Source organism: Vibrio sp. HDW18 (assembly GCF_011306175.1).
GTDB lineage: Bacteria > Pseudomonadota > Gammaproteobacteria > Enterobacterales > Vibrionaceae > Vibrio > Vibrio chanodichtyis.
Genome location: NZ_CP049913.1, coordinates 1,094,787 through 1,152,457, shown reverse-complemented (window position 1 = coordinate 1,152,457; position 57,671 = coordinate 1,094,787). Strand labels below are relative to the sequence as shown.

Annotated in this window: 59 protein-coding genes and 1 pseudogene (2 of these 60 cut by a window edge); 37 read left to right on the top strand and 23 right to left on the bottom strand. The window is 44.2% G+C overall.

Features of this window, described 5'->3' with window-relative positions:
• The 5 genes from radC to mutM form a co-directional block, all read left to right on the top strand.
• A protein-coding gene (radC, locus tag G7083_RS05565) for a DNA repair protein RadC (RefSeq protein WP_166013922.1) crosses the window boundary here: on the top strand, positions 1-638 show its 3' portion. 37 nt of this gene lie to the left of the window's left edge; only the last 638 of its 675 coding nucleotides appear in the window; its start codon lies off the left edge, out of view; its stop codon occupies positions 636-638.
• Between the two features lie 294 nt (positions 639-932).
• Positions 933-1,169, top strand: coding sequence for a 50S ribosomal protein L28 (gene rpmB / locus G7083_RS05560; RefSeq protein WP_000091952.1), 237 nt, complete (start codon positions 933-935; stop codon positions 1,167-1,169).
• A 13-nt stretch (positions 1,170-1,182) separates the two neighbouring features.
• A complete protein-coding gene (gene rpmG, locus G7083_RS05555; protein ID WP_166013921.1) occupies positions 1,183-1,350 on the top strand; it encodes a 50S ribosomal protein L33 in 168 nt (55 codons plus the stop codon).
• A 207-nt stretch (positions 1,351-1,557) separates the two neighbouring features.
• Positions 1,558-2,040 carry a hypothetical protein gene (locus tag G7083_RS05550; RefSeq protein ID WP_166013920.1) on the top strand — a complete coding sequence of 161 codons (483 nt, stop codon included), beginning with the start codon at positions 1,558-1,560 and terminating at the stop codon, positions 2,038-2,040.
• 9 nt (positions 2,041-2,049) lie between these two features.
• Complete coding sequence (gene mutM, locus G7083_RS05545) at positions 2,050-2,859, top strand: bifunctional DNA-formamidopyrimidine glycosylase/DNA-(apurinic or apyrimidinic site) lyase (protein WP_166013919.1); 810 nt, start codon at positions 2,050-2,052, stop codon at positions 2,857-2,859.
• Positions 2,860-2,955: 96 nt separating this feature from the next.
• Here mutM and coaD read toward each other — a convergent pair whose 3' ends face one another.
• Complete coding sequence (gene coaD / locus G7083_RS05540) at positions 2,956-3,450, bottom strand: pantetheine-phosphate adenylyltransferase (RefSeq protein WP_166013918.1); 495 nt, start codon at positions 3,448-3,450, stop codon at positions 2,956-2,958.
• Positions 3,451-3,560: 110 nt separating this feature from the next.
• Here coaD and G7083_RS05535 point away from each other — a divergent pair, with 110 nt between their 5' ends.
• Positions 3,561-4,598, top strand: a complete 1,038-nt coding sequence (locus G7083_RS05535) for a glycosyltransferase family 9 protein (RefSeq protein ID WP_166013917.1) — start codon at positions 3,561-3,563, stop codon at positions 4,596-4,598.
• 61 nt (positions 4,599-4,659) lie between these two features.
• Here G7083_RS05535 and G7083_RS05530 read toward each other — a convergent pair whose 3' ends face one another.
• Together G7083_RS05530 and G7083_RS05525 are read right to left on the bottom strand one after the other, a co-directional pair.
• Positions 4,660-5,439, bottom strand: coding sequence for a glycosyltransferase family 2 protein (locus G7083_RS05530; protein ID WP_166013916.1), 780 nt, complete (start codon positions 5,437-5,439; stop codon positions 4,660-4,662).
• 42 nt (positions 5,440-5,481) lie between these two features.
• Positions 5,482-6,549 (bottom strand): glycosyltransferase family 9 protein, encoded by a 1,068-nt coding sequence (locus G7083_RS05525; protein WP_166013915.1) that lies wholly within the window; start codon positions 6,547-6,549, stop codon positions 5,482-5,484.
• 119 nt (positions 6,550-6,668) lie between these two features.
• On the opposite strand from G7083_RS05525, the gene G7083_RS05520 reads away from it, so the two are divergent.
• Complete coding sequence (locus G7083_RS05520) at positions 6,669-7,370, top strand: 3-deoxy-D-manno-octulosonic acid kinase (protein WP_166013914.1); 702 nt, start codon at positions 6,669-6,671, stop codon at positions 7,368-7,370.
• A 6-nt stretch (positions 7,371-7,376) separates the two neighbouring features.
• A complete protein-coding gene (locus G7083_RS05515) occupies positions 7,377-9,371 on the top strand; it encodes an acyltransferase family protein (RefSeq protein WP_166013913.1) in 1,995 nt (664 codons plus the stop codon).
• A 201-nt stretch (positions 9,372-9,572) separates the two neighbouring features.
• On the opposite strand, the gene G7083_RS05510 is transcribed toward G7083_RS05515, so the two are convergent.
• The 8 genes and pseudogenes from G7083_RS05510 to waaF form a co-directional block, all read right to left on the bottom strand.
• A complete protein-coding gene (locus tag G7083_RS05510; RefSeq protein WP_166013912.1) occupies positions 9,573-10,271 on the bottom strand; it encodes a CatB-related O-acetyltransferase in 699 nt (232 codons plus the stop codon).
• A 2-nt stretch (positions 10,272-10,273) separates the two neighbouring features.
• Positions 10,274-11,259, bottom strand: a pseudogene (locus G7083_RS05505) (WavE lipopolysaccharide synthesis family protein).
• Positions 11,256-11,999 (bottom strand): glycosyltransferase family 2 protein, encoded by a 744-nt coding sequence (locus tag G7083_RS05500; RefSeq protein ID WP_166013911.1) that lies wholly within the window; start codon positions 11,997-11,999, stop codon positions 11,256-11,258. The pseudogene G7083_RS05505 and the gene G7083_RS05500 overlap by 4 nt, the downstream one beginning before the upstream one ends.
• Positions 11,996-13,579, bottom strand: a complete 1,584-nt coding sequence (locus G7083_RS05495) for a capsular biosynthesis protein (RefSeq protein WP_166013910.1) — start codon at positions 13,577-13,579, stop codon at positions 11,996-11,998. Before G7083_RS05495 ends, G7083_RS05500 begins: the two co-directional genes overlap by 4 nt.
• Complete coding sequence (locus G7083_RS05490) at positions 13,570-13,950, bottom strand: HAD-IIIC family phosphatase (RefSeq protein ID WP_055051859.1); 381 nt, start codon at positions 13,948-13,950, stop codon at positions 13,570-13,572. The genes G7083_RS05495 and G7083_RS05490 overlap by 10 nt, the downstream gene beginning before the upstream one ends.
• On the bottom strand, positions 13,947-15,227 hold the full coding sequence (waaA, locus tag G7083_RS05485; protein WP_166013909.1) for a lipid IV(A) 3-deoxy-D-manno-octulosonic acid transferase: 1,281 nt from the start codon (positions 15,225-15,227) through the stop codon (positions 13,947-13,949). Before waaA ends, G7083_RS05490 begins: the two co-directional genes overlap by 4 nt.
• On the bottom strand, positions 15,227-16,009 hold the full coding sequence (locus tag G7083_RS05480) for a glycosyltransferase family 32 protein (RefSeq protein WP_166013908.1): 783 nt from the start codon (positions 16,007-16,009) through the stop codon (positions 15,227-15,229). The genes waaA and G7083_RS05480 overlap by 1 nt, the downstream gene beginning before the upstream one ends.
• A 6-nt stretch (positions 16,010-16,015) precedes the next feature.
• Positions 16,016-17,074, bottom strand: coding sequence for a lipopolysaccharide heptosyltransferase II (gene waaF / locus G7083_RS05475; RefSeq protein ID WP_166013907.1), 1,059 nt, complete (start codon positions 17,072-17,074; stop codon positions 16,016-16,018).
• A 185-nt stretch (positions 17,075-17,259) separates the two neighbouring features.
• Between waaF and G7083_RS05470 the strand changes: the two genes are divergently transcribed.
• Positions 17,260-17,988, top strand: coding sequence for a glycosyltransferase family 25 protein (locus G7083_RS05470; RefSeq protein WP_166013906.1), 729 nt, complete (start codon positions 17,260-17,262; stop codon positions 17,986-17,988).
• A complete protein-coding gene (locus G7083_RS05465; protein ID WP_166013905.1) occupies positions 17,972-19,168 on the top strand; it encodes an O-antigen ligase family protein in 1,197 nt (398 codons plus the stop codon). The genes G7083_RS05470 and G7083_RS05465 overlap by 17 nt, the downstream gene beginning before the upstream one ends.
• 109 nt (positions 19,169-19,277) lie before the next feature.
• On the opposite strand, the gene G7083_RS05460 is transcribed toward G7083_RS05465, so the two are convergent.
• The 3 genes from G7083_RS05460 to rfaD form a co-directional block, all read right to left on the bottom strand.
• Positions 19,278-19,838 carry an acyltransferase gene (locus G7083_RS05460; RefSeq protein ID WP_166013904.1) on the bottom strand — a complete coding sequence of 187 codons (561 nt, stop codon included), beginning with the start codon at positions 19,836-19,838 and terminating at the stop codon, positions 19,278-19,280.
• A 13-nt stretch (positions 19,839-19,851) separates the two neighbouring features.
• Positions 19,852-21,624, bottom strand: a complete 1,773-nt coding sequence (locus G7083_RS05455) for a polysaccharide deacetylase family protein (protein WP_166013903.1) — start codon at positions 21,622-21,624, stop codon at positions 19,852-19,854.
• A gap of 141 nt (positions 21,625-21,765) precedes the next feature.
• Positions 21,766-22,710 carry an ADP-glyceromanno-heptose 6-epimerase gene (rfaD, locus tag G7083_RS05450; protein ID WP_166013902.1) on the bottom strand — a complete coding sequence of 315 codons (945 nt, stop codon included), beginning with the start codon at positions 22,708-22,710 and terminating at the stop codon, positions 21,766-21,768.
• A 328-nt stretch (positions 22,711-23,038) separates the two neighbouring features.
• On the opposite strand from rfaD, the gene G7083_RS05445 reads away from it, so the two are divergent.
• From G7083_RS05445 to G7083_RS05375, 15 genes are all read left to right on the top strand, one after another.
• Entirely contained in the window at positions 23,039-24,370 is a 1,332-nt protein-coding gene (locus G7083_RS05445) for an MBL fold metallo-hydrolase (RefSeq protein ID WP_166013901.1), read from the top strand.
• A gap of 300 nt (positions 24,371-24,670) precedes the next feature.
• Entirely contained in the window at positions 24,671-25,825 is a 1,155-nt protein-coding gene (locus G7083_RS05440) for a Wzz/FepE/Etk N-terminal domain-containing protein (protein ID WP_166013900.1), read from the top strand.
• Between the two features lie 173 nt (positions 25,826-25,998).
• Positions 25,999-27,126, top strand: a complete 1,128-nt coding sequence (locus G7083_RS05435; protein ID WP_166013899.1) for an ISAs1 family transposase — start codon at positions 25,999-26,001, stop codon at positions 27,124-27,126.
• A 122-nt stretch (positions 27,127-27,248) separates the two neighbouring features.
• Positions 27,249-28,373, top strand: a complete 1,125-nt coding sequence (gene wecB / locus G7083_RS05430) for a UDP-N-acetylglucosamine 2-epimerase (non-hydrolyzing) (RefSeq protein WP_142731394.1) — start codon at positions 27,249-27,251, stop codon at positions 28,371-28,373.
• 88 nt (positions 28,374-28,461) lie between these two features.
• On the top strand, positions 28,462-29,727 hold the full coding sequence (gene wecC / locus G7083_RS05425) for a UDP-N-acetyl-D-mannosamine dehydrogenase (RefSeq protein WP_166013898.1): 1,266 nt from the start codon (positions 28,462-28,464) through the stop codon (positions 29,725-29,727).
• A gap of 2 nt (positions 29,728-29,729) precedes the next feature.
• A complete protein-coding gene (locus tag G7083_RS05420; RefSeq protein ID WP_166013897.1) occupies positions 29,730-31,019 on the top strand; it encodes a hypothetical protein in 1,290 nt (429 codons plus the stop codon).
• Complete coding sequence (locus G7083_RS05415) at positions 31,006-32,244, top strand: hypothetical protein (protein ID WP_166013896.1); 1,239 nt, start codon at positions 31,006-31,008, stop codon at positions 32,242-32,244. The genes G7083_RS05420 and G7083_RS05415 overlap by 14 nt, the downstream gene beginning before the upstream one ends.
• Entirely contained in the window at positions 32,237-32,773 is a 537-nt protein-coding gene (locus G7083_RS15300) for an acyltransferase (RefSeq protein ID WP_166013895.1), read from the top strand. Before G7083_RS05415 ends, G7083_RS15300 begins: the two co-directional genes overlap by 8 nt.
• Entirely contained in the window at positions 32,770-34,911 is a 2,142-nt protein-coding gene (locus tag G7083_RS05405; RefSeq protein WP_166013894.1) for a bi-domain-containing oxidoreductase, read from the top strand. The genes G7083_RS15300 and G7083_RS05405 overlap by 4 nt, the downstream gene beginning before the upstream one ends.
• The gene (locus tag G7083_RS05400) at positions 34,908-36,719 is read left to right on the top strand and encodes an alginate lyase family protein (protein ID WP_166013893.1); all 1,812 of its coding nucleotides are present in this window, start codon (positions 34,908-34,910) and stop codon (positions 36,717-36,719) included. Before G7083_RS05405 ends, G7083_RS05400 begins: the two co-directional genes overlap by 4 nt.
• A complete protein-coding gene (locus G7083_RS05395) occupies positions 36,719-37,978 on the top strand; it encodes a glycosyltransferase family 4 protein (protein ID WP_166013892.1) in 1,260 nt (419 codons plus the stop codon). The genes G7083_RS05400 and G7083_RS05395 overlap by 1 nt, the downstream gene beginning before the upstream one ends.
• The gene (locus G7083_RS05390; protein WP_166014993.1) at positions 37,962-38,576 is read left to right on the top strand and encodes a sugar transferase; all 615 of its coding nucleotides are present in this window, start codon (positions 37,962-37,964) and stop codon (positions 38,574-38,576) included. Before G7083_RS05395 ends, G7083_RS05390 begins: the two co-directional genes overlap by 17 nt.
• A complete protein-coding gene (locus tag G7083_RS05385) occupies positions 38,566-39,228 on the top strand; it encodes a NeuD/PglB/VioB family sugar acetyltransferase (RefSeq protein ID WP_001101345.1) in 663 nt (220 codons plus the stop codon). Before G7083_RS05390 ends, G7083_RS05385 begins: the two co-directional genes overlap by 11 nt.
• A 2-nt stretch (positions 39,229-39,230) precedes the next feature.
• Positions 39,231-40,406, top strand: a complete 1,176-nt coding sequence (locus G7083_RS05380) for a DegT/DnrJ/EryC1/StrS aminotransferase family protein (protein WP_166013891.1) — start codon at positions 39,231-39,233, stop codon at positions 40,404-40,406.
• A 30-nt stretch (positions 40,407-40,436) separates the two neighbouring features.
• On the top strand, positions 40,437-42,395 hold the full coding sequence (locus G7083_RS05375; RefSeq protein ID WP_166013890.1) for a nucleoside-diphosphate sugar epimerase/dehydratase: 1,959 nt from the start codon (positions 40,437-40,439) through the stop codon (positions 42,393-42,395).
• A 125-nt stretch (positions 42,396-42,520) separates the two neighbouring features.
• Here G7083_RS05375 and G7083_RS05370 read toward each other — a convergent pair whose 3' ends face one another.
• From G7083_RS05370 to G7083_RS05345, 6 genes are all read right to left on the bottom strand, one after another.
• Positions 42,521-43,735 (bottom strand): type II toxin-antitoxin system HipA family toxin, encoded by a 1,215-nt coding sequence (locus G7083_RS05370; RefSeq protein WP_166013889.1) that lies wholly within the window; start codon positions 43,733-43,735, stop codon positions 42,521-42,523.
• The gene (locus G7083_RS05365) at positions 43,728-44,039 is read right to left on the bottom strand and encodes a helix-turn-helix transcriptional regulator (protein WP_166013888.1); all 312 of its coding nucleotides are present in this window, start codon (positions 44,037-44,039) and stop codon (positions 43,728-43,730) included. The genes G7083_RS05370 and G7083_RS05365 overlap by 8 nt, the downstream gene beginning before the upstream one ends.
• A gap of 268 nt (positions 44,040-44,307) precedes the next feature.
• A complete protein-coding gene (locus G7083_RS05360; RefSeq protein WP_166013887.1) occupies positions 44,308-44,625 on the bottom strand; it encodes a CcdB family protein in 318 nt (105 codons plus the stop codon).
• Positions 44,625-44,870, bottom strand: coding sequence for a type II toxin-antitoxin system CcdA family antitoxin (locus G7083_RS05355; RefSeq protein ID WP_166013886.1), 246 nt, complete (start codon positions 44,868-44,870; stop codon positions 44,625-44,627). The genes G7083_RS05360 and G7083_RS05355 overlap by 1 nt, the downstream gene beginning before the upstream one ends.
• A 188-nt stretch (positions 44,871-45,058) precedes the next feature.
• Complete coding sequence (locus tag G7083_RS05350; RefSeq protein ID WP_166013885.1) at positions 45,059-45,529, bottom strand: RES family NAD+ phosphorylase; 471 nt, start codon at positions 45,527-45,529, stop codon at positions 45,059-45,061.
• Positions 45,529-45,981, bottom strand: a complete 453-nt coding sequence (locus G7083_RS05345; RefSeq protein WP_166013884.1) for an antitoxin Xre/MbcA/ParS toxin-binding domain-containing protein — start codon at positions 45,979-45,981, stop codon at positions 45,529-45,531. Before G7083_RS05345 ends, G7083_RS05350 begins: the two co-directional genes overlap by 1 nt.
• A 274-nt stretch (positions 45,982-46,255) precedes the next feature.
• Between G7083_RS05345 and G7083_RS05340 the strand changes: the two genes are divergently transcribed.
• Positions 46,256-46,765 (top strand): DUF1456 family protein, encoded by a 510-nt coding sequence (locus G7083_RS05340; protein WP_166013883.1) that lies wholly within the window; start codon positions 46,256-46,258, stop codon positions 46,763-46,765.
• A 130-nt stretch (positions 46,766-46,895) separates the two neighbouring features.
• Here G7083_RS05340 and G7083_RS05335 read toward each other — a convergent pair whose 3' ends face one another.
• The 3 genes from G7083_RS05335 to G7083_RS05325 form a co-directional block, all read right to left on the bottom strand.
• Positions 46,896-47,132 (bottom strand): RNA-binding protein, encoded by a 237-nt coding sequence (locus G7083_RS05335; RefSeq protein ID WP_166013882.1) that lies wholly within the window; start codon positions 47,130-47,132, stop codon positions 46,896-46,898.
• A gap of 207 nt (positions 47,133-47,339) precedes the next feature.
• Positions 47,340-47,660, bottom strand: a complete 321-nt coding sequence (locus tag G7083_RS05330; RefSeq protein WP_166013881.1) for a nucleotidyltransferase domain-containing protein — start codon at positions 47,658-47,660, stop codon at positions 47,340-47,342.
• Positions 47,650-48,060: an HI0074 family nucleotidyltransferase substrate-binding subunit gene (locus G7083_RS05325; RefSeq protein ID WP_166013880.1), complete on the bottom strand. Its 411-nt coding sequence runs from the start codon at positions 48,058-48,060 to the stop codon at positions 47,650-47,652. Before G7083_RS05325 ends, G7083_RS05330 begins: the two co-directional genes overlap by 11 nt.
• A gap of 112 nt (positions 48,061-48,172) precedes the next feature.
• On the opposite strand from G7083_RS05325, the gene G7083_RS14970 reads away from it, so the two are divergent.
• The 11 genes from G7083_RS14970 to G7083_RS05270 all read left to right on the top strand — a co-directional run.
• Positions 48,173-48,361, top strand: coding sequence for a hypothetical protein (locus G7083_RS14970; RefSeq protein ID WP_206212110.1), 189 nt, complete (start codon positions 48,173-48,175; stop codon positions 48,359-48,361).
• Positions 48,362-48,962: 601 nt separating this feature from the next.
• Entirely contained in the window at positions 48,963-49,178 is a 216-nt protein-coding gene (locus tag G7083_RS05315) for a Flp family type IVb pilin (protein ID WP_166013879.1), read from the top strand.
• A gap of 31 nt (positions 49,179-49,209) precedes the next feature.
• Positions 49,210-49,608 (top strand): prepilin peptidase, encoded by a 399-nt coding sequence (locus G7083_RS05310; protein WP_166013878.1) that lies wholly within the window; start codon positions 49,210-49,212, stop codon positions 49,606-49,608.
• A 261-nt stretch (positions 49,609-49,869) separates the two neighbouring features.
• Positions 49,870-50,640, top strand: coding sequence for a Flp pilus assembly protein CpaB (gene cpaB / locus G7083_RS05305; protein ID WP_166013877.1), 771 nt, complete (start codon positions 49,870-49,872; stop codon positions 50,638-50,640).
• Positions 50,641-50,650: 10 nt separating this feature from the next.
• Positions 50,651-51,979, top strand: a complete 1,329-nt coding sequence (locus tag G7083_RS05300) for a pilus assembly protein N-terminal domain-containing protein (RefSeq protein WP_166013876.1) — start codon at positions 50,651-50,653, stop codon at positions 51,977-51,979.
• Positions 51,976-52,506 carry a hypothetical protein gene (locus G7083_RS05295; protein ID WP_166013875.1) on the top strand — a complete coding sequence of 177 codons (531 nt, stop codon included), beginning with the start codon at positions 51,976-51,978 and terminating at the stop codon, positions 52,504-52,506. The genes G7083_RS05300 and G7083_RS05295 overlap by 4 nt, the downstream gene beginning before the upstream one ends.
• 8 nt (positions 52,507-52,514) lie before the next feature.
• Positions 52,515-53,765 (top strand): chromosome partitioning protein ParA, encoded by a 1,251-nt coding sequence (locus G7083_RS05290; RefSeq protein WP_166013874.1) that lies wholly within the window; start codon positions 52,515-52,517, stop codon positions 53,763-53,765.
• Positions 53,762-55,051, top strand: coding sequence for a CpaF family protein (locus G7083_RS05285; protein WP_166013873.1), 1,290 nt, complete (start codon positions 53,762-53,764; stop codon positions 55,049-55,051). The genes G7083_RS05290 and G7083_RS05285 overlap by 4 nt, the downstream gene beginning before the upstream one ends.
• Positions 55,048-55,968 (top strand): type II secretion system F family protein, encoded by a 921-nt coding sequence (locus tag G7083_RS05280; RefSeq protein WP_166013872.1) that lies wholly within the window; start codon positions 55,048-55,050, stop codon positions 55,966-55,968. Before G7083_RS05285 ends, G7083_RS05280 begins: the two co-directional genes overlap by 4 nt.
• Complete coding sequence (locus tag G7083_RS05275; RefSeq protein ID WP_240911920.1) at positions 55,958-56,869, top strand: type II secretion system F family protein; 912 nt, start codon at positions 55,958-55,960, stop codon at positions 56,867-56,869. The genes G7083_RS05280 and G7083_RS05275 overlap by 11 nt, the downstream gene beginning before the upstream one ends.
• Positions 56,862-57,671, top strand: the 5' portion of a protein-coding gene (locus tag G7083_RS05270; protein WP_166013871.1) for a secretion protein. It continues 102 nt past the right edge of the window; the window shows 810 of its 912 coding nt (coding positions 1-810); its start codon is at positions 56,862-56,864; its stop codon lies beyond the right edge, outside the window. The genes G7083_RS05275 and G7083_RS05270 overlap by 8 nt, the downstream gene beginning before the upstream one ends.

The following is a 57,671-nucleotide window of genomic DNA, read 5'->3' as shown; positions in this document are numbered from 1 at the left end:
GCGAAAAGTTGTTGCAACGTGGCCCACACGCATTAAGTGATGCAGAATTGCTGGCGATTTTTTTACGCACCGGCACCCAAGGTATGAATGTGCTCGCTTTGGCGGATCTGCTGCTACGTGAATTTGGATCGCTGCGCGCGCTGTTTTGCGCCTCTCAAGCCGAATTTTGTCAGCATAAAGGGCTAGGGGAAGCCAAATATGTGCAATTACAAGCGGTATTAGAAATGGCGCAGCGCCATCTGGCGGAAACCCTCAAACGGGGCGATGCCTTGACTAGCCCGCAGCACACCAAACTTTATTTATCCAGCGTGCTGCGTGATCGCCAGCGTGAAGCCTTCTATATATTGTTGTTAGATAACCAACATAGGGTGATCCGCGATGAAATTTTATTTGAAGGCACGATTGATGCGGCGAGCGTTTATCCCCGTGAAGTGGTTAAGCAAGCACTGGCATATAATGCCGCCGCGGTCATCCTGGCACATAACCATCCTTCCGGGGTGGCAGAACCGAGTCAAGCAGACCGTAGGATCACCGATCGGCTGCGCGATGCCTTAAGCGTGGTTGAGATCCGGGTACTCGACCATTTTGTGGTGGGGGATGGGGAAGTGGTCTCTTTTGCTGAACGAGGCTGGATATAGCTCAACCTGATAGTTTGCGGCATTTTTAAACTTGTGACTTAGCGAGAATCTGCTAATATGCCCCGACATTTTTTAACCCTGATTCAGCTCGCACCGTAAAAAGATCAGCAAATCCTGCGAAAAGGATCTGTTCGGGTCTTGAGCAATGTGCGGCAAGTTAGTATAATGCGCGACCTTTGATAGCCTTGTATGGGTATTCCATAACGGTTTTTACCCTCAACTTCTGATTTCGGAAAGAGAGAGGTTCGGCCACCAAGGTTGATATCGAGCTGAAACGATTTGGAGAAGACATTCATGTCACGAGTATGCCAAGTAACTGGTAAGCGTCCTGCTGTTGGTAACAACCGCTCACACGCAAAAAATGCTACTAAGCGTCGTTTTCTGCCGAACCTACAAACTCATCGTTTCTGGGTAGAGAGCGAAAAACGTTTTGTTAAACTACGTCTAACTGCTAAAGGTATGCGTATCATCGACAAGAAAGGCATCGATGCTGTTCTTGTAGAGATCCGTGCACGTGGCGAAAACGTTTAAGAGGAATTGAGCAATGGCTAAAGGCATTCGCGAAAAAATCCGCCTAGTATCATCAGCTGGTACAGGTCACTTCTACACCACTGACAAGAACAAGCGTAACATGCCTGGCAAATTCGAGATCAAGAAATTTGATCCTGTAGTTCGTCAGCACGTTATGTACAAAGAAGGCAAAATCAAGTAATTGATTTTATCTCTCTCTTGTAGTGTGTGAAAAAACCCAGCCTTTGGTTGGGTTTTTTTCTATCTACAATTTTTTCTATCTGCAATTTTTGCTATCTACACTATCTACAATTAGTGTTCACGCTGTGAGGTGATGAGATTCGATCCACTAGGATCTGTTGGCGCAGTTTGCTACTCTGTCAGTGTTGGCTTATAGCAAGGAGTGATTATGCGCGTTTCTCCCGATCGACGTCGCCGTTGGAATAACATCCTGATTTTATCGGTGATTGGCTTTATTGCGATTCTCAATCTGCCAACGCTGATTAAAACCTACCTAGTACCACCGCCAACCAACCGTTTTCCAACCTTATTACGACCTGCCGCGACCTTGCAGGCGATGAACTTTCCGCAATTTTCCCTCGAAAAAAGCCGTGAAGAGTGGTTTGCTAGCCCCGAATTAACCGTGAGTGGCAAACAGTTAGTGCAACGTTGGCAAGCGCTGACCGGAACCGAAGTCGATGATGCCACTTATCGTACGTTGCAATCCTCATTACCCAGCGCACAAACCATTGAAGTGTGGTATGCCGACAGCGAAGAGCCACAGCGGATCACCTTTTACCAAACCCCACAATTTTGGCTGCTAAAAAACTGGCAAGATCACTGGATTGCCGTCTCGGTAGAAGCGAGTTATCTGTTTCCTGAGCCCTTGTAAGGAGCCGTCATGCCTGAATTACCCGAAGTGGAAGTGAGTCGGTTGGGGATATCGCCACATCTGGTTGGCGCGACTATCCAATCGATCATCTTACGAGCGCCTAAGCTGCGCTGGCCTATCCCTGCGGAGCTGAAACAGCTTGAAGGGCAGACCATTCTCGCGATCCATCGTCGCGCTAAGTATCTGATCATTGAAACCGCAGTCGGCAGTGCGATTGTGCATTTAGGCATGTCCGGTTCACTGCGGGTTTTAGATGGCGATTTTCCGGCTGGCAAACATGATCACGTCGATCTGGTGATGAGTAATGGTAAACGGCTGCGTTATCACGATCCGCGCCGCTTTGGTGCTTGGTTATGGTGTGCGCCTAACGAAAGCCATCAAGTGCTCGCGCGTTTAGGGCCAGAGCCATTGACCGAAGCTTTTAACGCTGACTATATGATGGACAAAGCGCGCAACAAACGCATTGCAGTCAAAGCGTTCATCATGGATAACGCCGCGGTGGTGGGGGTGGGCAATATCTACGCCAATGAAGCGCTGTTTCTTTCCCACATCCATCCGCTGCGCCCGGCTCATTCATTGAGCCTAACTGAATGGCAAACCTTAGTTTGCAATATTAAACAGGTGCTGCAAGGGGCGATTAAACAAGGGGGAACTACCTTGAAAGATTTTACCCAAAGTGACGGTAAGCCCGGCTATTTTGCCCAAGAATTACAAGTATATGGCAAAGCTAAGCAGCCTTGCCCAAATTGCGGCGAGCCGTTGTGTGAGCAAAAAATTGCTCAGCGCAATAGTTTTTTCTGCTTAAAGTGTCAGCATTGATATACCCAAACGACTTGGAGTTGCAGGTAGCCAACACCGCGGCAGTTGCAAGTAGGAAGGGGATTGAGGGATGCGAGATTGCATCCCTTTGAGGAACTAGATTTTTTTCTTTTGTTGCAGTGCATTAGCCACAATAGCAGGCACAAACTCATCCACATTGCCGCCATGAATGGCTACTTCACGCACTATGGTGGAAGAGATAAAAGCATGCTCTTCAGAGGGGGTTAAAAACACGCTTTCTAGTTCGGGCATCAGCCGTCGATACATATTGGTGAGACCAAATTCGTATTCAAAATCGACTGTGGTACGCAAGCCGCGGATCAATACATTCGCTTTTTCGGTTTTGGCAAAATCAACTAACAATCCGGAAAAGCCTTTCGTACTGACGTTATCCAGATGTGAGGTGACTTGGCTCGCGAACTCGACCCGCTCTTCGAGCGTAAACAAAGTCTTTTTACTCGGGCTGGCGGCCACGGCGATGATCACTTCATCAAACATTTGCGCGGCGCGCTCAATCAGATCCAGATGCCCGTTAGTGATGGGGTCAAAAGTGCCGGGGTAAATCACTCGGGAAAGACGTTTTTGGCTCACAATCCGTTACTCATCAATCAGGGAAGTGGCCTCATCCTAACAAAAAGCCTCACATTTACCTATGAAGTCGGTATGATGAGCACGCAAAATTTCACACACTCTTGAGCACAATGAAAAAGTTACTGGTTATTCGCAACGATAAAATTGGCGATTTTATGCTGGCTTGGCCAAGTTTCGCTATGCTGAAAGCTTCTCTGCCGGATTGTCATATCACCGCGCTGGTGCCGAAATACACCGCCGCACTGGCTGAGCTTTGTCCATGGATTGACGCGGTGATCATCGACCCTGGTCAACAGGCGGATAAGGTGCAGCATCAGCAGTTGGTGCAAAGCTTAAAAGCGCAGCAGTTTGATGCTTCTATTAACCTGTTTTCGACCATGTATAACGCGCTGTTAGTGTGGAAAGCGCGCATTCCTTACCGTTTAGCGCCGGCGACCAAATTGGCGCAGATTTTCTATCAGCACCGCATTAAGCAAAAGCGCTCGCAATCGGCCAAGCCGGAATACGAATACAACCTTGATTTAGTGCGTGCCTTTTTGCGTGATATCGGCCAGCCGATTATTGAACCAAATCCACCGTATCTGGCCTTTCCTGCTGAGCAGTTGGCGGCGCAGCGTAGCAAACTCGCTGATCAGCTAGAGCTTAATCCGGCTAAGGCGTGGCTTTTTGTTCACGCCGGCAGTGGCGGCTCCGCGAATAATCTCTCTTTGACGCAATACAGTGAGTTAGTGACAGGCGTGATGGATGAGCACCAACAAGTAGTGCTCACCGCAGGACCCGGTGAAGAAGAGAAAGCGGCGCAATTGCAAAGCTTACTTGCTGAGCAAGGAGTGACGGCAGCCTTGTACGCCAAAAATGACGGGCTGGTGGATTTCACTCGCTCGCTAGCGTGCGCGCAGCTTTTCATCGCTGGCTCGACAGGGCCTTTGCATATCGCAGCAGCCTTGGATGTGCCCACGGTCGGATTCTTCCCTGCCAAGCGTTCAGCAACGCCACTGCGCTGGCGACCACTCAACTCGCAAGGTAAGCACATCGCTTTTTGTCCTCCGCCTGCAGACGATAAAGTAAACCAAGAGAACATGAGTCGAATTGATATGAAGAGTGTATTGACTGAACTTGCGCCTTGGCTGCGTAGTGTGCAGCTTTAATCATTAAAAAAGGGAGCTACGGCTCCCTTTGTCTTTCTTATTTAGCTAGATAAAAATCCGCTTAGCGTTTGTAGTGCTCGTCATTATCCCGTGCCCACAAGTCAGCGTATTTCACAAAGGTGGAGTGTGCAGAGAGCAGTGCAATCAAAAATCCCTGTTTTCCATCTAAAAAACCGCGCTTGAGCAGATACATTTTCAAAAAACAGCCCACAGCATGGACGATGCCTTGAGAAAGGGAAGCCTTCTTGCCTTTCGCTTGACGTTGATCCGCCCACGCTTTGGCGTAACCCGCGGATTTCACCAGATAGTGATGCACATCGTTATAGGTGTAGTGAATGGCATCGCCCGCTAAAGTTTCGACTTTCATGCTTGGCTCAACGTGCACCTTTTCATGCACTAATGCGTCATTGTAGCGAGTCAGTTGAGTTGGATAGAGGCGCAGTACGCGATCGGGGTACCAACCGCTATGGCGGATAAAGCGACCAAACACCCAACTGAGGCGTGCAAATTGATACAAGGTATCGGGCTTATTAGCGGCAACGGCTTGCAAAATGCTCCGCTTGAGCTCCGGAGTCACTCGCTCATCGGCATCCAGCCACAGCACATAATCCGATTGGACATAAGATTGGGCCAGTTGGCGCTGCGGGCCAAAGCCCGGCCACTTTGCATTCACGTAAAATTTTTCAGTGTAACGACGCGCGACCTGCTCGGTTTCATCGTGACTGCCAGAATCGAGCACCACGATCTCATCAACCCAGTCGTGCACGGTTTGTAAGCACTCATCCAGATGACGCGCTTCATTTTTTACTATCAATGCGACAGCAAGCGTTGGTTTACTCACGAAAAATCCTCGTTACGAATAAATCTGGGTATAAAAGGTGTATCAATCGTTCACCTGTGTGGCCATGATGTCAGCAGATGCATGCTCAAACATCGCAATCACTTGCTCTGCCTTGATGCGCTGCATCGCATTGGGGTCTTTAACCCGCGTGCGCCAATCAACCTGCTGCGGCGTTTTACCGGTTTCCGCAAGTAAAGCTTCTTGGTAAGCGGAAACGACATAATGACGATAATGGTATGGACCTGTGCGTTCAGGATTATGGTGAGCGTAGAGACCAATGATTGGTGTATTCATGGCATTAGCCATATGCGCTGGGCCTGTATCGGGGGCGATCACCAAATCTGCCTTTGCGATCAGTGCGAGCATCTGTTGCAGCGTGCTTTTCCCCACCAAGTTTAAGACGGGGTGAGCGAGTGCTTGCTCCACTTGCGCGGCCAGATCGCGCTCAACTTGTGCTGGGCTTCCGGCCAAGATCACTTGCCAGCCTTGTTGTTGGGCATGTTCAATAACTGCTGCATAGCCCTCTGCCGTCCAATTCTTATAAGCTTTGCTTGCTCCGGGCACCACAACTAAGCGAGGTTGCTCGGGCTGAAACTGCGCCTCAGCCCATGTCAGATCGTCAGGTTGGCAGGTGAGTGACCACTTAGGCTCAATATCGCGAATACCTAAGTGCTCTACAAATGCCAGTAAGCCATCTAATACGTGCATTTTGTTTGGCGAGGGAACTTTGACGTTGGTAAACCAAGTTTGAAAATCTTGGCTGCGTGCAGCATCAAAACCCAGTTTATAGCGTGCTTTAATGCCTAAAGTGGCAATACTGGCGCGCAAGGCATACTGCATATGCAGCAGTGCATCAAAACGTTGTTGTTTTAATTGCCGCCATAACTGAATGTAGGCTCGCCATCCGAGTTTTTTGTCAAAGATAATTACCCGAATGTCAGGCAGAATTTTGATCAGTTCTGCCTCTAGCTTGCCTGTCACCCAAGTAATGCGTGTTTGTGGCCATTGACGTTGAATAGCTTGCACGGCAGCAATGGTATTACAGACATCACCAATCGCCGATAAGCGAAGAATACAGAGCGAGTGTGGGGCTGATTGAAACAGTGCCATAGACAAACCTATTCGATAATTGAACCAGAATTATGCAGAGCTGATCAGAAAATGTAAAATGCAGCACGCCAGATGCAGAGTAAAACTGCAAAACCGCCAGATAACGATAGGAATTGCCCTTGATACAGACGTTCAACGATGCTCAGCAGACAATTTGGTTTGATGATGCGCTTTTGCTCGAAGACCCGAGTCAATGTTGCACCCCTGAGTTTTGGCAGCAAAATGACAAAGTGATTGGTAGTGCAACGGGGCGAGGCACTACTTGGTTTGTGCAGTTGCAACAGACACAAGCTGCCTTGCGTCATTATCGCCGCGGTGGTCTGTTTGGCAAGCTAGTGACTGATTCTTATTGGTTCACCAGCTGGGAAAAAACTCGCAGCTATCAAGAGTTTATGTTGCTTAATCAATTGCGTGTAGCTGGCGTTAACGTACCGCGGCCGATTGCTGCCCGGGTACAAAAGCATGGTCTTATTTATAAAGCGGATTTATTAAGTGAAAAAATTGCTAATGCACGTGATTTAGTAAGTATTTTGCAGGAAAGTCCGATCAGTGCTGAGCTTTATCAAAAAATTGGCCGTGAAATCCGTAAAATGCATGATGCGCAAGTGAATCACACCGATCTCAATATTCATAACATCTTGATTGATGACCAAGAGAATGTATGGATTATTGATTTTGATAAGTGCTATGTTCAAAGTGGAGATGGCTGGAAACAAGATAACTTAAATAGATTAAAACGTTCGTTTGAAAAGGAATTAATCAAACGAAATATTAATTGGACCACGGATCTGTGGGAATTATTTTTGGTGAGTAACAAGTAGAATTAAATGAGCAATTTCAAATATAGAGCAGATATTGATGGCTTGAGGGCTCTCGCTGTATTAATGGTGATTTTATTTCACATGAATGCAGATTGGATTTCTGGAGGATTTATTGGTGTTGATATTTTCTTTGTTATCTCTGGTTATATCATAACATCAGCAATTTATCCTCAGATTATAAATAAAGAATTTTCTTTTAATCAGTTTTATGTAAAACGTATCAAAAGAATTTTACCGCTATTTTATCTGGTGGCGATGACAAGTCTTGTTTTTGCGTATTGGCTTTACACACCAAATGATTTTATGGGTTTTTCCGATAGCTTACGGTACGCAAGTTCATTTATTGCTAACATTTATTTTGAAAAACACTCCGGCTACTTTGCGCCAACCTCAGAAACATTGCCATTACTCCATACCTGGTCATTATCAATTGAGGAACAGTTCTACTTTGTCTGGCCGATGGTTTTGATCCTCGCTGCTCGTTACCTAAAACCACATTTTTTCTGGGTGGTAATGTTTACGAGCTTAGTTGGATTAATTGTGTATTCTGAATATATGGCGAGATTAGGAGGCAGCTCTGCTTATTATTTAATTCAAAGTAGAGCTTTTGAACTATTAATTGGTGCACTGCTAGCAATAATTATTTACATAAAAAGTCAAAACAGCAGGAAATTACCAAGAGGCTTTTATCATCTTACTGGGATTGTCGGGATGGTTAGTCTGGTTTGGCTCTCTTTCTCTTTGAATGAAAGTGATGTTTTCCCGGGTATTTATGCGCTGTTTGTGACCATCGCTTCTGCTTTAGTCATTTTCTCTGGGACGTCAAAAACCAGCACTATTTCGTACGTATTGAGTTTGCGCCCCATGGTGCTCATCGGTCGTTTGTCTTACTCATTGTATCTATGGCATTGGCCGGTATTGGCTTTTTATCGTTACTATTTCATTAGCTTTACGGTTGTCGATGCCATCATTTGTGGAGTGATCACGGTTGTTCTCTCTTTAGTCTCTTGGCTGTTGGTAGAAAACCCTTTGCGGCATGCGCAAATCGGCAAGCGATGGGTTTCCTTGTTTTATTTGATTTTGCCGATTGGGTGTTCGATCGCGATTGCTAAACAGATTGTTGCGCAAGATGGTTATCCAATACGATTTAGTGATGCAGTCCAAACAATATTTAGCCAATCCGCTTATACGTTTGATGATGATAAGAATCATCGTCCGCAGATTGCAGATTCGTATCCTTTTGAAGCTCCGATCATAGGAGACAGAGAACAACCGATTACGGCTTATATCTGGGGGGATTCACATGCTGGCCATTTTAGAAGTTTTGTTGATGTTTTAGGCAATCAAAAGGGATTCTCTGCGCTGTTCGGTGGTCTAGGTGGCTGCCCTCCTGTTCTTGGAAGTGACCTCATTAAGTATGGAAAACCAGAACAAAATTGTTCTCAACGAAATAATGAAATTGCCCTTAAGTTAGCTGAATTGAAGCCGGATGTGGTGTTTTTAGCTGGACGTTGGGCTATGTATGTAGAAACAACACGTTCTGTTGGAGAGAAAGGTAGCCGTGTCTATTTAGGTGATGAAACAGATTATAGCGAATCGATTGATAATAGCCGTAGAGCTTTCAAAGAAGGTTTAGAGCGGACAATTCAGCATTTGGTTGAAGCTGGTATCAAACCTATTTTATTTGAACAAGTGCCAGATTATGACTTCAATCCCAGCAATTGTTTAGTTAAGAAAGCTACCTATGGATGGATGAAAGATGCATCTTGTGATTTACCTTTAAGTGCAATACTTGAACGTCAGAAGATGACAAATACAATTATTGATGAGATTGCAAAAAAATATCCACAAGTTGAAGTTATACCAATCTTATCAATTATTTGTGATGAGGTTAGTTGTAAAAGTCAGCTAAATAGTACCCCCTTGTATATGGATAACAATCATCTTAATTATGAAGGTGCGAGAGTATTAGCAGAACACTGGTTAGGGAGAAATCAATGAAATTTCAGTAAGGGGCTAGCTGAGCCATCTGAACTGAGTGATACCTAAAGTAGCTTAATTCTGTATTCTTAGTGATTGATATATTAAAAACGCAATTGACTGACGATTGCGTTTTTTGTTTTATGGCCAAAACATAGGACCTGATTGGTGGGAATACATTAGGCCAGTGGCATATGTCTTGTAGGCTAAAGTACATGTCAGCTAGCTTAGATGAATTTTTTCTGGTGTATATGGCTTAAGTTTTGGGAGTTGTTGGCCAAAATAGTCACACAGCTGTGCACCTGAAAAACTCAAATCCATACCTACAAAATCTTTATAGTGATAATTCCACCATTTTAGTTCTAGGAGCTGACAGATCTCACTTTCTGAGAAGCGATATTTAATCACGTTGGCTGGAATACCACCGACAACCGCGTATGCTGGGACATCTTTGGTTACGACTGCATTGGCGGCGATCACTGCACCATCAGCAATCTTTATCCCTGCCTTTAAAGATACATTCTGTCCAATCCATACATCATTACCTATGACCAATCTTTCTGCTGTTTTGAGTGGTTTTAGTGCGAATGGCTGGCACTCACCACCCAAAAAATCATACTCATAAGTTAATGGCGATGTTGTAAAGGTGTGGAGAGGATGCTCAGTACCGATTATTTTTAAACCGCCAGAGATCGAGCAGTATCGACCAACGATTGAATTTACTGGCAATGCAGAATGGGAGTATGAAAATGCCCCCATTTGCCACAAATGATTTCTTGAGATACTAAAGTGTGTGTGTGGCTCAATTGCGAGTGGCTGAGCGATCTTATAGGCCTTCTTAAACCACTTTTTGAGCGTGATATGGGACTTTTTTAACTGAATAAGCTCATTAACAGTTAAAAAGCGTTTTTGGGTTTTCATAGTCAATTAATCTTGTTCAATCGCTTTGCTATCAATTGGAAACTCTTATTTTTCACTCGGGTTGGATGGATTTTCTTAATCATTAATCCTGTCCATTTTTTATATGCTCTATAAATACGCTTTTTATCGATTAGAGTATTTTTAGAGATCAAACCGTTAAGATACAGCCAATCTTTAAGGTCATATTCAAGCGCCAGATTACCTCGTTTATAGAAGCGCTCAGTGACATCCAATCCAATATTTTCTGGACAATCCATGAGTAAGTTATTGGCCATAAACGGTGGCCAAAAGTTTTCACCTAAGCCTGCGTGATCGCAGGTTTTACTCTCGATATGGTGCTCTTCATCGAGTAGTGCGGAGATCCAATTCAGACATAAAACTTGCTCCGTTGCTGGGTGGCGTGCTTTGTAGCCCGGCTTAAGCGTGAAGTGTAATTCTGGTATCCAGCGATCAGACCAAATAGTCAGAAGATCTTGGGTCAGTCCAAAATCAAACAGATCGCTTTTATGAAAATGCACCGGATGTCCGTAGTGGCTCGAAATAAAAAACGTACTGCTGGTGAGCACTCGCTGAGTCAAAAATTGATAATTCTGCGCTCGGGGAGATCGGCATATTGTTCATACAACTCAACAAATTGGCGACCCGTCAGCAGGTTATCGGTACGTAACTTAACCGCATAAGGCGTTTTTACCGCTTTCAGCCCCATGTGGGTGCTGTACATCTGACGGTTATTATTGAGTTTAATTGGCTGACCGTCATAAAAAACGGTATTTGAGCCGGGATCATCCAATTCCAACACTTGGTCGTAATCTAGCCCATCCAACGGCTGCCCTTTCCAAGTAGACAGAATGATGGTCGATTTAGGAAAAAAGCGCCGTATGGAGTTCAAACACTGCTCTGTGATACCCGCGATTTGCTGACGACTGGCGCTGGCTTGCACTGGTCCCTGTACAACAAAGGTGATCGCTTCATCATCAATCTTGATCATGGTTGTGGCTGCCTCAAAAAGTCAGTGTACTCATCTGGCACGCCACAAAAAATGACCTCATGGCGCGCGATCAAGTGGTAGTGAATATTTAACCCTTTTTGAATGAGTAGGTTGTAGAGTGGCGCAATGTATAGCTCGCCTCGCTCCCATTCTTGGCTAGGTCTGGCAACGTATTCGCGATACGCCTCCAAGTAATCCTCTTTACGATTAAAGTGATAAAGCCCGGTACTACAAAGATCGGAAATCGGATTTTTCTCGGCTGTCTGAATCACTTTGGTGCTGCCAGTATGCTCTGGTTTGGCGAAAGACCAGTTGTCACCGCTGCCCTGAAACACTTCTAGGTAGCCATCGCTGTGTTGGCTAATGTCAGGGAATACAAAATTCGGGCGGAATGTGTCGATGTTAAACACCGTGATCGAGCCTTGATAGTCCCCGCCTTGCTTTGCTAATTCCTCTAATCCTAAAGTCACCGTTTCTGCTTGGCCGCGAGTTTCGGTATGCAATTCAGCAATGTAAAACTGTTTAATGCCAAGCTGAGTCGCTTTTTCGCGCACAAAGGCCGCAGTGTCGTAAACATTGCGCACAATAAACAGAAACGGAGTGCTAGCAAAATAGGCGGCAAAGCTGTTGACCGAGTGTTCAAACAGAGTTTGACCATGGGCTTCAAGCATATATTTAGGCTGGGTATAGCCGGCTTTGAAGAAGCGAGAACTCATTCCCGCCATTGGGATCACAATCATTGATCAAGCCTCAGTAAAATTTGATGGAGACGAAATGCATTCGCAAATAGGGCATCTTGGCGGCGACGATCATCGGCATGCAAAGGCAACATGGAGAGGAATAGTTGAATTTGCATAGCGTAAAGATTTTTCGCTGTGAGACCGAAGGTCCGCTCAATCAGTTCGATAAAACCTTGTTGCGTCTCCTTATGATGGCTCTGTTCGGCAATCTTTAATTCGATCGCGTTATTGGCGATTTCAACATGGTAGTAACCGGCAATAATCCAGTCATATAAACCTAGAATCGAATGACTCAGCTTAGCGAGATCGTAGCGGATATCACCATACAGTGTTTTCTGTCCGTCAGGGGTCATCCCTCTAGGATCTATCGTCTTAATCTTGTTGGCTCGGAAGTCATACAAAATGTTGCTAAAGCAAAAATCACCGTGCAAGACCCCTAGCAAGGGTTTGCGATCAGGTAGATGTTTTTGGCTATCACGTAGAATTTGCGCGAGCGAAACATATTGTCCAGCAAACTGCCATTGATCTTCTAAAGTGATGTGTCGTGATGCACAGAATTCATTGAGGCGTAGAGCGGTTTTATCGGCAAATAGTATGTCGAGAGTATTGATAGGGATCTTTTGCTCGACCGCTTGCTCACGGCATAGGCTTAAAAACTCCACTGCGCTGGCTAAGATTTTCTGCCAGATTTGGCTCGGTAATCTGGAAAAAACGAATAACTCGTTTAGTGCTGTTAGGTAGAGATACTCTAAGCGATAGGATATTTTCCCCTCGCTATTTTGGCTGCCTAAATATTGTGGAATGAAACCACGCATCTCCATTGGCAGATGATCAAACCAGTAAGCTTCAGCAGCGATTTTTTGGTTTTTGATGCTCGATTTTTCAATCCATTTAGCGGTGATGGTCAGCTCATTAAAGGCGCGCTGAGTGGTGAATTCGGCTTTAGAGTGATAGTAAGTATTCACATGGCCAAAATCGAGCCAACCGATGGAATTGACCGCACTTAAGCCGACGCTTTTATGATAGCGATTGAGGCCTGCAATAAACTTCCATTCACTCTGGGTGATACAACGAACCAGTTCCCGTGGGCGGCTGAATTTGAAGTAACCATCGATAATCCGCTGACTTTCGTGACTCATGGGCGTATTGGCATCTTGTAGCCAATCGACTTCATCATTAGTTAATACCGCCCAGTTATAGCTGTCTTTTGCGGTGGAAACGCTGACTATATCATCACCAACAGGCAGTTGGTTAAATAGCGTATCACCGTAGAGGATGTGCAGCGGTGCATTGAGTGAGTGCCCACTAATATTGAGTGCTGCTACCAGTGATGCCCCTAAGCTGAGTCCATCCGGTGTCGCGATAATTGTCACCTGATGTTGTTCAAGCCATTGGCGGTCAATCTCTGAGACCTCATAAGATTCAGGCAATGAGAGGTAGACTTTTACGTCTTGTGGTGCCAAAGCGACTTGATGCTGAAACAGGCGACGATTGCCTAACGGCAGAAAACTCGGAGGAATACGCCCAAATTCAGATTCCAACTCTTGGCCAACATAGGCACCCGACATAATTAGGAACATGATTTTTCCTTCGCAAAGAGTTGGTGGATCTCTTCCAAACTCATCGAAGCAAATTCGGAAGGGCGCACAGCACGATCATCAATGTAAAAGCCATCGTGTCCACACCAAGGTTTACCCACTAAAATTTCATCATAAGGCACTTGGTGTTTATCTAGCCACTCAGTAATGATGGGAAGTGTGTGGATATTGATTTTGCCGACGTTACCTTCATAAGTGCGCATATTACGCGCCGTCGAAATCACAATCTCAAACCCTTGTTGGTGGTACTCGCGAAGCTGTTCAATCACATCAAGCCGAGGTAGCACGTTACGATAATCGGAAGTATTGGCTTGGGTGAGAGTGCCGTCGAGGTCGACGATCAATTTTTTCATTGGACGAATTCCTTACTAAAACCTAATTCGATCAAGGTGTTTTCGAGAGCTCCACGATTTTGCATCACAATCGCTAAGGCATTTTTTCCGCATTGCTGCCGTTCTTGAACATCAGTAAACCAATGGCTCACCTGTTTGGCGATGGTTTCTGGTTGGTCAGCAATCACACAGGCATGTGCGTTGATGAGTGCATGCGTGATATCAGTGAAGTTGTAAAAGCTAGGGCCTGTAATGATGGGTTTTGCCAGTGCAGCAGGTTCAAGCAAATTATGTCCGCCGACTTTTTTGCCCACTAAACTGCCACCCATAAAACACACATCAGAAGCGCCGAGTAATACCAGCATCTCGCCCATGGTATCGCCGAGATACACTTGAGTGTCCGAGGTTATGGTTTGTTGGCTGCTACGAGTTTGCACTGAAAAAAGGCTGGCTGCGAGCTTATGCACCGCCGCAAAACGTTCAGGATGGCGCGGCACTAAAATCAACAAAGCATTAGGATGTTGCTTGAGGATTTCTTGATGTGCAGCAAGCACGATTTCATCTTCACCTTGATGTGTGCTGGCGGCTATCCAGACTGGACGATGTTTACCTAAAGCCGTTCTGAGTGCTTCACCTTGAGCAATCACCTCATCGGTGATGTTGATATCAAACTTAATCGAACCGGTAATTTTGATTTTTGTCTCAGCCACACCGAGCTGAATAAAACGCTTTGCATCGTCTGCAAATTGACATAACACTAGGCTTAGAGGTTTCGCCATACTATTAAAGAACGGGCGAATACGCTGATAGCCGCGATAGGATTTTTCCGAAAGTCGTGCATTCACGAGTGTAATCGGCAAACCCGCTTTGGCAACGGTATGCAGAGTATTTGGCCACAGTTCTGTTTCCACTATGATCAATTGGCAAGGTCGGACACGACGCAAAAAGCCTCTTACTGCAAACGAAAAATCAATCGGGGTATAGCGATGTAAGGCCCAATCCGCCAACTTTTCCGCTTGTTCAGCACCCGTCGGGGTCGTGGTAGTCAGCAGAATTGGTGTATTCGGTGAACGCTGCTTAATTTGTTTTATGAGTGGCGTTACCGCTAAGGTTTCACCCACCGATGTGGCATGGATCCAGATCGGTGGGGTTGTGGCTTTTAGTGGTGGGGTAACGCCGAAATGCTCTTTCCAACGTTTTCCGACACTGGGTTTCCCCTGTCTACGGCGATAGAGGCCATACAGTAAAAACGGTGCAGCTAAAGTGAGTAAAAACGTATAAAGCGTACGGAGCAGCATTATTTTTTCACGAGATCTTCGGGGTTGATGTGTGTCCACTTGCCACGAGGTTTATCAATGTATTGGAAGTGTTCATTGGTAAAGGTGCCCTGAATACAGACGTATTTACGATCTTGAGTGTGAATCTCCGCTTTAGCTGACAAGATGTTATTGAGTACCGTTGGTCCTGTGGAGTGATACACCCCCATGGAAGGCTCGTAGTGATTCACGTTATAAACCACCTGTTCAATGGTGGCCTGTAGATCGGGATTGTTTGGTGCGGTCGCAATGAAGTAGTTAGTGATCTCGGTATTATTTTTAATGCGAATATACAGCTCTTGTGAGTCGCCGAGCAGCTTATCAAGTGGCCATACTAGCGTGGCATCAATATCCATATACACACCACCATAGGTATTGAGTACCACTAAACGCCATAAGTCAGCTTGGGCTGCACCGTTAGTGAGGCGTGAATAAGCGTCATAAACTTCTGGTGATGCATGTTCTTTTAAGAACTCACCACGCGCTTCGGTACTCACATAGCGATAGTCACAGTTGAGCGACATAAGACGGTTAAACAGATAGTTAAGGTAAACCGGTAGTGAGGCTTGATCGGTAAAGTTGGTTTGCCAAATGGTGCGTGGAATAGTGGCATTAGCGCGCATTTTTAGCTTAGCTGGTGAATAAGCGGGAATCGTAAACCGCAGCTTTGGAAACATCCAATGAAACGGGTAAGAGAGCATCTTAAACAGGTTGCCAGTCAGGCGGATAAGTCGGTTGGCAATCACTTTAGCGGTGTTGTTCATAAGTGTTTATATCTCATTAGCGAGTGCCGATTTCGCATCGGGCACGATAAATAGGTTTAGCGCTGCAATGACACGAGAAGGCAATAGAGAATTGAGGCAATCCATATGGCCTAGCGGGCATTCTCGTTTAAAGCAAGGGCGACACTCAATATCGGTATGCACCATTGCCAGTTTATCGGTCAGTGGTGGCGTGTATTTGGGGGAGCTAGAGCCGTAAATGGCGACAATATGACACCCGACTGCTGCAGAAACATGCATTAATCCTGAGTCATTGCTCACCACCGTATGACAAGCAGCAAGCAAGTCAACCGCCTCAATTAACGAGGTTTCTCCAGCAAGGTTGTTACAGTATGCTTGTTGCTCTGAGCTTAATGCTTGTTGTATTTGGGTTGTGACCGGATGATCTTTCGCTGAGCCAAACAACCACACCTGAAAACCTTTTTCAATCACATAACGAGCGACTTCGGCGTAGTAGTGATCGGGCCAGCGTTTGGCTGGGCCAAACTCTGCACCAGGACAAAGACCGATAATCGGCCGCGTCGAATCTAAGCCGAGTCGCTGGCGAGCCTTCTGCTGCGCTGTGTGGTCAACGGTGAGTTTTGGTCTTGGGCAGTGTTCCAATGAAACATCTGCTCGCATTGTCGCTTTTGGATGAGCTAATGCTACGTACCTTTCAACCATGTATTGAAAGATACGTTTGTCCGGACGTAAGTCATTAAGCAGACCATAACGAAACTCACCTTTCCAGCCGGTGCGCGCTGGAATATTGGCAAACCAAGGGATTAAAGCTGATTTCGCTGAGTTAGGTAGTACATATGCATGATCATACTGATCGCACATCAATTTACCAATAGCTCTGCGGCCAAGCAGATTCACATCACCATGGCCAAGTGGCATTTCAATTGCTTTATTCACTTCTGGCATACGTTCCAAAATTGGCTTACACCAAGCAGGTGCCAAAACATCAATCTGCGCGTTAGGGTGTAGCTGCTTTAGGCGTTGGTATAAGCTCTGTGACATCACCATATCGCCTACCCAAGAAGGGCCTACAATCAGTAACTTCATTTTTCACCGTCATTCTTATTTTGCGGTTATTCTAACACAGCACTAGTTTGATAAAACTCATATTAATGATGATAAATTCATTCTAATAATAAGTGAAATATGGTGTAATCCGCGGCATTGAATGGATTGCTGCTTGAGTGGAGCATGCAGTTACAGGTTACTGAATAACATTAGAGTTTCTATTAATGAGAATATTTGTCATTAGCCTAAAGAATAGCTTTGAGAGAAGAGCATCAATAGAACAACAAATGGCCAATCATGGCCTTAGCTTTGAGTTTTTTGATGCGATCGATGGACGAGTAAATCCCCCTCATCCACTATTTGCCAATTATGACTATACTAAGCGCCTTTGGCTGACCAGCGGGCGAATGCCGATGCGGGGAGAGCTTGGTTGTTACGCAAGCCATTATTTGTTATGGGAAAAATGTATTGAGTTAGGAGAGCCTATTGTTATCTTAGAAGATGATGCCAAAATTCTCCCTAGTTTTGTCAATTATTTCAGTACGATAAAAGTAAAAACTCAAGAGTATGGATTCCTTCGATTGGAGGAGGCTTATGAGCGTAGCCGCCTTTTCTTAAAAGAAAAGGAAAATGACTTTGAGATCTCTTTTCTTAGTAATAATTTGGGTGGTGCTAGAGCGTATTCATTGTCTCCTGAAAGTGCCGATAAATTAATAAAAGGCTCTCAGCGTTGGTCTATGCCTGTTGATAATTATATGGGGTCTTTATATCTGCACAATATGCCATCATTTCTATTTCAACCAAATGTAGTCGAAAATCCTGAATATTTTGAAACCACCTTTCAATATGATATACAGCCTTGTGCACCATTATACCGTAAGCCCACAAGAGAAATGTACTCATTATATAGAAATATTAGAATGGCTTTAGCGAACAATGTTTATAAAAAATAATTATTTTAAAGTGGTGGAAAATGTATTTTTATTATCACCACTTTTTTGCATGTTAATGTTTATATTTAACTTTTCTGAAACAAAATCCATTTTATCTAGGTTGATTCCTGTTGTTTGTATATATGTCTTGATTCGGCACGGAAAAACAATAAAAGAGAATTTTAATTCTCAACTGAAGAGTTTTTTTGTGTTTGGTTTTCTTGTTATTGCTATTTTTTCTTTCTATTCGATCTTTCGAGGCGATGAATTTAGTTTGGCAAGAACATTAATTGCAAGTTTGGCTTATTTGATTGTTGTACCATGGAAAAGAATCAATCCCCAAATGGTATATTATATCATTGCAATTGCTGCCATTGTTTGCGGTTTAAATGCATTGTATGAACGCTATGCTTTAAATATTTACAGGGTAGGTATTGCGACTAATCCGATACCGTATGCGTTATATGTCTCTTTTTTAGTTTTGTCTTGTGTTTATCTATTATTGAACTCGAAATCAAAAGTATTAAAACTGCTTGCGTCTATTGGTGGTATACTTTCTATAACTGCAATTATTATGACTGATGTCCGAGGAGTAATACTCTTTCTTCCTGCTGCCATCCTCTATTTGGTGATCACCACAATTAAACCGATATGGAAATATTATATTGCTTCGATAGTGTCGATAATATTGTTGTCAGGCGTTTTTTATACGATTTTTCAACCGGAGATTGATGCGCGTATTGCGCAGACTCAAAATGAGATTGCTTTGATAAAACAAGGTGATTTAAGTAGTTCTATAGGTGTACGCTTGGATTTGTGGATGCACGGAGTTGAGATTATTGCTCAAAATCCACTCTTTGGCGTCGGGGATAGTGGTTTACAAGCTAGCATTTCAAAAATGACGAATCCTGGTGCGGCGATACAGCCTCATCTACATAATCAATATTTAGATCTTTTAGCGCGCTATGGCATAGTGGGTACTCTGGTAATCTTTTTGTTTTGCTTAGCTTTGATTTTTAATTTAAATAATTCGGCTTTTGAATATATTGGTAATCCGCTAGTTAATAGTATGCTTATGATGCTGATATTTGCTGGCTTAACCGATGTGCCTTTGCATCACACCCATATTATTTATTTGTTGACGATCTTGTGTGCTTTGTTAATTCGTTTCCCAAGGGCAGTAGGTGATAATAGTAAGTAATCGGTGTAAATAAGATTTATTGTTTTGCTTTCTGAGTTGTTTGAATGAAATCGGCCTTTAGATAAGGCCGTTTTTAATGGATTGATTGGATGATGCGTAAACAGTTCGGTTAAAAGGTTAACTCTTCCTGCCAAGCAATAGAGTTAGCGATCACTCGAGCTGGATTGCCGGCTGCTGCTGAATTATCGGCAAAAGAATGTGTTACGGTTGAGTTAATTCCTACTATCGAACCACTTCCAATTGACACGCCTTTTAATACAGTAACATTATCCGCTAACCATACATGCGAACCGATATAAATACTTTTGGCCGGATTAATCCGTTTTCCATCACGTAGAATATCATGTCCATCACTGGTCATTAGTTTTACGTTGCGAGAAAACATACATTCGTGACCAATTACTAATTTCGTTCCGGATTCTCGGCATGATAAAAAACAATTTTCACCAATCACGCAGTTTTCACCAATTTCTAAGAGGCAATTATTGCCATTGAGCTCGATAGAGACGCCTTTTAAATTTGCACTATCATGGATAATCAGTTGGTTATTATTACCATTAACATAAATGTCGCAATAGCGGATACGAGTATTTTTACCTATTTGAATACTGTTGTTAGGTTTTACCCGAATTTTATTGCGTAGTTTTGCAATGAAACCAAAGCCAGCCATCTGCAACCTCTTATTATTTTTTGTTCATTTTTTTAAATAGGTAATTCCCTTTCACTTTTCGCCACAAGCCAAACGAATCGGTTCTTGGAAAAATGGCAATCCGACGAATCTGATAAGGATCTTGGTGCATTGCAAGTGGCCCGCTATTGGTCGCTACGGCAAATGGGTAACCCAATTCTTGAACAAGCTGTTTCGATGTCGCATCATGGTCACCATAAGGGTAAGCAAAAGAGGTCAGAGGCTCGTCAATCAATGTTTCGAGTTCGAGTTTGTTGTTCAGGATTTGATCTCGTTGTTGTGATTCACTGAGCTTGCTCAAAAAAGGGTGAGTTATAGTATGGCCGCCGATCTCTACTAATCCTGAATCATGCAAAACTTTAACCTGTTCACGTGACATCAAGGGGACCACTTTTTCAGGATTATCACTCACTTCAACATCCCAGCGATTAAAATTTTCGCCAGTAACAACGTAAACCACCGCTTTAAATTGGTATTTTTTGAGCAGCGGCAGCAACAATTCATAGTTGTCGCGATAGCCATCATCGATGGTCATTATGATAAAACGCTTACCTGGTTGTAAGCGATGAATAAATCCCTTCTCTGAGAGATCTTTGAAGGTCAGAGTTTCAAAGCCCATCTTTTTAAGCAACCGAAAATGTTTCTCAAGCTGCTGAACATGCAAATAAGTACCATGTACCCCTTTTTCGCTGTCATCACGAATAAAGCGGTGGTACATGATGATGGGGACTTCTCGTTGTAACTTGTTGACATAAACCGTTTGATAAAGGCTTTCAAGGTCATTCACAATCACTTGTAAATCATAGTTAAGCTTGATCTGTTCAGTGATCTCTTGAGCGCAGTGTGGTTGACTTAGGCCTTGCTCAATCAAAGCGGGGATCTGCTGGAAATCTATCGCCAGATCGTGTGGGCCAATATCGCCAAAATTGGTTGCCATGGCTTGGTCTAGATTATCCAGTTCGATAATTCCCACACAGCTTGCTTCACCAATCGCTAAGGTAGGCCGACCACAAAGTAGCGACTCCATTGCAACTCGACCAGCACCGATCACTAAATCAGATTGTTCCATGACCTGTTCAACGTTAGCGCTGTAGCCGGGAAATGAGACTTTATCTTGCAGTGCGCTAAAACGCTCGGTCAATGGTGTACCTGTGATCACTTGCACTTGGTAGCGGTCGAGATCTAAACACTCGGTTAGCAACCTATAGCAAAGTTCACCTTTCGGACCACTGAGTCGGCCAATGATAGAGATAACCGGCTTAGGATTATGGGGTGCAGCGCTACGTTTAAAGGTACTTGTTTCTATCCCATTACGGCCTACGTGCAGTTGGCTCGCTGGTACATCGAGATCTTTGATTAATTGCTCTCGTATCGCTTCACAAACCGGAAGCGCTTTATCTCCCATTGCATGGAATTTTTTGCGCGAAGCATGTACCGGTTGACGACCATGGACCGTGGTAACCATAGGGGTATTCGTCAAGCGGCAGGCAATATGGCAACTCCAGCTTGATGCTCGTGAGTGAGCATGGACTAACTGGATCTGATGTTTCTTGATCAGGTAAACCAGATAGGCGACATGCCAAAATCGCCGCGGTATGCTGCGTTTATTAAAGCGCAGTTTAAAAAACAAGCCATCGTGAGCTTTGGTGAGTGTATCGGAAACATAAAATATCTGATGGCCACGCTGAGTGAGTTCATTGCCGACAGTTGTTGCATAGACCTCAGCACCAGTCACTTCTAACTGAGATAATGCCATCAAAATATTCATTTAAACTCCACAATTTCCAAGTTTGAATTGGAATACAACTCTACCACTATCGGTGTTTTTCAAGATAGTTGGTGTGCTTGATTTTATTCCGCCCCCATTTTTAGAGGGCGGTTAGGTGAGGGTATTCTTGTAGGTGATTGATTATTTTTTATTAATCAACGCCATATATTCAGCCACGCCTTCTGCTACCGTCTTAAATTCAATATTACAGCCGGCTGCGCGCAGTTTGCTAAGGTCGGCCTCGGTAAACTCTTGGTACGCACCTTTGAGGTGGTCTGGGAATGGAATGGTTTCGACAATGCCGCGGCCATGGAAGGCAATCACCGCTTTCGCCACTTCATTAAATGATTCCGCTTTACCAGTGCCGCAGTTAAAAATGCCCGATACACCGCTGTCTAAAAACCACAAATTGACCGCAGCGACATCACCGACGTACACGAAATCACGTTTAAAGTTTTCGCTGCCGGCAAACAGTTTCGGATTTTCGCCGGCGTTCATTTGATTATTTAAATGAAAGGCGACCGAAGCCATCGAGCCTTTATGCTGCTCACGTGGGCCATAGACATTGAAATAACGAAAACCAGTGATTTGCGACAGGGTTTCACCATGCTGAGCTGCATCTGCCCATAGGCGGCGCACATAGTTATCAAACTGCTGCTTGGAATAACCGTACACATTCAGCGCGCCTTCGTATTGTGGCTCTTCAATAAAGGTGTCGGTATCGCCGTAAGTGGCGGCGGAAGAGGCATAAAGAAACGGAATTTCGCGCTCTAAGCAGTAGTGCAACAGCTCTTTTGAATATTCATAGTTATTGAGCATCACATACTTGCCATCCCACTCGGTGGTGGCAGAGCAAGCCCCCTCATGGAAAATCGCCTCAATTGGCCCAAAATCATCACCGGCCATAATTTGTGCCAGAAAATCATCGCGATCCATGTAGTCTGCGATTTGTAGATCAACCAAATTTTTGAATTTACGACCATTTTTTAAGTGGTCAACGACCAGAATATCGGTAATACCACGTTGATTAAGTGCTTGAATGATGTTGCTGCCAATCATGCCAGCGCCGCCAGTTACGATGATCATACCCTTTCTGCCTTATGCTAAATAAATTGGCGAAATAGTAGCAGGAAAGGCAGCGCGAGGAAAGAAAGGTCCTAGAACCTAAAAGCGAGCTCCTAGCTCTTTTATGCCATTGCTACGAAGTGGCAAAAATTAGTCAGGACGATTCTCAGATCAGTAAAAAAGCAAAGTGGGATTTGATCGTGATGGCTGCAGGTTGTGATTGACGGAAATAGCGATGATATTGTGTGGAAAACCGCGGCCTTGACCGCGGTTTTTGCGTATGGTGGCTTGGCCGTGGTCGAAAACCGTTATCATCATTGCGTGAATGGGAGTGCAAAGGAGCAAGGGTATGCAAGTGATCCATCATGGTGGTAAAGAGAGCGTGACCGGTTCATGCCATGAACTGCGTGCCGATGGGCAAGCGGTGTTGATTGATTGTGGCCTGTTTCAAGGCGCGGATGAGCGTCCGCTCAAGGTCGAATTTGCTTTGGCGCATCTTGATGCGTTAGTTCTGACTCACGCCCATATTGATCATATTGGCCGTTTACCTTGGTTACTGGCGGCAGGGTTTCAGCAGCCGATTTATTGCACGGCTGCCACCGCCGAGCTTGTTCCACTCATGTTGGAAGATGGCCTTAAGCTGCAACTTGGCATGTCGCCCAAACAAAGTGAGCGAGTGCTAACTCAAGTGCGCCGTTTGCTGCGGGTGCAAGATTATCAAAAATGGTTTGCCCTGCAACCGAAGAATAGCGATTCACTCTGGATGCGCTTTCAGCCATCGGGGCATATTTTGGGCTCAGCGTATGTGGAAATTCGCCTTGCCAATGGTGAGGTGGTGGTGTTTTCGGGCGATTTAGGGCCAAGCCATACGCCACTGCTGCCCGATCCACAGTCGCCAGAGCGCGCCGATTATCTATTGATTGAAACCACTTACGGCAATAAGCAGCATGACGATGTGCAAAGTCGTGGTGAGCGGCTGCGCGCGATCATTGAGCGCTCACTCACCGATGGCGGGGCGATTTTAATTCCGGCGTTCAGCGTCGGGCGCACCCAAGAATTATTGTTTGATATTGAGCAGCTGATTTTTGCTCAGCAAATCGATGTTAATTTGCCGATCATTCTTGATTCGCCGATGGCGCAGCGGGTGACACATTCTTATCGTCGCTTTAAGCAGTTATGGGGGCAAGAAGCCAAAGCGCGGCTGCAAATGCAGCGCCATCCGCTGGCGTTTGAGCAGTGCATTACGGTTGAGGATCACCGTACACATCAGCGTTTGGTTAACCGTTTGGCTTCAACCGGGCAAGCGGCGATTGTGGTGGCGGCTTCGGGTATGTGTCAGGGCGGGCGAATTATGGATTATTTAAAAGCGCTGCTGCCAGATAGTCGTACCGATGTGATTTTGGCTGGCTTTCAAGCCGAAGGCACGCTTGGGCGCAAGATCCAAAGCGGTGAGCCGGTGGTGAGTATTGATGGGGCGCAGATCCCGGTCAACGCGCAGATCCATACGATGTCCGGCTATTCGGCCCATGCCGATCAAGCCGATTTACTGCGTTTTATTACCGGTATTGCAGAAAAGCCCAAGCAAGTGCACCTTATTCACGGTGAAGCGGCCGCCAAGCAAGCGTTCGCGGCTGAGCTTACCTCACGCGGTTATGCGGTATGTTCGTTTGATGAAGGATAAGGCATGACGGTAATTAGACCCTAGGACCTAGGTCCTAGAACCTAGGCTCGGGAGCTTATTTTGCTTCCTGCTCTAGCCACACCCAAGTATACGGTTGGCTAGAGCTGATCTTGCTGCGCAAATAACGCGTACTGGTTTTTGACTTTGGTCACGATTTTTCGGCCGTTTTAACGGATTGGTAGCCCTATAAGACGAGTTGATTTAGACTGCGTGGCTTATTAATACTTGATGCACAGCGCAATTAGGGGCGATACCTAAGGGCGGTAGCATGCCAAAAATTCTATTTCAGGAGGAAAGTCAGTGAGTTCATTGCCAAATCAGTCCCCTATTCAATCCCCATACCCGCACTATTCTTATCCTGCTGATGATGAAATTGATTTAAAACAATTATTTCTGGCCTTATGGCAAGGCAAATGGACCATTATTATTACCACGCTCTGTTTTAGTCTCGCTGCGATTGGCTATGCTTTAACTGCACAACAGTGGTGGAGTGCCAAAGCCATAGTCGGCCAACCCCAGTTGCAAGATATTGCTAGTTATCAACAAGTAGTCAAAGGCTATCAATCATTATTTGATGTTTATCAAGAAGATGGAACTATAATTGTTAGCGATGTTTTAGATAAATTAGTTGATCCTGAGCCTATCTTTAAGCGTTTTATTCAAGAGTTTAATGCCAACGGTAATAAACGCCGTTTTATGCAAACTGATCCTGCTTTTTTGGCGCTGCAGCAGCAAATGCAAATAAATGAGGAGCCAGAAAACTTACAAGCATTTTACCAAAATTGGTTTGGGCATATTCAGGCATCCGCGACTGATAAAAAAGTCAATGACACCTTTACCCTAAGTTTTCAGTCGATAGATAAAAGTAGCAGTTTGATTTTACTTAACCAATATGTGCAGTTTATTAACCAAGTTATGAATCAGCAACTGAATAATACATTGCATAATACATTGGCGGGTAAATATAGAGAATTAAAGCTGCAAGAAAAAAATTTACTACAGCAAGCTAAATTGCGTTTAAGCGTTGAATTAGATCGCACTCAATACGCACTGAATATTGCACAAGCCGCGGGTATTCAGCACCCCGTGCAAAACTTAGGTGAGCAAGAAATTTTTGCGATTAATATTGGCAGTCGAGCCTTAGCCGCTAAGATTGATGCGTTAAAATCGATTAAAGATTTAAGTATTTTTGAGCCAAGGATTTCTATTTTACAAACTAAGCTAAGTCAATTTAATTTAGATGCGTTAAGCGCTACGCCAAAATGGTCGGCAAATGCCTTTTATTATTTAGACCAGCCAGAGCAGCCTTTAAATAGAGATAAACCCAAACGTGCCTTAATTTGTGTGCTCGGCACCTTGCTTGGCGGCATGCTGGGTGTAGCCATTGTGTTGGTCAGGTTTGCGTTTAGGAAAGAAGATATTGAGGACCTAGGAAAACCAGATCCTAGGTCCTAACAGGGAAAGCGCATGAAGGTCGTTGATATATAAGGGCTGCGGTGATGCTTAGAATTAGTTGCCAATGCTTCCTTAATCTCAGTTTTTAGATGTAACCCGATGAAATTTAAGATCACCTTGTAGATCATTTCTGTTGTTTTGTAATAGCTCCTAGACAATATAGGAGCCTAAATATGAGCGAGTTAACCAACCCATTTATGTACTTTCAAATCATTAAAGATTATCGACAGGAAAATAAAATAGCACACAAATTATCAGACATTATTTTGCTGACAATTTGTGGTGTTTTGTCGGGTCACGATGGCTGGGATGGCATTATCGATTTTGGTCATGCTCGCTTAGATTTCCTTAAACGATATGGTCACTTTGAAGCTGGTATTCCTTCTGCGGATACGCTGTCTCGTGTGATGGGCATGATTAATCCTGTCGCTTTGCAAAGAAGCTTCATTGCCTGGATGAAGGACTGCCATACACTGACGGATGGTGAAGTGATTGCCATCGACGGTAAAACATTACGCGGCTCTTATGACCGCTCAAAAGGCAAAGGAACGATCCATATGGTGAACGCTTTTGCTACAGCAAATAGAATGAGCATTGGGCAACAGAAGGTTGATTCTAAGAGTAACGAGATTACCGCGATCCCTAAGCTACTTGACTTGCTGGATGTAAAAGGCTGCTTGATTACGATTGATGCCATGGGCTGCCAAAAGAAAATAGCGCAGAAAATCCTTGATAAAGAAGCGGATTATTTATTGGCGGTCAAAGGCAATCAGGGAATGCTTGAGCAAGCTTTTGATGATTATTTTCGAATGGACATGCTTCAAGACTTCGACGGTAGTTCTTATCGTACTCAAGAAAAAAGTCACGGAAGAATAGAAACGAGAGTGGCTTTAGTGAATCGAGATTTGTCGGTTTTGGGTGATATTGAACATGAATGGCCTGGGCTTAAATCAATGGGCATCGTGGCTTCAATTCGACAAGAATCGGCAGTAGCAATAGAGCAAGATGTGAGTATTCGTTACTACATATGCTCTAAAGAATTGGAAGCTCAAACGTTACTTGAAGCGACACGTTCTCACTGGGGTGTAGAGGTCATGCATTGGTCACTTGATACTGCATTTTGTGAGGACAATTCGCGTATTAGAGCGGACGATCGAGCAGAGGCTTTTGCAAGGATCAGGCAGATATGTTTGAACCTATTAAAGAGCGAAACCACGTTTAAAGGTGGTATCAAACGTAAACGGATGAACTGCGCAATGGATGAAAAGTACCTAAGTAAGGTTCTTGAAAGCCTTACGTGACGGTGATGTTCATGCGGTTTCCGTGCTAGTGTGCTGCTTTATAACTGCTAGAGTGGCTGATGGTCTTCTAGAATTGAGCAGCGCTAACTCATTTGTTTTGATAACTTAAATTAGGTTCGACAATGCCCCCAAAAAAAGTTCTCACCGTTTTTGGCACCCGCCCCGAAGCGATTAAAATGGCACCGTTAGTTCACGCTTTGGTGGTGGATGAGCGTTTTGAAGCTAAATGCTGCGTAACTGCTCAACATCGCGAAATGCTCGATCAAGTATTAGATTTGTTCGAAATTACTCCGGACTACGATTTAAATCTGATGAAAGCTGGCCAAACACTTAATGAAGTCACGGCGCGAATTCTATTAGAACTAAAACCTGTTTTACAGGAATTTAAACCCGATGTGGTGCTTGTTCATGGAGATACCGCAACAACGTTTGCAGCCAGCCTAGCAGCCTATTATGAGCAAATTTCTGTTGGCCATGTTGAAGCGGGGCTGCGCACCGGTAACATTTATTCTCCATGGCCAGAGGAAGCTAACCGTAAGCTCACAGGGGCGTTAACCAAGTACCACTTTGCTCCAACAGAAACCTCGCAGCAAAATTTGCTGCAAGAGAATTATGCGGCAGAGAATATTTTCGTCACCGGTAATACGGTGATTGACGCGCTGCTGATGGTGAAAGAAAAAATAGAGCAAGATGCCGATCTAAAAGCAACCTTAGCCGCACAGTTTCCTTACTTAGATGAAAGCAAAAAGCTCATCTTAGTGACAGGCCATCGGCGCGAAAGCTTTGGTGGTGGTTTTGAGCGTATCTGTGAAGCCTTAGCGCAAACAGCGAAACAGCACCCTGATGTGCAAATACTTTATCCTATGCATCTAAACCCTAATGTGCGTGAACCCGTCAATCGCATTCTAGGTAGTGTTGAAAATGTGTTGTTGATTGAGCCGCAACAGTATTTGCCGTTTATCTATTTAATGGATCGTGCGCATATTATTCTTACTGATTCGGGTGGTATTCAAGAAGAAGCACCATCGCTGGGTAAACCAGTATTAGTGATGCGCGATACGACGGAACGCCCAGAAGCAGTTGTCGCAGGTACTGTTAAGCTAGTGGGGACAGATGTAGAAACTATCGTTACCAATATTAATAATTTGCTTACTGATACAAGTGCTTATCAAGCAATGAGTTTTGCTCATAACCCTTATGGCGACGGTAAGGCATGTCTGCGAATTCTCGACTCCCTGTACAAGTAATGTATTAATCTCGCCTAGAGCCTAGAGCCTAGAGCCTAGAGCCTAGAGCCTAGAACCAAATTTATAAAATATTTTAGGACTCAGAAACATGTCTTTTGAAACTATTTCAGTAATCGGCTTGGGCTATATCGGTTTACCTACTGCGGCGATGTTTGCCTCTCGTAAAAAGAAAGTGATTGGTGTCGATGTAAACCAACATGCGGTTGATACCATTAATCAAGGCAAGATTCATATTGTTGAACCTGATCTCGATATGATGGTGCATGCTGCCGTCAGCGGTGGCTACTTAAAAGCAACCACCACACCAGAAGCGGCTGATGCGTTTTTGATTGCCGTACCAACCCCGTTCTTACCTTGCGAAGAAGGTGAAGTGCCAGCACCAGATTTGTCTTACATAGAAGCAGCCAGCAAAGCGATTGCTCCTGTGCTGAAAAAAGGCGACTTGGTGATTCTAGAATCGACCTCTCCCGTTGGAGCAACCGAGCAAATGGCCGCTTGGCTCGCAGAAGCTCGCTCAGATCTTTCCTTCCCTCAAACACATGGTGAAGAAGCGGATCTGAACATTGCACATTGTCCAGAGCGCGTTTTACCTGGCCATGTGGTACGTGAGTTAGTTGAAAATGACCGCGTGATTGGTGGCTTAACCGTTAAGTGTTCAGCGCGTGCGGTGGAACTTTATAAAACTTTTGTTCAAGGTGAATGCGTAGTTACCAATGCGCGCACGGCAGAAATGGCCAAGCTAACCGAAAACAGCTCTCGTGATGTACAAATCGCCTTTGCCAACGAGCTATCTATCATTTGTGACAAGCTAGACATCAACGTATGGGAGCTAATTGCGCTTGCAAACCGCCATCCTCGTGTCAACATTCTCCAGCCTGGCCCAGGTGTAGGCGGTCACTGCATTGCCGTTGACCCTTGGTTTATTGTATCTAAAACGCCAGCAGAGGCGCGTTTAATCCATATGGCGCGTGTCGTGAATGACAGCAAGCCAGACTGGGTAATCGAAAAAGTAAAAATTGCCATTGCAGACTTTTTGCAAGCTAATCCAGATAAAACGGCTAAAGATGTGACGATTGCTTGTTACGGTTTGGCTTTTAAGCCAGATATTGATGATTTGCGTGAAAGTCCGGCGATGGTTATTACACAAAAAATTGCTGAAATGCACGCTGGTCGCGTTGTTGCAGTAGAACCAAACATTGATGCAGTTCCAGAAATGCTTAAGTATGTTGAACTAGTGGATTTTGAAATGGCGTCTAAAGAAGCTGATATTCAAGTGCTATTGGTTGATCATAAAGAGTTAAAAAAAGTATCAGTAACTGATGGTTTAATCATTGATACTAAAGGTATTTGGTAAAAATGAAGAGAAGCATTATAGACAAGTTGATAGCTTTTTTTATTCCATTACCAATATTTATTGATCCTACAAGCCCAATATTGTTGGCTCAAAGCAAGTTAGCAGAAGGTACGGTAGCATTTCCAATATCGTTATTTCTTCTTCCATTGTCTTTTATGCTTCTATTTATGACTAAGAGTGAGCGATATGTTTCTAAACTTAGTTACATTCTTCTTGTATTGATTTCTCTCTTTGTAATATATTTTTTATCTTTAGGTGTTGTATCTAGTTTTGAAAATGTAGCTGCATTAATGTATGCCATACAATGGGTGATTCCATTTTTATGGATTCCGTACTTTTATAATCTTATGCATTCTGAGAATATATCTTTGTTTATGCGCTTCTTTGAAAAGGGTACTATATTATCTATTTTGTATATATTCTTATCCGGTTTTTTGGAGATTTTAATTTACGGCGCGTTACAAGATATGGGGCGTGTTACACAGAATCTAATTCTGAAAGGTCAATATCAATTATATGTATATACCCCAACTATAATTGCATATTCCACATTGCTGTGTAATTTCATTTATGCTTCCAATGTAATTAAGAGAAATTTTTTATTTGTAGTTGCTTTTAACCTGCTTGCATTTTTATCCTTAGTTTTTTTGGGCGCCAGAGAAGCTATTGTTGTTTATATTCTTGGTATAGCGTTTTTTTTGCTTTCGTACAGAACAAAATACGTCTTGCCATATATTATTTTTTTGTTGATAGTTTCTGTTGTCATTAGCTTTCATATTGAATATATAATAAACCATTTTGATTTACAAGAATTCAGAGCATTGAATAAATTTCAAAATATGACATCTGAAGGTCAAGCTTTTGGTGCTCGAGATGTTATGATATTAAAATATCTTGAGATGCTTGCGAGTGAGCCTATGTTTGCTATGAGATCCCTGCCCCCAGAGTTGTCATTCCCAGAATTAGGTATTCATGCCCCGAGTGCTCATAATTATTATGTCGACGTATGGGCATGGGGTGGAGGGGTTTCTGCAATTCTAATGTATCTATATTTGAGTATATTACTTTTTTTATCTATTTATATTGTTTTTAAAGTTATGAAATGTGGGGGAGTTGCTTGTATTATAGGTGGTGAGGTTATCATTTTTGCGTCAGCATATTTTATTATTTCTTTTTTATTGATAAGTAATAATATAAATGTACCATTAAGACAGCCTTTAACTGGCGCTTTTTTTTCCCTAGTTTCAACTTTTGTTATTTTTAGAGGTCGAGTGGTCTTTGTTGAAGAATGAAAATCAAAAAAAATTGATGTTGATATCAGTGATTTTAAATTCTCTGTGTGCTGTTATCTTTATGCCTATTATTACAAGGTCTTATGGTGCTGACGATTTGTCTATCATTACAACGGTTATATTTATTGGTGTAATGTTTGGTATGATTGATTCTGTTAGACCTGTATATGTTCATGGATTTTCTTCGTTAAGTTTTATATCGGTCAAAGATGTGTTTTTTTATCCGTTATTTTTTAATCTGATATTGTCTTTGGCGCTGTTTTTTTTTGTTTACACATTAAACATTTTTAGTAATACAGACTGTTTTTTTATATTCATATCTGCCTTCTTATATTTAACTTCGATGCCATTTTTAGGTTTTTTAGATTCTAAAGGTATGGTCGGATTTTCTTCATTACTAAGAGCTGTTAGTGTTTTTATTATCTATTTTCAGTACTCGGTTGTTAATTACTTTAATTTTGTATCAATTCCATTAGTTGTGTCTAATGTTGTATTTTTGTTTTTTTCAATTTTTGCATGCTTTCGATTTTTAAAAAATGGTAAATCAGATTTTAATTATTCTGTTTTTAAGAGGATCATTAAAACCTTTGGGCAAAATGTCTTTAAGTTAATCATTGATTTTACAGATAGACTATTTGTGGCTAAATTTGTTGGTGGTGATTTTGTAGGTGTTTATAATGCGATTTATGAACTATCCAGCAAAAGCAATTTTATTTCTTCAGTGTATTCTAGCTATAACTATCCACAGTTATGTTTAAAAAAAATTAGAGAGGTTAGATTTGTATCAACAGGGAATTGTATTTCACTTTTTTTGTTGATTTTGTCGGTCTTATGCTGGTTTTTTGGCGATATTTTTATGTCATTTTACTTAGGGGAAGGATTCTCTAATACAGGCTCTGATGTGGCTATTATGTTATCTATATCTGCGATTTATTCATTGTCTTTCTTTTATCAATCTATATTTCGTGCTAATGACAGGTTCGGTGAATTAACAAAATTATTTTCATTTTCTGCAATTTTGGGGTTGACTTTAATTTTTCCATTGTATACTGGTCTCGGTATAAAAGGAATATATATTTCTCTTTTTATATTGAAGTCCCCAGGTGCTATATGTTCATTTTTTTATAGTGCTAGTAATGGTAATACACTTTTCAATATTAGTTCTAAGATGTTGCCTTTAATTATAACTTCTATCTTTTTTCACTTTGTGGTGTCTTATGGCTAATTTTTTTAAAATTTTAAGAAACGAATTAGTGTGTTCTGTAGAATACTTTTCTTTTTTAGTATTTCTATTACCAAGGTTGCGAATTTTCAATTTTTTTAAGTCTTCATATTTAAGATTGTTTTTCAATTCAAAAATTGGTCGGGGAGTTATCTATTATCCAGGTGTTTGGATATTTAGTGGTAGAAATCTATCCATTGGTAATGATGTAGATATTGCTAAAGGTGTTTTGCTTACCACTGACGGTGGTTTGACAATAGGCGATCGAGTTTTGATAGGCTATAACTCTCATATTCTTACCGCAAACCATTTTATACCTAAACTACCTGGGGTTATTTTTCAGTCAGGGCACGTGAAAAAAAAAGTAGTTATTGAGAATGATGTTTGGATTGGTGCTAACTGTGTAATTTTGCCTGGAACAACGATTGGCTCAGGTAGTGTGATCGCTGCAGGTAGTGTTGTAACTAAAGATGTACCCAAGAATTCTATTTGTGCAGGAGTTCCTGCAAAAGTGATTAAGGTGAGAGAATGAAACAAATATTACAAGACATGGCAAAGGGTGGCTCTAATTTAGTCGAGGCACCTGCACCTGCAGCGTCAACAGGTAATTTATTAATTGACACCAGCATTTCATTAATTTCTGCTGGCACAGAACGCATGTTGGTAGACTTTGGGAAAGCAAGTTTGTTAGATAAAGCTCGCCAGCAACCAGATAAAGTCAAAATGGTATTGGAAAAAGTTCAGACCGATGGGCTGATGACAACGCTAGAAGCTGTACAGTCTAAGTTGGCGCAGCCATTACCCTTAGGCTATTGCAATGTTGGTGTTGTCAATGCTGTAGGTAGAGGTGTTAACGGCTTTAAAGAGGGTGATCGTGTTGTTTCAAACGGCCCTCATGCTGATGTTGTTCGTGTACCAAAAAACTTATGTGCGCTTATTCCTGACAATGTATCAGATGAAGAAGCGTCATTTACTGTAGTGGCAAGTATTGGATTGCAAGGGATCCGTTTAGCAGAGCCTACACTGGGTGAAGCGTTTGTCGTGACGGGTGTTGGCTTAATTGGATTGCTGACGGTTCAATTGCTTCGCGCTCAAGGTTGCCGTGTGCTCGCCATCGATTATGATGATGCGAAACTAGAACTGGCGAAAAAATTTGGCGCAGAGGTTTGTAACCCTGGTAAAGGTGAAGATCCTGTCGCTGCAGGGATGGCATTTAGCCGTGGCAACGGAGTTGATGGCGTAATCATTACAGCTTCAACGAAATCTAATGATCCAGTAACACAAGCCGCGCGAATGAGCCGTAAGCGTGGACGTATTATTCTTGTTGGTGTGACTGGGTTAGAGCTTAATCGTGCGGATTTCTACGAGAAAGAACTAACCTTCCAAGTATCTTGTTCTTATGGCCCTGGCCGTTACGACGCAGACTACGAAGATAAGGGCAATGACTACCCTTACGCGTTTGTACGTTGGACTGAGCAGCGTAACTTCGAAGCCATCTTGGATATGATGTCTTCGGGCCAAGTAGACGTTAAGCCTCTTATTACTCACCGATTTAAGTTTGAAGATGCAGCGCAAGCATATGATCTACTCACCTCAGATAAATCTGCACTGGGTATTTTGCTCCAGTATCAGAGTGAGCCCAGTACTCGTCACCAGAAATCTGTTACGCTCAACAGTAAGGCTACTTTTGAAGCATCGAAGCCTATCGTTGGGTTTGTTGGTGCTGGAAACTACGCGTCTCGCATGTTGATCCCCGCGTTTAAAGCGGGTGGTGCCCAATTACATACTATTGCGACTTCTGGCGGTATTAATGGCGTTACACACGGTGAAAAAGCGGGTTTTGCGAAAACCACAACGGATACAAGCGCAATGATTTCAGCCCCAGAAATCAACACCGTAGTTATTGTAACCCGCCATAACAGCCATGCGCGTTTCGTGTGTGATGCACTGAATGCTGGCAAAAATGTATTTGTAGAAAAGCCTTTAGCCGTCACATTAGAAGAGCTCGCTGAAGTCGAAGCAACTTATTACTCTAAAGCATCTAATGCTTCTGGACCCAAATTGATGGTTGGTTTTAACCGCCGTTTCTCTCCTCAAGTTCAAAAAATGAAAGCACTGCTTTCGCCGGTTAAAGAGCCCAAAAGTTTCATGATGACTATGAATGCGGGAGCTATCCCAGCGGATCATTGGACACAAGATAATGAAGTCGGCGGTGGTCGAATCATTGGAGAGGCGTGCCATTTCATTGATCTAATGAGATACCTAGCTGATTCAGAGATCGTTTCTGTACAATGTCGTCGTATGGGAGATGTTTCTGGTGTTGATATTACCGAGGACAAAGCAGCTATTATTTTAGGCTTTGCAGATGGCTCTTTCGGTACAATTCATTACCTAGCCAATGGTGCGGCTAACTTCCCAAAAGAACGCGTGGAAGTTTTCGCAGCAGGGAGAGTGCTTCAATTAGACAACTTCCGTAAACTAAAAGGTTTCGGTTGGCCAGGCTTTAGCAAAATGAATTTATGGAAACAAGATAAAGGCCAAACCGATTGTGCAGCTGCTTTCCTTAGCGCTATTGAATCAGGTAAAGAGTCGCCAATTCCAGCGCGAGAGTTGTTTGAGGTAGCAAGAGTTACCATTGAAATAGCAGAGCAATTGCGTAAACAACAATGAGTCTCAAATTAAAAGCGCAAACTGCAATCGACTTAGGACTTTTAAACCTAGTTCGAGTCGCTGGCTATCAACTCGGTGTTCGAAGTGGATTAAACCCAGTTAAGCGACTCAACCAAACTTCGATATCGGGGCTTTTGTTTCGTCCTCTGTCCGCTTTAGTTCAATGTAAATCTAGTCAGCGATACCAATTCTCCCCTTTTGGTTGGAAGCCGAAACAATTAGTCAGTGAATTGAGATGGGCGGAGAGCGCATTAACTGGACAAATCTACTCCAACATGGAAAAGCCTTGGTTCAGTTTGTCTGACTTTGATTCCAACGTTGGTGATATTAAAGGGATTTGGGAAGCCTCTAGGTTCGATTGGGTATTAGGCTTAGCCAAGGATTACCTTTCTGGAAGAGAGCAAGCACTTGATGAACTGAATGTAACAACGAAAGATTGGCTAGAGCACAATCCGCCTTATTTAGGGCCGAACTGGAAGTGTGGCCAAGAAGCTTCAATAAGAGTCATGCACTTGGCTATGACGGCTAAATTGCTGAATCAAGTTGAAAGAGCAGAACCCGCACTGTTGGCATTTGTTAAAGCTCACTTAAAACGCATTGCTCCGACAATCTCCTATGCCGTTGCTCAAGATAACAACCATGGAACTTCGGAAGCGGCCGCTCTATTTATAGGTGGAAGTTGGCTTGTGTCTAATGGTGATAAAAGAGCTGTTCGCTGGCAAAAAATGGGGTGCAAGTGGTTAGAGAATAGAGCAAAGCATTTAATCGATGACGATGGAACTTTCAGCCAGTACTCCGTCAACTACCACCGAGTTATGCTAGATACATACTCAATGGCGGAGCTATGGAGGCGGGAACTCAATCTCAAGCCTTTTAGCCAGTCGCTATATACCAAAATTGGTTTGGCGACTCATTGGTTATATCAATTAACTCAAGAGATTAATGGAGATGTTCCTAATTTAGGACATAACGATGGAGCAAGGTTGTTACCTTTAAGTGACTCGGACTATCGAGATTTTCGACCAGCGGTTCAGTTGGCGTCGGTCCTGTTCTTGAAGTCATCTGCTTGGGAGAAAGCAGGTAGCTATGATGAACCACTTAAACTTTTGGGGTTAAATAAGCCAAAGCAAGCACTTAACAAACCAAGTTCATTCCATTTTGCACAAGGAGGGTATGTTGGGTTAAGAAGCCAAACGGGAGCGTTTGTACTATTCAATTACCCTATCTTCCGTTTTCGACCTGCTCAAAACGATGCTCTGCATGTGGACTTTTGGCTTGATGGCGTAAACTTGTTAAGAGATGGTGGCACCTTTAGTTACAATGCTGGTCAAGCATATATCGATTACTATGGTGGTACGCAAAGTCATAACACCGTTCAGTTTGATGAGCATGATCAAATGCCGCGCTTGAGTAGGTTTCTCTTAGGTGCTTGGCTTAAGGCTGAAAATGTCCATTGGGATGAAGCTCGACAATATTGTAGCGCTAGTTACCGTGACTATTTGGGGTGCAGTCATAAAAGAGAGGTCTCTCTTTCAAACAGTACGCTGAGAGTTGTAGATGATATCCAGGGTGTGCAGAAAAAAGCGATACTACGTTGGCGTTTAAGCCCAAGGAAATGGATTATTGAAGGTAATCGAATCACTAACCATTATCATTCTATAACGATAAATAGCAATACCGACATCAAACGGCTGGAGTTAGTCGAAGGAAAAGAGTCGCGCTATTACTACCAAGAAACTTCCATTCCCATTCTGGAAATCGAAGTCACTTCAGATGGCAAAATAACGACAGAGTATAATTACAGCTAATGAATATTCTTTATTTTCACCAGCACTTTTCAACACCGAAAGGTTCTACTGGAATACGTTCATACGAGATGGCAAAGCGCCTTATACATCATGGGCATAATGTCACTATGGTCTGTGGTACCTATGGTGGTGGGGAAACGGGGTTAGATTCGGCTTTTGTGGCTGGTAAGCGCGAAGGTATCGTCGATGGCATTCGCATTATCGAGTTTGATTTGGCTTACTCCAACTCAGATGGCTTTGTTAAAAGAAGCATGACGTTTGTTAAGTTTGCACTCAAAAGTATCGGCTTAGCTTTTACGGAAAAATACGATGTATTGTTTGCAACAACAACGCCTTTAACAGCGGGTATTCCGGGCATTTTTGCACGTTGGCTACGTGGGAAACCGTTTGTATTTGAAGTAAGAGACTTATGGCCTGAATTACCAAAAGAAATGGGGGTAATCAAAAACCCTGTCATTTTGGGTTTGATGTCTTTATTAGAATGGGCTTCTTATCGGAGTGCACATCGCTGTATTGGTCTTTCTCCTGGCATTGTGGATGGAATTAAGAAACTAGGTGTACCGGACAGCAAGATTACCATGGTACCCAATGGTTGTGATCTGTCTATATTTACCCAGCCAAGCGAACCATGGAGACCAGACGGAGTGGCTGAAGAAGACCTGATGGTTATTTTTACTGGTACGCATGGTATGGCTAATGGCCTGGATGCTGTCCTGAGCGCAGCGGCAGAGTTACAAAACCGTGGTCGTAACGATATTAAGCTCGTTTTGGTAGGACAAGGTAAGTTAAAACCGCAACTGGAAGCAAAAGCGCAAGAGTTACAACTAAAAAATGTCATCTTTCATTCCCCGGTGAATAAACAAAAGTTATCGGGTTTAATGGCAAGTGCCGATGTAGGTATGCAGGTATTGGCCAATATTCCAGCTTTTTATTACGGAACATCGCCAAATAAGTTCTTTGATTACATATCTGCGGGACTGCCCGTTATAAATAACTACCCAGGTTGGCTTGCAGGCATGATTGAAGAGTTGCAGTGTGGCTTTGCTGTTGCTCCAGAAAACCCTAAAGCCTTTGCGAACGCGCTAGAGAAGGCTGCAGACGACCGAGAAGCTCTTGCTGCTATGGGAGAAGCAGCTCGACAACTTGCTGAAAGTCAGTTTGATCGTCAGATGTTAGCCGATAAATGGGTTGAGTGGGTAGTAGCGACGGCTCAGTCAGAAGTGAAATCTTCAGAGGTAAATGATGAAAAGGCTATTTGATTTTCTGGTTTCGCTTACAGCGCTTATCCTACTCACACCGATCATTGCGCTAGTGGCGTGGAAAATCCGCAAAAATCTTGGCTCGCCAGTATTGTTTCGTCAAACTCGCCCTGGCTTAAACGGCAAGCCGTTTGAAATGGTCAAATTTCGTACTATGAAAGACGCCGTAGACAAACAAGGTAACCCATTGCCGGACTCTGAACGCATGACTCCTTTCGGAGACAAGTTGCGTAATTCAAGCCTAGATGAATTGCCAGAACTCTGGAATGTGCTTAAAGGTGAGATGGGCTTGGTTGGCCCTCGTCCATTGCTAATGCAATATTTACCTCTGTATAGCAAAGAGCAAGCTCGTCGGCATGAAGTCCGTCCTGGGGTAACCGGGTGGGCACAAATTAATGGTCGTAACGCCATAAGTTGGGAAGAAAAATTCAAACTCGACGTTTGGTATGTGGATAATCGCTCTTTTTGGCTAGATTTAAGAATTCTGCTGTTAACAGTAAAAAAGGTGTTTGTTAAAGAAGGTATTTCGGCGGATGGTCATGTCACCATTGCCCCATTTATAGGGAAAGATCAACAAGGAACAGGTAATGAACGTTAAGCCTGTGAGTAAAAACTCGTTAGGTTCTTGTGCAATTCTCGGTGCCAGCGGGCATGGCAAGGTGATTGCTGAAATGGCTGAGCTCAATGGCTATTCTGATATCCATTTTTATGATGACCGCTGGCCAAGTCTAGGACGAGTAGAGCTTTGGCAGGTGTCAGGCAATAGTGAAACCTTACTCAAGCAAGCGCGGAATTATGCTAATGTTGTTGTTGCTATAGGCAATAACGCAACTCGCTTAGAGAAGTACAATCAACTAGTTGCGTCTGGAGCTAGCTGTCTGCCTTTGGTTCATCCCTCAGCCATAGTTAGTCGATATGCCAATGTGGAAAATGGTACGGTAGTGATGGCTGGTGCGGTGATTAACCCGTTTAGCCGTATCGGGCAGGCCTGCATTATTAATACTGCCGCTACGGTAGATCACGATTGTGTCATTGAGGATGGAGTGCATCTGAGCCCTGGTGTACACCTTGCCGGCGGTGTAGAAGTCGCACAAGCTAGTTGGCTGGGAATTGGTTGTCAGATTAAGCAATTAATCAAAATTGGTTCAAATGCTGTTGTTGCAGCAGGAGCAACAGTGATAAACGATGTATTAGCGAATCAGATGGTGGTAGGTGTCCCTGCAAAACCTATTTGCCCTAAGGAATTATAACTGTGTTAAATACCCCTTTTTCTCCTTGGCCGAGTTTCACTCAAGAAGAGGCTGATGCAGTAAGTAACGTGCTGCTTTCTAACAAAGTCAATTATTGGACGGGTAACGAGTGCCGTGAGTTTGAAAATGAATTCGCGACATGGGCAGGTTGTGAATACGCTATTGCTTTGGGTAACGGCACCTTAGCGCTTGATGTAGCCTTAAAAGCGTTGGGTGTTGGTGTGGGCGATGAAGTGATCACCACCTCGCGCACTTTTTTGGCCTCTGCTTCTGCGATTGTCACTGCTGGTGCCAATCCTGTGTTTGCTGATGTTGATCTCAACAGCCAAAATATCACTGCTGAAACCATTGCGGCCGTAGTCACTGAAAAAACCAAAGCAGTAATTGTGGTTCATTTAGCTGGTATGCCTGCGGAAATGGATGCGATTATGGCGCTCGCCGCTGAGCGCGGTTTTTATGTGATTGAAGATTGCGCCCAAGCACATGGTGCGAGATACAAAGGCCGCAGTGTCGGCACCATTGGGCATATTGGTGCTTGGTCCTTCTGCCAAGATAAAATTATGACTACTGGTGGTGAAGGCGGCATGGTGACGACAAATGACCATGCGCTTTGGTCGCTGATGTGGTCCTACAAAGATCATGGTAAAAGCTATGATGCTGTATACAACCGTCAGCACCCGCCGGGCTTTCGCTGGTTACATGAAAGCTTTGGTACTAACTGGCGTATGACTGAGATCCAAGGAGTATTGGGCAGAATTCAGCTCCGGCGTATGGCTGAGTGGACAGCAAAGCGTCAATGTAATGGTAAGAAGCTTGACCAAGCTGTATCTTATTTAGCTGTCGTACGGTGTGTTCAAGTACCAGACTACATTGAGCATGCTGAATACAAACATTACATGTTCATTAATCCTGAGCATCTGAAAGCAGACTGGAGCCGTGACCGTATTATCGAAAAAATTAATATGTTAGGTGTTCCTGCTTATCAAGGTAGTTGCTCTGAGATTTATTTAGAGAAGGCGTTTGACAATACATCTTGGCGTCCAGCTCAACGACTTAATAATGCGGTTATTTTGGGGGAAACTAGCCTTATGTTTTTAGTCCATCCTACTTTGACTACCCAAGAAATAGAGAAAAGTTGTGATGTTATTAGGAGCGTTTTAACCGAAGCAATGAGATAAAATAATAATGAAATATTCAAAGGCTAATACATGGCTAGGCTAAACTTCATCTGGAATCTTTCGCGTGTAAATAAGCGCATCATCAGCGTTTTGGTGGATGCGTTTTTTATCATTTTTTCATTTTACAGTGCTTACTGGGTCCGAGTTGGGAATGTTGAGATTATTCACTCAGACTCGATACCTTATCTTCTTGCAACGGTTATCGTTGTTACAATTCTAAGTTTTACTCGACTTGGGTTGTACCGAGCTATCCTACGCTACCTCACTTTCCATGCTCTTGCTGTGGTGAGTGTTGGCACCCTAATCTCTACAGCATCTGTCGCTATTGCCGCTTTCTACTTTGATGCGCCAGTGCCGCGATCTTTACCTATCATCTACGGTACTTTTTTGTGCCTGTTATGTGGTGGATCGCGTTTGATTGTGCGTGTATTGGTTTCTGGGCTCAATGGCAAAGGTCGTAAAGTGGTGCTGATTTATGGTGCGGGCTCTGCTGGTCGTCAACTAGCGATAGCTTTGCGTAACTCAGAAAGCTACAAGGTGGCTGGGTTTATTGATAATGATAAAACCCTTGAGAACACAGTGATTATGGGTATGCAGGTACATGATGTTAGTCGTGCTGCGTACTTGGTTGATAAATACGATGTTACCCAAGTGCTACTTGCAGTACCGAGTGCTTCACGAGCCCGTAGAAAGAAAATTCTCGAATCATTAATCAATCTGTCAGCTGAGGTGCTAACTGTTCCTGATATGAAGGATATCGTTGAAGGCAAAGCCTCCATCGATCAACTGAAAGATGTAGCGATTGAAGACTTACTGGGGCGCGATTCGGTGACTCCTCAGCAATGTTTAATGGAATCGAATATCTTAGGTAAGGTCGTCATGGTGACAGGGGCAGGCGGTTCTATCGGCTCCGAGCTCTGTCGTCAGATTGTGCGGCAAAAACCTAAAGCACTGGTGCTGTTTGAGCTTTCTGAGTTTGGGCTATACCAAATCGATAGAGAGCTCAAACAACTGATGGAAGCCGAGGGTCTGCACGTTGAAATTATCCCGCTACTGGGGTCAGTACAGAGAATCAATCGCCTTGTGGTAACGATGAAAAGCTTCAAGGTGCAAACTGTGTATCATGCTGCGGCTTATAAACATGTACCTCTTGTTGAGTACAATGTCGTTGAAGGGGTACGCAATAACGTTTTTGGCACTTACTACGCTGCGCAGGCGGCCATTGAAGCAGGTGTTGAATCGTTTGTTCTGATCTCCACTGATAAAGCGGTGCGCCCGACCAATGTCATGGGAACCACCAAGCGTATGGCCGAACTGGGTTTGCAAGCGCTTGCGGAACAAGAAAACCGTAAAGCCAAAGGGACCCGCTTTTGTATGGTGCGTTTTGGTAATGTTTTGGGCTCATCGGGTTCTGTGGTTCCGCTGTTTAAACGTCAAATTGAGGCAGGCGGCCCAATTACGGTGACGCACCCAGACATTATTCGTTATTTCATGACCATCCCTGAAGCGGCGCAACTGGTGATTCAAGCCGGAGCTATGGGTAAAGGTGGGGATGTGTTTGTGCTGGATATGGGTGAGCCGGTACTCATCACTGACCTCGCGGTTAACCTTATTCAGCTTTCTGGGCTAGAAGTGAAAGATGAGCAGCATCCTTATGGGGATATTGCTATTGAGTTCACAGGGTTAAGGCCAGGTGAGAAGCTCTATGAAGAACTGCTGATTGGCGATAATGTTCAAAAAACGGCTCATGAGCGAATCATGACAGCCAATGAACGTTATTTACCTTTAGCGGAATTTGAACAGCATCTCAACGAGCTAGACAAAGCGTGTCATGCATTTAACCATGAGCGTATCCGTGAGCTATTGCTTGAAGCGCCGACCGATTTTAACCCAACCGATGGGATTGGCGATCTGGTGTGGCAGCGCTGCCAAAGCGCGCCGTTAGCCAAGGCCAACCCGCCTTTATGCGCCAAGGCGCAGGTGCATTAGGCTTGCCGATCATGATGAGTGAACCGAAAAACCGCGGCTGACCGCGGTTTTTTTTGAAAAAATTCTACTTTCAAACCAATATGACTGACGACGCCTCTGCATTTTTGTACGCCTCGGTTCTCATTTTAACGTAGCGGTATACTTCGTAAGTGTGTTTCAATTGCTTCAATCATCGACTTGGTAAGCGGTAAATGCGCTTTTTCTTTCGCCCAAATTTCGTAGAAGCCTGCAACGGTTTGCTTGGCGGTATCTAACACCAATTTTTCTGGCAACATGGCTTTAGCCGCCAAGTGTGACAGCTCATCCAGAGTGAAATCACTGAATTTCTTGCTGCGACTCACCTTCAGAGACGCACTATCATCGGGGATATAAGGAATGGTTGAGACAAAGTCATAAGCCGGCGCAATCGATGCGGTGCGCTTGTCTTTGTAAATTACAGACCAATTTTTCAAATGCATATCGGCATTGCCAATGAGGGTATTGAACACCAATCTGCGCGTAAATTCTGCAATGTCTTCGTCTTGACCTTCGATGCCGATAACCTGAGCAATATTGCGCATACTGGCTTTTTTGTATTTATCTTGAGGATAGACGCCAAACACTTGTGCAAAGTCCTCAATATGTATCGCTTGGCCATCAATACGATCAAAGCGCTGGATCACAAACGCACTGTCACCATATTTGCCAATGCCATCTGGGATATTAGCAATCTGACTAATAGGGAGTAACTGCGTTTCTGGCACATCCATTCCCAACATTCGAGCCAGTTCCATCATCGAATATTCATTTTCTGGCACAGCTTCAAATCGAGACGATGGCAATTTCACAATCCAGGAGCCACCTTTACCTGTTGCTGGGACCGTCAAACCGCCGTTTGCCTGTTGTACGGCAGAAAACTTCAGCTGCACTCCTGCCAATGAAAAACGCATTGGCCCATCAGTTTTCGTTTCATCTTCTATTTCTTGATACACATTAGGTGGTAAGGCTTCACCCTCCGCTGGCTCAACGGTGATCGCGCCTGCTAAATCCTGTCCTAATACCCACAATAGAAAAAACTCCCGCGCTGGATTAACACCGGCACGCTCTGCCAGGTAATTTCGCATGGTGTCTTCTGGCAAAAGGTTAGAGAAAAACGGCGTTAACTGGGTTTGGGTCGGTTTGAAGTTCGTTAGCAAACCACCTAGCGAATCTTTAAAACCAAGCCCTAACACAGGCCGTGATTGGTCATAAATGTACGAATCCATAAAAGCAAAAAGCGTTCTGTCACTGCCCACGTTGGTAATCGTTGCGATGGGCTCACCGTAGAGCAACACGTTGAGCGTAGAAACATGATTAGTCATCGTCGTCTTCCTCTAACTGATATGCAGGCGACATTGTCTCACCTTCGTCGATGTTCCCTTGACTGCTTCTAATGATCGACTTAATGGCAGGTACAGATTTTTTTGGTACGACAAATAACTCTAGTTCGAGTACACGGGTAAGTGCAATCAAACTGGAGATTCTTAAATCAACGCCGCCAGACTCGATTTTCGAAATATGGCTTTGCGGCACACCCGAACGCGCGCTCAGCTCTCTTTGACTAAAACCTTTACGTACCCTAGCTTCTCGAAGACTTTTTAGTATCTGCTCTGTTACATAGCTCATTTCGATGCGCCTTAATGTATCGCTTAATGCTGATTATATACTAAAGCACATCATCTCAATATCACAAACTCAAATTTGATTTGTTTTTACATATCAAAAAATATTTTGATGCACAATTGTAGATAAACTATGTTCTTGGCCTGTAGAAAAATCAATAACCTACTGGTGAACGATTACGAATAAAGCGTCACTGGTTTACTTACCGCTTACGCATAATCCGACGTCAATAGCTCGCGGGTGAATAGTTACGCCAGACCTTAGGTGGGTGTTATATGCCAGTGATCAAAAAGTCGATAGCAGCGATAATCTCATCTCTGAAAGTACTTAAGTCTGCGACGGGCTCAACTAAGATTTTAGTTGGTACACTTGCCATCTGTTGAGTAAGAATGACAAAGTCGCCTTGTTCAATATGGATCGTTGGACACAAATGGCTTGGTGCTTTCTTTTCTAGTAAATCAAGTGGTGTAAGTGGGATCACCAATCGAGTATTTAGCGAACGGAGCAGCTCACTTTGTACGTCAACAAAATAGGGATAAGCGGTAGACGTACTTTTGTCGAGATTTTCGTAAAGGGTAAATTGAGACATCAGAATACTCGGTATGAATCAGAGAAAAGGCCATGTTTCTCAGTAAGTTCATTATAGGCTTCAATGGCTTCAGCATTTTTTTCTAGCCATTCAGCTTTCAATCTAGAGGAAACTTCTTTTTCTAAGGCTTTTTCCATCGTAGCGGATAGATTGATATTAAGGCGTTTAGCTTCGGCAAGTAACTCACTGTTTAAGCTAAGATTTGTAGCCTTTTTTGGTGCTTGTGTACTAAACGTATTTCTCATGAGGTCATTCTGTGCGTATTTTAAATGCGCATTGATTATAGTGGTAAAGGTGGCGTATAACAAACGCTTCAAGACGGATTCGCAACGCTCGGCGGTTTGGTTTGAATTGGCTTCAGTGTGTACGGTGTAGTCATTGAGAGCTGTGGTAGCGTTGCCAGACCTTAGGCGGGCGTTAGAGCTCAAATCTTCTACTTGAAGATCCGTTGATCAAAGCTGAAATCCAGTTTCTCGGCTTTGTGAAATATCTCTGGTATGAGTGGATGATTGGGATTTACGACATAGTTTCGGTCTCTTGGGGAGATCGTTGATGGGACTTGAAGTGCTGCAAATTCAGGATCCTCTACTTTTAAAAACTGATCTCCAATCTCTTGGGTTTGTTCACTAGCGGGTATTGACCTCCAGTTGTTTGGTAGATCCTCATTTTCTAGTTGCACAATAAGCTCATCAGGCATATCAATTCGATATAGGTCATATTTATGAATGAGTTCCGGGTCGTTGCTTATGTGAACAAATACTTCAAGAACACACAACGATTCTGATTCGGCAAAATAAAGCGCTTCAGTTCCTTTTGAATTCCAGCGTCCACCGAATAGCTTTGCTCCCATGGGATTAAAAGGAGTGTCTGCAAATTTCTTCTGAGTGAGCCTGTACATCTTCATTAAGAGAAGACTCCATGCTCAATACGACCGATGAGATCTTTCACGGTTTCGAAGTCGACAGTTGTTGCAATCATATCTAGTGGACGCTTTCCGTTAAGACCATAGACATTCTCACGCATCCATTCTAATGCGCGCTGTTCATTACCAAAAAGATCAGTGGCAAGTTTGATCAGCATGGCAAGGCGATACATGACATCACTTTCTTGAGTGCTGAATCGCTCTTCATTTTTAAGTCTGCGCTTTATGGTACTAATTGGAATAAGAGTGACGTTATGAAACTCATGCTGAGATAATTTGGCTTTCTCAACAATATTGCGATAGACAATCGGTTTAAAGCCTTGGTGTATCGCGGTATTCTTCGATGTGTCTTTATCCTCAATACCAAGTGTATACCAAAAGTTAGGTTGGTAAGATGGCTTCGGTTTAAAGCTTTTGAGTGTAGAATTAGCCATAACAGTGATCCTTTCGGTTCATATGGTCTGTTGATGATGGCTCAATTGGTCTTTTTGGTCAACTTTAAAAAATTTTAGTCAATTGGCTGATATGTAATGGATGTCATTTGTTCCCATTTTGAATGAGTGACTTAATATCTTGATGAAAAAAGGGTTTATGACGCGCTGACATTGCCGGCACTATCGGTAGGGAATAGAGCGCAAATCTGATAAAATCCGTGCCTTCCAGTAATCAAGTTGATAGAGCTGGGTTTACCTAACACTAGGAACTATTTTGACCAATAATGATATTTTGCGCCGTGTACGTTACACCTTTGATTTGAAAGATGAGCTAATGGCTGAGATTTTCTCTTTAGCCGATTTTGCTGTGACCAATCAACAAATCACGAGCTGGCTGACAAAAGAAGAGGATCAATCGTTTGTGAAAATGAGCGATGTCGAGCTTGCCGCCTTTCTCAATGGTTTTATCACTTTTAAACGTGGTAAGCGCGAGGGTGAACAGCCTAAGTTAGAAGAGTCTAAGTTAGAAGAGTCTAAGCCAGAGCAGCCACTTACCCATAATATGGTGTTTCAAAAGTTGCGCATTGCCTTGAACTTGAAAGCGGAAGAGATTATTGAAATTCTGCAACGGGTCGATTTTCGTTTAAGCAAGCATGAGCTGAGTGCATTTTTCCGTAAGCCGGACAATAAGCATTATCGAGAGTGCAAAGACCAAATCTTGCGCAACTTCTTGCTTGGTCTACAGCATCAGTTTCGTCCAACGAGTGACGAGTCCGCGCTATAACCAGAGACAATGGCGTCAAAATGAATGTTTGGCGCTATTGGCATCCTACCTTCCCATGGCTTTTCACTGGGTGTGATGTGGTTTTTCGGCAATAAAAAACCAGCTTTTTCAGCTGGTTTTTGCATTCATCTTATTGCGCGGCTTTGACGCGGATCTTACTTTTTGCCACGTTGGTTTGGTTCAGCGCCGCAATCGCCGCTTTGGCTTCGGCAGCTTCCGGCATTTCCACGAAAGCAAAGCCTTTTGATAAACCGGTTTCTTGATCTAACACCAGCGTGCATTCTGCGACTGAGCCATGTTCTGAGAACAGTTTACGAATTTCGTGCTCTGTTGTGCTGCGAGCAAGGTTGCGAACTAAGAGTTTCATAGTGGTCCGTTGAAGTAGGGATAATCGCAATGATTGTCTCAATAAAGCCGGTGGCGACCAAGCGATAGTTTGGCTTTGGCATAAAATATCCCCTTCCTACTTGAAGCTGCAGCGGTGTTGGCTACGCTCGTTTACCTCAATCACATCTTGTTCACCTCAATCACATAACCGCTCAAGCAGGCGAGAGCTTTGTGCGGTTAAAATGGCTTACTTAATTTGCAGTCCATGTTGGTCAATATGCGCCAGCAGCTCTGGGGATTTGATTTTGTGTTTAATCAACAAATCCACCTTAAAAGGCAGGCTTGAATACTCAAGCCGCTCCAGCATTTGAGCGAGATCGTGCAGAGTTAATCCTTCCCCCTCTAAAGCCAGATCAATATCGGAGCTATCTTTAAACGTTCCCAGTGCCCGTGAACCAAAAATCCATGCATGCTTCACTTGTGGCTGTTGTAAAATGGCGTCACAAATCAACGCATATTGGTGTGATTTCAAACCGATCTGTGCGACTGAAATAGGCTTACTGAGCACTTTTTTCCTCAAGATATTGAGTGAGTTGTGTAATGACGGGGGCAAACTGTTCAACAATCAGTTGTTGTGCTTGTTGAACATTATTTTCATCATAGGTATGAGCCAATAAATTACGTTTCATCAAGGCATCGAGTAACACCTCACATTGTTGTGATGAGAGATGCTGTGCCTCTAAAGCGGTGCGCAGTACGCTGCGCGGTGAAGCCGCATCAAACCCTTCAAACTCGAGTAAATCTTTTAGGGTTTTCCACATGAGTTCAAAAGAAAATTCAAAGGTTTGCACAAGGCCTGCCAACTCAAGATCGTTGTAACTCTTTTGCTCACAAGCTTTTTGTAGACGATGTTGCGCTTTGGACAAATTTTGCAGCCGTTGTTTCCAACGTTCAGGATTGGCAGTCATGGATTATCCTTAATCAGTGCGCGATCGTTGAAAGCGCTAGATGGGTTTTATTTGGACGATGATGACTCAGATTAGTAAAAAGTCAAAGTGGGATTAGATCAGATGGATCTGAATGCGTCACACCACAAACATCGGGATGAGGTTGGTTATTACGATCCTGCATTTTGTGCTGTATGGCGGCGTTAAGTTCCGCAAGGCTCAAATTTGGATTCATAGTCAGCATGGCTTCAACATCATCAAATATTTGGGCGTGGAGCTTGGACGGGCAGAGAGCGTTACGCGCTCAAAATGCCGGATTTAATCTTTATTGGCTGAGGGCCAATATATCGCACCACAGGTGAGAGATATTCACTAAACGTTCGTTCGAGTAAAAACAAAATATCCTTCAGCAGCACTTGCGGAATATTTTCCGCTGCGATCTTAATTTTTAATAAAAATTTTCTTCGCGAATTAAATCAATCTGTTAGGTTGTTTTGTCAATCTTGACTTAGCCAGTGTAATGATGAGTAGCACAATATAACTAATGAGCATGGGTATTTTTGTCTCACAAGTGAGATGGCGTAATGAAATCCATGCATATCATAACGAATGTAGAATTTTTCGATGGACATCTTGCGATTGATTGCTAGCATTAATTAGGAAGTGCTATTTTTGTGATGTCACTCCAAAAATTGCTAATTCAAAAATTAATTCAAAAATTAATTCAAAAGTTAATCATTATCCCAAACTATTTGATTTGCAGTATTTGAGTTGCAGGGTAGCGAGGTGGCAGTCAGTGACTTCCATCAGCACAGGTAAGTGATAGGCAAACTCTGTGCTTGGTGGGCAACCAAAGCAACCAAGCGCAACACTACAACCATGCAACAAATAGCTAGGGAATATAAATTGAAAAGGAAAATCTTATGTTGACTAAAGCTTATGTAAAAGCGCGCTTGCTGGTGGAATCTTTTGCGCAAGACCAACGTGGTGTGACCGCGATTGAATACGCGATTATCGGTGTAGCGATCTCTGCCATCGTGTTAGCAGTGTTTAGTGGTGACGGTGGATTAAAAACAGCCCTAACTACTGCGATGACAACTATTGCATCTAAAATTACCGATGCAAGCAATATTAAATAACTAGACATTGAATAGCTTAACGATATTAGTATTGTTACTGATTACTGTTAGTGATCTTCGCACTAGAAAAATCAGTAACACCGCTTTGCTGATCTTGGCGTTGTTACTGCTGTTAGGCTGGTTATCCCAGCCTAACTGGTCGGTATTACCTTATACGCTGGCCATATTACTGGTTGGCTTAGGCTTATTTAAATTCGGCATATTAGCCGCCGGTGATACTAAATTGTTAGCAGTGCTCAGTTTGGGGATTAAACCTGACTATATAGCGTTAACCTTAGTCGGGATTGCCATGCTCGGCGGCCTGCTCGCCATCGGTTATTTACTGTATGGCTTGCTTACCGATTTGCAGCCAGTGCGTCAGCGCGGTATTCCCTACGGGGTACCGATTTGCTTGGTCGGTGGTTTGGCTCTCTACGTATCGGCGCTCTAAGCTGCGCAAAGTTAATTTGGTCTAATTGATCAAATGATCAACCACAAATTATCAATTAAATAATCCGATTAAACAGCCCATTCAGTGGATCGGTTGTTTAACACTGTTAATTGAACCATTTTTGAGTGCTGGTTATCAATCGTCACTCATTGGCCTATCTTTGATTGGGGTAAACGCGGCGGCATTTCAGCTCATGATCTGTCTGGCGAGGTTTTGCACTTTAGCAAGATGGGGTTACTTTTTCTCACTTGGGACGGTGAAATGAATTCCAAGCTTTTAATTGCACTGGCGGTGATCGTGATTGGCATTGGTGGGTATGGACTGCTCACGCCGCCCGCGCCGGTTACTCCTGCCGCTCCAGCGACGCTGGAGGTGAGTCCACCCGTTAAACAGTATCAAGTTTGGCTTGCCAAACAGTCACTGCACAAAGGCCAGCTCATCACACGCGCCGAGCTTGAATTGCAGCGGATTGATGAACAGCAAGCGCTGAGCCTTGGTGTCAGCGAGGATATAGAATTGGATTTTGCGGCCGAGCAGCGCATCAAGCACGATCTCGCTGCGGGGCAAGTGCTGTGGCCAGAGCTGTTGGTTAAATCGGATCAAGCGGCCTATGTCGATCTAATTTTAAGCCCACAACGGGTGCCCTTCGCGATCCAAGTTAATCCTGAATCGGTGGTCGGCGGGGTGATCCATCCCGGCACCTTAGTGGATATTTTGGCGCTCTCTTCGTTAAAACAAAATCTCGCCACCGATGAAACGGTACGCAGCTTTGAAACCGTCTCGCTCACGCCTGTGTTGATGGGGGTCAAGGTATTGCAAGTCAATCAACCGGATCAGCCAACCAGCGTGATTGTCGAATTGACGCGTAAGCAAGTCGCAACCTTAACCATTGCGCGGCACATTGCCCAGTTAGAAATTCATCTTTCGACGGGCGATAGTGTGGCAAGCGATCTTTCCGCCAACGCCGGCGATGTATTAACCGATTATAAAGCGATTCAGGAGTTTCGTGCCGGCAACACGACAACCCGTTAAGGATAGAAAAATGATACAGCGTTATATTTATGGTGTATTGGCGGTGCTGGTCAGCGCAATCGCGCTGCCGGTGGCGGCGCAAAGGATCCTCAATTTAGCCGAAGGCGATGCACACACCTTGCGCACCGAGCAAGAGATCCAATCCGTGTTTATCTCTGACCCTAAAATTGCTGATTATCAAGTGATTGATCGGCAAACGGTGGTCATTTTCGGCAAACAAGTGGGCAACGCCAGTTTATTGATCTTTGGTGACAACAGCCAAACCTTGGCCAGTCGGCGTTTGGTGGTCAACACTAGCATGGTGCATATCCAACAGCAAATTGCCATTAAATACCCTTATGCGGAAGTCTCGATTGCCAATTTGGGTCAACAAGTGGTGCTCAGTGGTACGGTCGCGACCGAAAAAGAGCGTGACGAAATTAATATTTTGGTCGGCGAATTATTGGCGAAAAGCTCGAAAGATACCGATGTGGAGTGGGATATCGGCGATGACGAGTATCAGTTGGAGTTTATGCAACGACGCCGTTTTGAAGGCGTGGTCAATCACATTGAAGTGGCGACCACCAAGCAGATCAATGTCAAATTGTCGATTGCTGAAGTTTCCCAATCGTTTATGGAAAACTTCGGGATTCAAATGAACAGCAGTGGGCAAAGTAGCGGGATCTTCGTCAATCCACTTAGACACTTTAGCAGCAGCGATATCGTGACCTTAATTACCGCGATTGGTGATGATGGCGTGGGACAAATTCTTGCCGAGCCTAATTTGTCGGTGATCTCCGGTGAAACCGCGAGTTTTTTAGTCGGGGGGGAATTACCGGTGGTGACGATTATCGATGGCGGCACCAACGTGTTGTACAAAGAGTTCGGGGTACGCTTAGAAATCATGGCCAAAGTGCAGCGGGATGACAAAATACGCTTGGCATTAATGCCCGAAGTCAGCTCGTTAGATAGCCAATACGCCAACGCAACCTATAATTTGCCGGCGTTAAAAACTCGCCGCGCCCGTACCACGGTTGAACTGGGTGATGGGCAGAGTTTTGTGTTAGGTGGTCTGCTCAATAAAGAAGAAACCGAATCGCTGCGTAAAATTCCTTTCATTGGCGATATTCCGGTACTTGGTGCGCTATTTCGCCACACAGAAACCTCGCGCAATAAAACCGAATTGGTGATTGTGGCGACGGTCAATTTGGTGCAGCCGATTGAACCTAGCAGCGTGCAATTACCGAGTATGCAGCGCACATCAACCCTAGCGCGCTTTTTTGCCCTACCGCCGACCAACGCAAAAGTCGACCAGCAGCTCAGCCAGCAGATCCTAGCAACAGGAGGATTTAAGCAATGAAACATCCGATTTTGATCATTCTGTGCTTGAGTTTCAGCCTGCTCGGTTGCAGCTCCGGCAGGCCAGATAACGCCGGTCCAGCGATTGATATTTACCCCGTGCACAGCAGCTTAGCCTTGCGTGCCGATGGCAAAAATCATACCCAAGCACAAGCTGCGTTTGAGCAATTTTTAGCCGAGCAGCGTCATTCATTACTCACCCAAAATAGCGTGCTGTATTGGCGCACTAAATCGGGCGAAAAATTTGCGCTCAACGCGCAAAAACAGCTGCGCAAATTGGGCGTGGCCGCGGAAAGTGTGCGGCTAGAAAAAATGCCAGCCCAATTGGGCGATCGGTTTGATTTCAAAATCGAGATCATCACTCACCGAGTCGTGGTGCCGATGTGCGCGGCGGCACAAATTAGCCAGTTTGGGCAAGAGGGAAATGGCTGTGTGAGCGAGTCGCTACGCTGGCAGTCGATGGTCAGCCCGCAAAAAATGTTAAGCAACCATCCTATTGGCTCAGCCAATAGCGCAGTAGGGGAATAACGGCCATTATGTTTGATTTAGTTGATCTATTAAGTAAAAAACAAGCGACCGAGGTGATTGAGCAGCAAAAAATCACCACCGTGGTGTTTTATCAGACCGAACAGTGCCAAGAGTTAGTGATGGAGGCGTATCGCTTTGAAGGGATAGTGCCACCGGTTGCAGTAAAAAATAGCGATGAAGCGATCGCGGCTCATGTGCGTCAATCGGATATTGAAATTGTGATCATTGAACTCAATCACAGTCACAATATCAGCCAAGATGCCGAGCGCATTAGCCACCTACTGCCTAACCACGCTTCGGTGATCATTATCGGCAGTGAAGATGCGATTTCGACCATCCGTAATTTAAAAAGCATGGGCTTTTACTATGTGTTTTGGCCGGTAACCAAGCAAGAGCTGATTGATTTTGTCAAGAGTGTTTACGATAACCGTCAGCGCAGTAGCCATCGGGGGCCGGGTCAAAAACGCCGTGCCAAATACGTGAGTCTTTTGGGCAGTAAAGGTGGGGTCGGCACGAGTTTGATCAGCGCTGAAATCGCTTATCAGCTTTCGAGTGTGCGCAACACCTCTTGTTTAGTGGTCGAGCAGCATTTTCAAGGTGGCAACTTAGATATTTTGCTCGGCATTCGCAAAATGGAAAAGCGCCGCATCCAAAAAGGGGCGTTTTCTTCTTCGCTCGACAGCGCTTCAGCCCAAAGCTTGTTGTATAAGCACACTCCGATGTTGTCGATGTTGGCGCTGACGTCAGAGCACCTTGATACTCTCTCGTTGCTGGATTATAGCAACGCGGTGGTTGATCAACTGTCGGAAGAGGTCAACTTTATCCTCGAAGATTTATCCGCTTCGGTCGGTTTTGCTATCGAAGCCGATAAATTTTTATCTCAAGCGGATGTGGTGGTGCTGGTGATTGAACCGACGGTCTCCTCGGTGCGTGAAGCGGCAAGATTAAAAGAGCGCATCAGCAAAGCCAATAAGAATCCGTCACTGCGCCTGTTGACGGTGTTTAACCAATCCTTACCCGCGAAATTGCACTCCGCGACCAAGCAAGATGCGGAAAGCATTTTAAAGCAGCCCATCGATATCGATATTCCATTTTGTGACACCATCAATCAGACGGTGTTGGAAAATCAACGCTTGGTGACGTCTAAGTTAAAAGCCGCTGAGCCGCTACAAAATCTCACTGCGTTGATCTTAGGTGAAACGGTCAGCAGCAAGGTTGGGATGTTGGATGCACTGAAACAGAAGTGGGCGCGATCATGATCGGCGCCAAAGCCATCTATGTTGGCCTGCGCAAGCAAATTTTTGATGCGCTAGAGCCCGAAGCGATTGCTCAAATGAGCAAAGAGCAGCTCGCCAAGCAACTTGATGGTGCGGTGGGTCTGTTGATCGACCGCGAGCGCTTAACTGTGCCGAAAGTGATCCGCGCTGAGTTTGTTAAAAACTTGGTCGATGAACTGGTCGGCCTTGGGCCATTGCAAACCTTAATGGACGATGACTCGATCAGCGACATTATGATTAATGGTCATCAAAGTGTGTTTATTGAACGCGGTGGCTTGGTTGAAAAGGCGCAAATTGATTTTATTGATGAGCGTCAACTGCTGGATATTGCTAAACGCATCGCCTCTCGGGTTGGGCGACGGGTTGATGAATCCTCCCCGACCTGTGATGCACGTTTGCAAGATGGTAGCCGGGTGAACATTGTTATTCCGCCGATTGCGATTGATGGCACGGCGATCTCGATCCGTAAATTCAAAAAACAGAGTATTGATTTTACCAAGTTATGTGAATTTGGCGCGATGAGCCCTGAAATGGCGCAAGTGCTGATGGTGGCGGCAAGATGCCGGCTCAATATTTTGATTTCCGGTGGTACTGGCTCAGGTAAAACCACCATGCTGAATGCGTTATCGCAATTTATTGCTGAAAATGAACGGATTATCACCATTGAAGATGCGGCGGAGTTGCGCTTACAGCAGCCACACGTGGTGCGGTTGGAAACCCGCACCGCAGGGATTGAAAATACCGGCATGATTAACCAGCGTGATCTGGTGATTAACTCACTGCGGATGCGCCCAGATCGAATTATCGTCGGTGAGTGTCGTGGTGGCGAAGCGTTTGAAATGTTGCAAGCGATGAATACCGGCCACGATGGTTCAATGTCCACCTTGCACGCCAATACGCCAAGGGATGCTCTCGCGAGGGTTGAGTCGATGGTGATGATGGCAACCAGTAGTCTGCCGCTGGAAGCGATCCGCCGTACGATTGTCAGCGCGGTCGATTTGATCATTCAGATCAGCCGCTTGCATGATGGTAGCCGTAAAGTGATGAGCATTACCGAAGTGGTTGGGCTAGAAGGTTCGAGTGTCGTGCTGGAAGAGATTTTCCGTTTCCAACCTAACGCCCGTCAAAGTGAAGAGGGCAAAGTGAATGGCCATTTTATTACCTCAGGCTTAATGCAGCGTTCGGTGCTGTATGAAAAAGCGCGTTTCTTTGGCTTAGAAGATCATTTGACCAACGCATTTCGTACCCTAGAGGAGAAATCCGCATGATTTGGTTACTGTTGCTTGGGCTGGGGATGGTTTTACTGCTGGTTGGGATCCGCCAGCGCAAATATGACCGTTATGATTATTTGGCCGAAATGGCCAAAACGGTACACGTTGATTCGATGATCGCCGAACATCAAGCGATTGATATTAAATCGCTCTCTTACCGTACTTTACAGGATCGGATTGAGCAGTTCTGGAAAAATTTGAGTAAACAATTGGGTAAATTGGCACTGCTGAAAGTGGTGGGTTTTATTGTTGGGCTGATTTTATTTGGTATTGAGTTTAACCAACGTTTTGTGCGTGGCTCCGTGTTGTTAGTGGTGGCATTCTGGGTGCTGGCTGGGGTGACGTTTGCCTATTTCTGGCTGCAAAAACGTCAGCAGAACGAGTTTGAAGAGAGCTTTCCCGATGCTTTGAGTATGCTGAGCAGCGCGGTTTCTTCGGGTGAAAGTATTACTCATGCCATCATGTACGTCGGCAATTCGCTCAACAGTGAAGTGGGTAAAGAATTTAAAATTATGGGCAAGCGCTTGCAGCTTGGCGAATCGCCCGATGATGTCTTTCGCAAAGCCTGTCTGCGCTTTCCATACCCTTCTTTTCATTTTTTTGTGATCACCTTACGCGCCAATATGCAGCGTGGTGGACAATTGAAAGAAGTTATTTTGCGCCTCAATCGCTTGTTGTTTAACGCCCGTTCAATTGAGAAAAAGAAATTCGCGTTAACCTCAGAAGCGCGAACCTCAGCCAAGATTGTTGCGGCGATCCCCTTTTTCTTTTTATTTATGCTGCAATACCTTAGCCCTGAAAACTATGAGTTTGTGATGTTTGATCCGGCCGGGCGGCCGATCCTTTATTATGTCCTGATCAGCGAGGCGATCGGCATTTCGATTGTGTGGGGGTTAATGAAGAGTGTTCGCTAATTTATCATGGGCCGCGATGGCCAAGGCTGGGCCACTGTATTTTATCGCGATACTCGCGTTTGGGGTGTTGCTGCTGCTGATGTCGATGCGCCAAGAGAAGAAAAGCCAATTTTGGAAAGATTTCTATCTGCATCAAGCCAGTCAGCATAGTAGCGTCACAAAAATCACCCTGCTGGAGCGTTTATCGACCACATTGAATCGACTGTTTTCTTCCGATAAATCCCTGCAACAGCAAAAAATGTTAGCCGCGGGTTTTTACCATCCGCAATTGGCAACCTATTTTATGCCACTTAAATATACCCTGCTGGTGGTTGGGGCGATTGGCATTTATCTGCTTTCGCTACAGGTGAGTTGGTTAGCCAATCAATTATGGCTGGTGATGGCGTTATGGTTAGTGGTGAGTTTGATTTTTCCGGATGCTTATCTAGCAATGCGCGCCAAAAGTCTCAGTTATAAAATTTCCAATAAGCTGCCCTATCTACTCGATTTGATGGCGGTGTGCGTGCAAACCGGTATGACGATTGAAGCGGCGATCAGCTATCTCGCTAAAGAGATGAAAGGTTTTGATAAAGACATCAGCTACTTGTTAGTGAGAACGGATGATCGATCCCGGCTAGTCGGTTTAGAGTTGGCGCTCGATGAGCTATACGCTCGGGTGCCATCGAATGAGATGCGCAGCTTTGTGATGACCTTAAAACAAAGTTTGCAGTATGGCAGTTCGATCTACAGTGTGCTGACCACCTTATCGGCGGATATTCGTGAAGTGCAGATGCTGCACATCGAAGAGAAAATTGGCAAGTTGGCGGCGAAAATGTCTATCCCATTGATTGTGTTTATCATGGTGCCGATTGTGATTTTAATTGCCGCCCCGGGTGTGATGAGGATGATGATCAATGCGTAATGCAATGATATGTAAAGGAATGGTACGTAAAGAAATAACAGCTAACGGAATATTGCTACTCGGCGTTCTGTTGCTGACTGGGTGTAGTAGCTTGTTGCCTCTCGATAGCGCGAGCAAACCGGCGACGCAAAATTACGGCCAGCCTCTGGAGTTTGATGAAGAGCAATTACTGATCAAAACCAATAATCAAACCGGTTTGATTGAGTGGTATAAACGTCAATTGCAGCAGCAACCTAATCCCTCGATCCGCTTTAAATTGGCGCAAGCCTATTTTGATAGTGGCGATCCGGAATCCACTTTGTTTACGCTCGCTCCACTGACCAGTAGCAGCAACGCTTTGCCGCGTGACGAACTGTTTTTTTTACAAGGACGCGCACAATATCAACTCAATTTAATCGAGCCAGCGCACGATTCGTTGCTGGCTGCGTTACAAGCGAATCCCGATAGTGGCAAAGCACTCAATTTGATTGGGATCTTGTATGCCCAGCAGGGAGAGCGAGCCAAAGCGCGCGCTAGCTTTAACCGTGCGCGTGAACTGATGTTTGATGATGTCACGATCAAAAATAACTTAGCGCTGCTGGATATTTTTGAACAGGATTACCAAAGCGCAGCGGCACGTTTACTGCCTATTTATCTTAATGGTCAAGCGGATCAAACCGTCACCGCCAATCTGGCCTTAGCCATGGCCCAAATTGGCAGCTATGAGCATTTGCGCTCTTTTTATGGCCAGCAATATGGCGATCAAGAGCTGTATCAGCTGTACCTTAATTTGCGTCAAGTGCAGTTGATCAATCCCATCACG

Excerpts from the sequence above, each read along its gene's own strand:
- rpmB (WP_000091952.1), top strand. The coding sequence starts at position 933 with ATGTCACGAGTATGCCAAGTAACTGGTAAGCGTCCTGCTGTTGGTAAC.
- rpmG (WP_166013921.1), top strand. The coding sequence starts at position 1,183 with ATGGCTAAAGGCATTCGCGAAAAAATCCGCCTAGTATCATCAGCTGGT.
- G7083_RS05550 (WP_166013920.1), top strand. The coding sequence starts at position 1,558 with ATGCGCGTTTCTCCCGATCGACGTCGCCGTTGGAATAACATCCTGATT.
- mutM (WP_166013919.1), top strand. The coding sequence starts at position 2,050 with ATGCCTGAATTACCCGAAGTGGAAGTGAGTCGGTTGGGGATATCGCCA.
- G7083_RS05535 (WP_166013917.1), top strand. The coding sequence starts at position 3,561 with ATGAAAAAGTTACTGGTTATTCGCAACGATAAAATTGGCGATTTTATG.
- G7083_RS05525 (WP_166013915.1), bottom strand. The coding sequence starts at position 6,549 with ATGGCACTGTTTCAATCAGCCCCACACTCGCTCTGTATTCTTCGCTTA.
- G7083_RS05515 (WP_166013913.1), top strand. The coding sequence starts at position 7,377 with ATGAGCAATTTCAAATATAGAGCAGATATTGATGGCTTGAGGGCTCTC.
- G7083_RS05510 (WP_166013912.1), bottom strand. The coding sequence starts at position 10,271 with ATGAAAACCCAAAAACGCTTTTTAACTGTTAATGAGCTTATTCAGTTA.
- G7083_RS05500 (WP_166013911.1), bottom strand. The coding sequence starts at position 11,999 with ATGATTGTGATCCCAATGGCGGGAATGAGTTCTCGCTTCTTCAAAGCC.
- G7083_RS05495 (WP_166013910.1), bottom strand. The coding sequence starts at position 13,579 with ATGTTCCTAATTATGTCGGGTGCCTATGTTGGCCAAGAGTTGGAATCT.
- G7083_RS05490 (WP_055051859.1), bottom strand. The coding sequence starts at position 13,950 with ATGAAAAAATTGATCGTCGACCTCGACGGCACTCTCACCCAAGCCAAT.
- waaA (WP_166013909.1), bottom strand. The coding sequence starts at position 15,227 with ATGCTGCTCCGTACGCTTTATACGTTTTTACTCACTTTAGCTGCACCG.
- G7083_RS05480 (WP_166013908.1), bottom strand. The coding sequence starts at position 16,009 with ATGAACAACACCGCTAAAGTGATTGCCAACCGACTTATCCGCCTGACT.
- waaF (WP_166013907.1), bottom strand. The coding sequence starts at position 17,074 with ATGAAGTTACTGATTGTAGGCCCTTCTTGGGTAGGCGATATGGTGATG.
- G7083_RS05470 (WP_166013906.1), top strand. The coding sequence starts at position 17,260 with ATGAGAATATTTGTCATTAGCCTAAAGAATAGCTTTGAGAGAAGAGCA.
- G7083_RS05465 (WP_166013905.1), top strand. The coding sequence starts at position 17,972 with ATGTTTATAAAAAATAATTATTTTAAAGTGGTGGAAAATGTATTTTTA.
- G7083_RS05460 (WP_166013904.1), bottom strand. The coding sequence starts at position 19,838 with ATGGCTGGCTTTGGTTTCATTGCAAAACTACGCAATAAAATTCGGGTA.
- G7083_RS05455 (WP_166013903.1), bottom strand. The coding sequence starts at position 21,624 with ATGAATATTTTGATGGCATTATCTCAGTTAGAAGTGACTGGTGCTGAG.
- rfaD (WP_166013902.1), bottom strand. The coding sequence starts at position 22,710 with ATGATCATCGTAACTGGCGGCGCTGGCATGATTGGCAGCAACATCATT.
- G7083_RS05445 (WP_166013901.1), top strand. The coding sequence starts at position 23,039 with ATGCAAGTGATCCATCATGGTGGTAAAGAGAGCGTGACCGGTTCATGC.
- G7083_RS05435 (WP_166013899.1), top strand. The coding sequence starts at position 25,999 with ATGAGCGAGTTAACCAACCCATTTATGTACTTTCAAATCATTAAAGAT.
- wecB (WP_142731394.1), top strand. The coding sequence starts at position 27,249 with ATGCCCCCAAAAAAAGTTCTCACCGTTTTTGGCACCCGCCCCGAAGCG.
- wecC (WP_166013898.1), top strand. The coding sequence starts at position 28,462 with ATGTCTTTTGAAACTATTTCAGTAATCGGCTTGGGCTATATCGGTTTA.
- G7083_RS05420 (WP_166013897.1), top strand. The coding sequence starts at position 29,730 with ATGAAGAGAAGCATTATAGACAAGTTGATAGCTTTTTTTATTCCATTA.
- G7083_RS15300 (WP_166013895.1), top strand. The coding sequence starts at position 32,237 with ATGGCTAATTTTTTTAAAATTTTAAGAAACGAATTAGTGTGTTCTGTA.
- G7083_RS05405 (WP_166013894.1), top strand. The coding sequence starts at position 32,770 with ATGAAACAAATATTACAAGACATGGCAAAGGGTGGCTCTAATTTAGTC.
- G7083_RS05400 (WP_166013893.1), top strand. The coding sequence starts at position 34,908 with ATGAGTCTCAAATTAAAAGCGCAAACTGCAATCGACTTAGGACTTTTA.
- G7083_RS05395 (WP_166013892.1), top strand. The coding sequence starts at position 36,719 with ATGAATATTCTTTATTTTCACCAGCACTTTTCAACACCGAAAGGTTCT.
- G7083_RS05390 (WP_166014993.1), top strand. The coding sequence starts at position 37,962 with ATGAAAAGGCTATTTGATTTTCTGGTTTCGCTTACAGCGCTTATCCTA.
- G7083_RS05385 (WP_001101345.1), top strand. The coding sequence starts at position 38,566 with ATGAACGTTAAGCCTGTGAGTAAAAACTCGTTAGGTTCTTGTGCAATT.
- G7083_RS05375 (WP_166013890.1), top strand. The coding sequence starts at position 40,437 with ATGGCTAGGCTAAACTTCATCTGGAATCTTTCGCGTGTAAATAAGCGC.
- G7083_RS05370 (WP_166013889.1), bottom strand. The coding sequence starts at position 43,735 with ATGACTAATCATGTTTCTACGCTCAACGTGTTGCTCTACGGTGAGCCC.
- G7083_RS05365 (WP_166013888.1), bottom strand. The coding sequence starts at position 44,039 with ATGAGCTATGTAACAGAGCAGATACTAAAAAGTCTTCGAGAAGCTAGG.
- G7083_RS05360 (WP_166013887.1), bottom strand. The coding sequence starts at position 44,625 with ATGTCTCAATTTACCCTTTACGAAAATCTCGACAAAAGTACGTCTACC.
- G7083_RS05355 (WP_166013886.1), bottom strand. The coding sequence starts at position 44,870 with ATGAGAAATACGTTTAGTACACAAGCACCAAAAAAGGCTACAAATCTT.
- G7083_RS05350 (WP_166013885.1), bottom strand. The coding sequence starts at position 45,529 with ATGAAGATGTACAGGCTCACTCAGAAGAAATTTGCAGACACTCCTTTT.
- G7083_RS05345 (WP_166013884.1), bottom strand. The coding sequence starts at position 45,981 with ATGGCTAATTCTACACTCAAAAGCTTTAAACCGAAGCCATCTTACCAA.
- G7083_RS05335 (WP_166013882.1), bottom strand. The coding sequence starts at position 47,132 with ATGAAACTCTTAGTTCGCAACCTTGCTCGCAGCACAACAGAGCACGAA.
- G7083_RS05325 (WP_166013880.1), bottom strand. The coding sequence starts at position 48,060 with ATGACTGCCAATCCTGAACGTTGGAAACAACGGCTGCAAAATTTGTCC.
- G7083_RS14970 (WP_206212110.1), top strand. The coding sequence starts at position 48,173 with ATGCGTCACACCACAAACATCGGGATGAGGTTGGTTATTACGATCCTG.
- G7083_RS05315 (WP_166013879.1), top strand. The coding sequence starts at position 48,963 with ATGTTGACTAAAGCTTATGTAAAAGCGCGCTTGCTGGTGGAATCTTTT.
- cpaB (WP_166013877.1), top strand. The coding sequence starts at position 49,870 with ATGAATTCCAAGCTTTTAATTGCACTGGCGGTGATCGTGATTGGCATT.
- G7083_RS05300 (WP_166013876.1), top strand. The coding sequence starts at position 50,651 with ATGATACAGCGTTATATTTATGGTGTATTGGCGGTGCTGGTCAGCGCA.
- G7083_RS05295 (WP_166013875.1), top strand. The coding sequence starts at position 51,976 with ATGAAACATCCGATTTTGATCATTCTGTGCTTGAGTTTCAGCCTGCTC.
- G7083_RS05290 (WP_166013874.1), top strand. The coding sequence starts at position 52,515 with ATGTTTGATTTAGTTGATCTATTAAGTAAAAAACAAGCGACCGAGGTG.
- G7083_RS05285 (WP_166013873.1), top strand. The coding sequence starts at position 53,762 with ATGATCGGCGCCAAAGCCATCTATGTTGGCCTGCGCAAGCAAATTTTT.
- G7083_RS05280 (WP_166013872.1), top strand. The coding sequence starts at position 55,048 with ATGATTTGGTTACTGTTGCTTGGGCTGGGGATGGTTTTACTGCTGGTT.